The 55,846-nt window shown below is 66.8% G+C and carries 57 protein-coding genes and 2 pseudogenes (2 of these 59 only partly in view); 26 read left to right on the plus strand and 33 right to left on the minus strand.

Annotation, left to right across the window (positions count from 1 at the left end):
* From paaE to ACFVJ3_RS20645, 4 genes are all read left to right on the plus strand, one after another.
* Positions 1-4: the 3' end of a 1,2-phenylacetyl-CoA epoxidase subunit PaaE gene (gene paaE / locus ACFVJ3_RS20630; RefSeq protein ID WP_378453787.1), read on the plus strand. The gene continues 1,094 nt to the left of window position 1, outside the view; the window shows 4 of its 1,098 coding nt (coding positions 1,095-1,098); the start codon falls outside the window, past its left edge; its stop codon occupies positions 2-4.
* Between the two features lie 32 nt (positions 5-36).
* Positions 37-1,335 (plus strand): phenylacetate--CoA ligase PaaK, encoded by a 1,299-nt coding sequence (gene paaK / locus ACFVJ3_RS20635; protein ID WP_378453788.1) that lies wholly within the window; start codon positions 37-39, stop codon positions 1,333-1,335.
* A gap of 11 nt (positions 1,336-1,346) precedes the next feature.
* Complete coding sequence (locus ACFVJ3_RS20640) at positions 1,347-2,306, plus strand: helix-turn-helix domain-containing protein (protein WP_378453789.1); 960 nt, start codon at positions 1,347-1,349, stop codon at positions 2,304-2,306.
* A 70-nt stretch (positions 2,307-2,376) separates the two neighbouring features.
* Complete coding sequence (locus ACFVJ3_RS20645; RefSeq protein ID WP_378453790.1) at positions 2,377-3,798, plus strand: amidase; 1,422 nt, start codon at positions 2,377-2,379, stop codon at positions 3,796-3,798.
* A gap of 16 nt (positions 3,799-3,814) precedes the next feature.
* Here the strand turns inward: ACFVJ3_RS20645 and ACFVJ3_RS20650 are convergent, their stop codons facing one another.
* Genes ACFVJ3_RS20650 through hpaC form a run of 4 tightly spaced genes read right to left on the minus strand, consistent with a single transcriptional unit; the run spans position 3,815 to position 7,535 of the window.
* Positions 3,815-5,092, minus strand: coding sequence for an amidase (locus ACFVJ3_RS20650; RefSeq protein ID WP_378453791.1), 1,278 nt, complete (start codon positions 5,090-5,092; stop codon positions 3,815-3,817).
* On the minus strand, positions 5,089-6,639 hold the full coding sequence (locus ACFVJ3_RS20655) for a cation acetate symporter (protein WP_378453792.1): 1,551 nt from the start codon (positions 6,637-6,639) through the stop codon (positions 5,089-5,091). The genes ACFVJ3_RS20650 and ACFVJ3_RS20655 overlap by 4 nt, the downstream gene beginning before the upstream one ends.
* A 6-nt stretch (positions 6,640-6,645) precedes the next feature.
* Positions 6,646-6,939 carry a DUF485 domain-containing protein gene (locus ACFVJ3_RS20660; RefSeq protein WP_378453793.1) on the minus strand — a complete coding sequence of 98 codons (294 nt, stop codon included), beginning with the start codon at positions 6,937-6,939 and terminating at the stop codon, positions 6,646-6,648.
* A gap of 2 nt (positions 6,940-6,941) precedes the next feature.
* Positions 6,942-7,535 (minus strand): 4-hydroxyphenylacetate 3-monooxygenase, reductase component, encoded by a 594-nt coding sequence (hpaC, locus tag ACFVJ3_RS20665; protein ID WP_378453794.1) that lies wholly within the window; start codon positions 7,533-7,535, stop codon positions 6,942-6,944.
* A gap of 224 nt (positions 7,536-7,759) precedes the next feature.
* Here hpaC and ACFVJ3_RS20670 point away from each other — a divergent pair, with 224 nt between their 5' ends.
* Positions 7,760-8,380, plus strand: a complete 621-nt coding sequence (locus ACFVJ3_RS20670; protein ID WP_378453795.1) for a response regulator transcription factor — start codon at positions 7,760-7,762, stop codon at positions 8,378-8,380.
* A 16-nt stretch (positions 8,381-8,396) separates the two neighbouring features.
* Here the strand turns inward: ACFVJ3_RS20670 and ACFVJ3_RS20675 are convergent, their stop codons facing one another.
* From ACFVJ3_RS20675 to ACFVJ3_RS20705, 7 genes are read right to left on the minus strand one after another with little or no spacing between them, the layout of a single operon-like run.
* Positions 8,397-9,356 (minus strand): PDR/VanB family oxidoreductase, encoded by a 960-nt coding sequence (locus ACFVJ3_RS20675; protein WP_378453796.1) that lies wholly within the window; start codon positions 9,354-9,356, stop codon positions 8,397-8,399.
* A 47-nt stretch (positions 9,357-9,403) separates the two neighbouring features.
* Positions 9,404-10,144 (minus strand): SDR family NAD(P)-dependent oxidoreductase, encoded by a 741-nt coding sequence (locus tag ACFVJ3_RS20680; protein ID WP_378453797.1) that lies wholly within the window; start codon positions 10,142-10,144, stop codon positions 9,404-9,406.
* 41 nt (positions 10,145-10,185) lie between these two features.
* Complete coding sequence (locus tag ACFVJ3_RS20685) at positions 10,186-10,689, minus strand: aromatic-ring-hydroxylating dioxygenase subunit beta (RefSeq protein ID WP_378453798.1); 504 nt, start codon at positions 10,687-10,689, stop codon at positions 10,186-10,188.
* Positions 10,679-11,965: a Rieske 2Fe-2S domain-containing protein gene (locus ACFVJ3_RS20690; protein ID WP_378453799.1), complete on the minus strand. Its 1,287-nt coding sequence runs from the start codon at positions 11,963-11,965 to the stop codon at positions 10,679-10,681. The genes ACFVJ3_RS20685 and ACFVJ3_RS20690 overlap by 11 nt, the downstream gene beginning before the upstream one ends.
* A complete protein-coding gene (locus ACFVJ3_RS20695) occupies positions 11,965-12,465 on the minus strand; it encodes a nuclear transport factor 2 family protein (protein WP_378453800.1) in 501 nt (166 codons plus the stop codon). Before ACFVJ3_RS20695 ends, ACFVJ3_RS20690 begins: the two co-directional genes overlap by 1 nt.
* Before the next feature lie 5 nt (positions 12,466-12,470).
* Complete coding sequence (locus ACFVJ3_RS20700; protein WP_378453801.1) at positions 12,471-12,848, minus strand: hypothetical protein; 378 nt, start codon at positions 12,846-12,848, stop codon at positions 12,471-12,473.
* Positions 12,849-12,875: 27 nt separating this feature from the next.
* Positions 12,876-14,036: an acyl-CoA dehydrogenase family protein gene (locus tag ACFVJ3_RS20705; protein ID WP_378453802.1), complete on the minus strand. Its 1,161-nt coding sequence runs from the start codon at positions 14,034-14,036 to the stop codon at positions 12,876-12,878.
* A gap of 197 nt (positions 14,037-14,233) precedes the next feature.
* Here ACFVJ3_RS20705 and ACFVJ3_RS20710 point away from each other — a divergent pair, with 197 nt between their 5' ends.
* The gene (locus ACFVJ3_RS20710; protein ID WP_378453803.1) at positions 14,234-15,739 is read left to right on the plus strand and encodes an ATP-binding protein; all 1,506 of its coding nucleotides are present in this window, start codon (positions 14,234-14,236) and stop codon (positions 15,737-15,739) included.
* Positions 15,740-15,837: 98 nt separating this feature from the next.
* Complete coding sequence (locus ACFVJ3_RS20715) at positions 15,838-16,107, plus strand: hypothetical protein (protein WP_378453804.1); 270 nt, start codon at positions 15,838-15,840, stop codon at positions 16,105-16,107.
* An 83-nt stretch (positions 16,108-16,190) separates the two neighbouring features.
* Here the strand turns inward: ACFVJ3_RS20715 and ACFVJ3_RS20720 are convergent, their stop codons facing one another.
* From ACFVJ3_RS20720 to styD, 8 genes and pseudogenes are all read right to left on the minus strand, one after another.
* Complete coding sequence (locus ACFVJ3_RS20720) at positions 16,191-17,900, minus strand: amidohydrolase (RefSeq protein ID WP_378453805.1); 1,710 nt, start codon at positions 17,898-17,900, stop codon at positions 16,191-16,193.
* A gap of 34 nt (positions 17,901-17,934) precedes the next feature.
* Positions 17,935-18,462 carry a DUF5134 domain-containing protein gene (locus ACFVJ3_RS20725; RefSeq protein ID WP_378453806.1) on the minus strand — a complete coding sequence of 176 codons (528 nt, stop codon included), beginning with the start codon at positions 18,460-18,462 and terminating at the stop codon, positions 17,935-17,937.
* Positions 18,463-18,470: 8 nt separating this feature from the next.
* On the minus strand, positions 18,471-19,910 hold the full coding sequence (locus tag ACFVJ3_RS20730) for an APC family permease (RefSeq protein ID WP_378453807.1): 1,440 nt from the start codon (positions 19,908-19,910) through the stop codon (positions 18,471-18,473).
* Positions 19,903-21,861 carry a primary-amine oxidase gene (locus tag ACFVJ3_RS20735; protein WP_378453808.1) on the minus strand — a complete coding sequence of 653 codons (1,959 nt, stop codon included), beginning with the start codon at positions 21,859-21,861 and terminating at the stop codon, positions 19,903-19,905. Before ACFVJ3_RS20735 ends, ACFVJ3_RS20730 begins: the two co-directional genes overlap by 8 nt.
* Positions 21,862-22,033: 172 nt before the next feature.
* Positions 22,034-22,603 (minus strand): TetR/AcrR family transcriptional regulator, encoded by a 570-nt coding sequence (locus tag ACFVJ3_RS20740; RefSeq protein ID WP_378453871.1) that lies wholly within the window; start codon positions 22,601-22,603, stop codon positions 22,034-22,036.
* Between the two features lie 52 nt (positions 22,604-22,655).
* Positions 22,656-22,975 (minus strand): annotated as a pseudogene (locus ACFVJ3_RS20745) (DMT family transporter).
* 66 nt (positions 22,976-23,041) lie between these two features.
* Positions 23,042-24,157 carry an NDMA-dependent alcohol dehydrogenase gene (locus tag ACFVJ3_RS20750; RefSeq protein ID WP_009475608.1) on the minus strand — a complete coding sequence of 372 codons (1,116 nt, stop codon included), beginning with the start codon at positions 24,155-24,157 and terminating at the stop codon, positions 23,042-23,044.
* 39 nt (positions 24,158-24,196) lie between these two features.
* On the minus strand, positions 24,197-25,684 hold the full coding sequence (styD, locus tag ACFVJ3_RS20755; protein ID WP_378453809.1) for a phenylacetaldehyde dehydrogenase StyD: 1,488 nt from the start codon (positions 25,682-25,684) through the stop codon (positions 24,197-24,199).
* 170 nt (positions 25,685-25,854) lie between these two features.
* On the opposite strand from styD, the gene ACFVJ3_RS20760 reads away from it, so the two are divergent.
* Entirely contained in the window at positions 25,855-26,520 is a 666-nt protein-coding gene (locus tag ACFVJ3_RS20760) for an XRE family transcriptional regulator (protein ID WP_005255983.1), read from the plus strand.
* A gap of 73 nt (positions 26,521-26,593) precedes the next feature.
* Entirely contained in the window at positions 26,594-27,190 is a 597-nt protein-coding gene (locus ACFVJ3_RS20765; RefSeq protein WP_378453810.1) for a transcriptional regulator, read from the plus strand.
* A 70-nt stretch (positions 27,191-27,260) separates the two neighbouring features.
* Here ACFVJ3_RS20765 and ACFVJ3_RS20770 read toward each other — a convergent pair whose 3' ends face one another.
* On the minus strand, positions 27,261-28,613 hold the full coding sequence (locus tag ACFVJ3_RS20770) for an ammonium transporter (protein ID WP_378453811.1): 1,353 nt from the start codon (positions 28,611-28,613) through the stop codon (positions 27,261-27,263).
* 201 nt (positions 28,614-28,814) lie between these two features.
* On the opposite strand from ACFVJ3_RS20770, the gene ACFVJ3_RS20775 reads away from it, so the two are divergent.
* Positions 28,815-29,360, plus strand: coding sequence for a HutD family protein (locus tag ACFVJ3_RS20775; protein ID WP_378453812.1), 546 nt, complete (start codon positions 28,815-28,817; stop codon positions 29,358-29,360).
* A 45-nt stretch (positions 29,361-29,405) separates the two neighbouring features.
* Here ACFVJ3_RS20775 and ACFVJ3_RS20780 read toward each other — a convergent pair whose 3' ends face one another.
* The 5 genes from ACFVJ3_RS20780 to ACFVJ3_RS20800 are packed head-to-tail and all read right to left on the minus strand — an operon-like array spanning position 29,406 to position 32,873.
* Positions 29,406-29,978: a TetR/AcrR family transcriptional regulator gene (locus ACFVJ3_RS20780; RefSeq protein ID WP_378453813.1), complete on the minus strand. Its 573-nt coding sequence runs from the start codon at positions 29,976-29,978 to the stop codon at positions 29,406-29,408.
* Positions 29,975-30,973, minus strand: a complete 999-nt coding sequence (locus tag ACFVJ3_RS20785; RefSeq protein WP_378453814.1) for a DUF3445 domain-containing protein — start codon at positions 30,971-30,973, stop codon at positions 29,975-29,977. The genes ACFVJ3_RS20780 and ACFVJ3_RS20785 overlap by 4 nt, the downstream gene beginning before the upstream one ends.
* Positions 30,970-31,947, minus strand: a complete 978-nt coding sequence (locus ACFVJ3_RS20790; RefSeq protein WP_378453815.1) for a PDR/VanB family oxidoreductase — start codon at positions 31,945-31,947, stop codon at positions 30,970-30,972. Before ACFVJ3_RS20790 ends, ACFVJ3_RS20785 begins: the two co-directional genes overlap by 4 nt.
* Positions 31,944-32,471, minus strand: a complete 528-nt coding sequence (locus ACFVJ3_RS20795) for a dimethylamine monooxygenase subunit DmmA family protein (protein WP_378453816.1) — start codon at positions 32,469-32,471, stop codon at positions 31,944-31,946. The genes ACFVJ3_RS20790 and ACFVJ3_RS20795 overlap by 4 nt, the downstream gene beginning before the upstream one ends.
* A gap of 18 nt (positions 32,472-32,489) precedes the next feature.
* Entirely contained in the window at positions 32,490-32,873 is a 384-nt protein-coding gene (locus tag ACFVJ3_RS20800) for an ethanolamine utilization protein (protein ID WP_378453817.1), read from the minus strand.
* 312 nt (positions 32,874-33,185) lie between these two features.
* On the opposite strand from ACFVJ3_RS20800, the gene ACFVJ3_RS20805 reads away from it, so the two are divergent.
* From ACFVJ3_RS20805 to ACFVJ3_RS20830, 6 genes are all read left to right on the plus strand, one after another.
* The gene (locus ACFVJ3_RS20805) at positions 33,186-34,379 is read left to right on the plus strand and encodes an NAD(P)/FAD-dependent oxidoreductase (protein WP_378453818.1); all 1,194 of its coding nucleotides are present in this window, start codon (positions 33,186-33,188) and stop codon (positions 34,377-34,379) included.
* Positions 34,380-34,424: 45 nt separating this feature from the next.
* Entirely contained in the window at positions 34,425-35,786 is a 1,362-nt protein-coding gene (glnT, locus tag ACFVJ3_RS20810) for a type III glutamate--ammonia ligase (protein WP_378453819.1), read from the plus strand.
* A 24-nt stretch (positions 35,787-35,810) separates the two neighbouring features.
* Complete coding sequence (locus tag ACFVJ3_RS20815; protein WP_378453820.1) at positions 35,811-36,707, plus strand: glutamine amidotransferase family protein; 897 nt, start codon at positions 35,811-35,813, stop codon at positions 36,705-36,707.
* Entirely contained in the window at positions 36,695-37,393 is a 699-nt protein-coding gene (locus tag ACFVJ3_RS20820) for a protein glxC (protein ID WP_378453821.1), read from the plus strand. Before ACFVJ3_RS20815 ends, ACFVJ3_RS20820 begins: the two co-directional genes overlap by 13 nt.
* Before the next feature lie 10 nt (positions 37,394-37,403).
* Positions 37,404-38,720: an FMN-binding glutamate synthase family protein gene (locus ACFVJ3_RS20825; protein ID WP_378453822.1), complete on the plus strand. Its 1,317-nt coding sequence runs from the start codon at positions 37,404-37,406 to the stop codon at positions 38,718-38,720.
* 104 nt (positions 38,721-38,824) lie between these two features.
* A complete protein-coding gene (locus ACFVJ3_RS20830) occupies positions 38,825-40,057 on the plus strand; it encodes an allantoate amidohydrolase (protein ID WP_378453823.1) in 1,233 nt (410 codons plus the stop codon).
* 41 nt (positions 40,058-40,098) lie between these two features.
* On the opposite strand, the gene ACFVJ3_RS20835 is transcribed toward ACFVJ3_RS20830, so the two are convergent.
* Positions 40,099-40,689, minus strand: a complete 591-nt coding sequence (locus ACFVJ3_RS20835; RefSeq protein ID WP_037231167.1) for a TetR/AcrR family transcriptional regulator — start codon at positions 40,687-40,689, stop codon at positions 40,099-40,101.
* A gap of 80 nt (positions 40,690-40,769) precedes the next feature.
* On the opposite strand from ACFVJ3_RS20835, the gene ACFVJ3_RS20840 reads away from it, so the two are divergent.
* Positions 40,770-41,156, plus strand: a complete 387-nt coding sequence (locus ACFVJ3_RS20840; protein WP_378453824.1) for a DUF1304 domain-containing protein — start codon at positions 40,770-40,772, stop codon at positions 41,154-41,156.
* Positions 41,157-41,182: 26 nt separating this feature from the next.
* The gene (locus ACFVJ3_RS20845; RefSeq protein ID WP_378453825.1) at positions 41,183-42,190 is read left to right on the plus strand and encodes an NADP-dependent oxidoreductase; all 1,008 of its coding nucleotides are present in this window, start codon (positions 41,183-41,185) and stop codon (positions 42,188-42,190) included.
* Between the two features lie 59 nt (positions 42,191-42,249).
* On the opposite strand, the gene xylB is transcribed toward ACFVJ3_RS20845, so the two are convergent.
* The 4 genes from xylB to ACFVJ3_RS20865 are packed head-to-tail and all read right to left on the minus strand — an operon-like array spanning position 42,250 to position 47,045.
* The gene (gene xylB, locus ACFVJ3_RS20850) at positions 42,250-43,632 is read right to left on the minus strand and encodes a xylulokinase (RefSeq protein WP_378453826.1); all 1,383 of its coding nucleotides are present in this window, start codon (positions 43,630-43,632) and stop codon (positions 42,250-42,252) included.
* Entirely contained in the window at positions 43,629-44,552 is a 924-nt protein-coding gene (locus tag ACFVJ3_RS20855; protein WP_378453827.1) for a carbohydrate kinase, read from the minus strand. Before ACFVJ3_RS20855 ends, xylB begins: the two co-directional genes overlap by 4 nt.
* A complete protein-coding gene (locus ACFVJ3_RS20860; protein ID WP_378453828.1) occupies positions 44,549-46,030 on the minus strand; it encodes a mannitol dehydrogenase family protein in 1,482 nt (493 codons plus the stop codon). Before ACFVJ3_RS20860 ends, ACFVJ3_RS20855 begins: the two co-directional genes overlap by 4 nt.
* Positions 46,031-46,040: 10 nt before the next feature.
* The gene (locus ACFVJ3_RS20865) at positions 46,041-47,045 is read right to left on the minus strand and encodes an NAD(P)-dependent alcohol dehydrogenase (protein ID WP_378453872.1); all 1,005 of its coding nucleotides are present in this window, start codon (positions 47,043-47,045) and stop codon (positions 46,041-46,043) included.
* 150 nt (positions 47,046-47,195) lie between these two features.
* On the opposite strand from ACFVJ3_RS20865, the gene ACFVJ3_RS20870 reads away from it, so the two are divergent.
* The 5 genes from ACFVJ3_RS20870 to ACFVJ3_RS20890 are packed head-to-tail and all read left to right on the plus strand — an operon-like array spanning position 47,196 to position 52,573.
* Positions 47,196-48,218 (plus strand): sugar-binding transcriptional regulator, encoded by a 1,023-nt coding sequence (locus ACFVJ3_RS20870; protein WP_378453829.1) that lies wholly within the window; start codon positions 47,196-47,198, stop codon positions 48,216-48,218.
* A 52-nt stretch (positions 48,219-48,270) separates the two neighbouring features.
* Positions 48,271-49,596, plus strand: coding sequence for an ABC transporter substrate-binding protein (locus ACFVJ3_RS20875; protein ID WP_378453873.1), 1,326 nt, complete (start codon positions 48,271-48,273; stop codon positions 49,594-49,596).
* On the plus strand, positions 49,593-50,558 hold the full coding sequence (locus ACFVJ3_RS20880; RefSeq protein WP_378453830.1) for a carbohydrate ABC transporter permease: 966 nt from the start codon (positions 49,593-49,595) through the stop codon (positions 50,556-50,558). Before ACFVJ3_RS20875 ends, ACFVJ3_RS20880 begins: the two co-directional genes overlap by 4 nt.
* Entirely contained in the window at positions 50,558-51,436 is an 879-nt protein-coding gene (locus ACFVJ3_RS20885; RefSeq protein WP_378453831.1) for a carbohydrate ABC transporter permease, read from the plus strand. Before ACFVJ3_RS20880 ends, ACFVJ3_RS20885 begins: the two co-directional genes overlap by 1 nt.
* A 51-nt stretch (positions 51,437-51,487) precedes the next feature.
* Positions 51,488-52,573: an ABC transporter ATP-binding protein gene (locus ACFVJ3_RS20890; protein ID WP_378453832.1), complete on the plus strand. Its 1,086-nt coding sequence runs from the start codon at positions 51,488-51,490 to the stop codon at positions 52,571-52,573.
* Between the two features lie 110 nt (positions 52,574-52,683).
* Here ACFVJ3_RS20890 and ACFVJ3_RS20895 read toward each other — a convergent pair whose 3' ends face one another.
* Positions 52,684-53,076 (minus strand): IclR family transcriptional regulator C-terminal domain-containing protein, encoded by a 393-nt coding sequence (locus ACFVJ3_RS20895; protein ID WP_378453874.1) that lies wholly within the window; start codon positions 53,074-53,076, stop codon positions 52,684-52,686.
* Here ACFVJ3_RS20895 and ACFVJ3_RS20900 point away from each other — a divergent pair.
* From ACFVJ3_RS20900 to ACFVJ3_RS20910, 3 genes and pseudogenes are all read left to right on the plus strand, one after another.
* On the plus strand, positions 53,026-53,157 hold the full coding sequence (locus tag ACFVJ3_RS20900) for a hypothetical protein (protein ID WP_378453877.1): 132 nt from the start codon (positions 53,026-53,028) through the stop codon (positions 53,155-53,157). The genes ACFVJ3_RS20895 and ACFVJ3_RS20900 overlap by 51 nt on opposite strands.
* A 98-nt stretch (positions 53,158-53,255) precedes the next feature.
* Positions 53,256-53,759, plus strand: a pseudogene (locus ACFVJ3_RS20905) (SDR family NAD(P)-dependent oxidoreductase); the annotation flags it as partial.
* Positions 53,732-54,352: an enoyl-CoA hydratase-related protein gene (locus ACFVJ3_RS20910; protein WP_378453833.1), complete on the plus strand. Its 621-nt coding sequence runs from the start codon at positions 53,732-53,734 to the stop codon at positions 54,350-54,352. The pseudogene ACFVJ3_RS20905 and the gene ACFVJ3_RS20910, both read left to right, overlap by 28 nt.
* Here the strand turns inward: ACFVJ3_RS20910 and ACFVJ3_RS20915 are convergent.
* Together ACFVJ3_RS20915 and ACFVJ3_RS20920 are read right to left on the minus strand one after the other, a co-directional pair.
* Positions 54,338-54,649, minus strand: a complete 312-nt coding sequence (locus ACFVJ3_RS20915) for a putative quinol monooxygenase (RefSeq protein ID WP_378453834.1) — start codon at positions 54,647-54,649, stop codon at positions 54,338-54,340. The two genes, ACFVJ3_RS20910 and ACFVJ3_RS20915, sit on opposite strands and share 15 nt — an antisense overlap.
* Positions 54,650-54,685: 36 nt before the next feature.
* Positions 54,686-55,846, minus strand: the 3' portion of a protein-coding gene (locus ACFVJ3_RS20920; RefSeq protein WP_378453835.1) for a nitrate/nitrite transporter. The gene runs 111 nt beyond the window's last position; only the last 1,161 of its 1,272 coding nucleotides appear in the window; its start codon lies off the right edge, out of view — the gene reads right to left on this strand; its stop codon occupies positions 54,686-54,688.

A 55,846-nucleotide genomic window follows, 5' to 3' on the forward strand; every position in this document is an offset into this window, starting at 1 on the left:
CTGACCATACCCAGCCCGCATACCCCGGAGACTAGAATGACCAGTATCGCCACCCCCTCGCAGGACATCGAGTTCGCCACGCGCGACCGGATCTCATCGCTGCAACTCGAACGCCTGCAGTGGTCACTTCTCCACGCGTACAACAACGTTCCGCATTACCGGAAGGCGTTCGATGACGCCGGTGTGCACCCGAGTGACCTGAAGGACCTGTCCGATCTGGCGAAGTTCCCGTTCACGGCGAAGGTGGACCTGCGGGCGAACTACCCGTTCAAAATGTTCGCGGTGCCGCAGGAGAAGGTCTCGCGCATCCACGCGTCGTCCGGGACCACCGGGCGCCCGACGGTTGTCGGGTACACCACGGGCGACCTGAACAACTGGGCCGACCTGGTCGCCCGGAGCCTGCGGGCGGGCGGGGTGAAACCGACGGACAAGGTGCACGTCGCGTACGGGTACGGCCTGTTCACCGGCGGGCTCGGCGCGCACTACGGTGCGGAACGGCTGGGCTGCACGGTGATCCCGATGTCCGGTGGCATGACGGACCGCCAGATCCAGCTGATCGAGGACTTCGAACCGGACGCGATCATGGTGACGCCGTCGTACATGCTCACGATCGTCGACGCGATGATCAAGAAGGGCATCGATCCGTCGAAGACGTCGCTGCGGACCGGTGTGTTCGGGGCGGAGCCGTGGACCGAGGAGATGCGCACCGAACTCGAGAAGCAGCTGAACATGGACGCCGTCGACATCTACGGACTGTCCGAGGTGATGGGCCCGGGTGTCGCGATGGAATGCGTCGAGACCAAGGACGGCCTGCACATCTGGGAAGACCACTTCTACCCGGAAATCATCGACCCGGTCACCGGGGAGGTGCTGCCCGACGGTGAGGAGGGCGAACTCGTCTTCACGTCGCTGACCAAGGAAGCGATGCCGATCATCCGGTACCGCACCCGCGACCTCACGCGGCTGCTGCCGGGGACGGCGCGGTCGGTGCGGCGGATGCAGAAGGTCACCGGGCGCACCGACGACATGATCATCCTGCGCGGGGTGAATCTGTTCCCCACTCAGATCGAGGAACTGATCCTCGCGGTGCCGGCGCTGGCCCCGCAGTTCCAGTGTGTCCTGGACCGCCCGGGCCGGATGGACGAGCTGACCGTGCGGGTGGAATCGCGTCCTGATGCCGTGATCGCGGATCACGCGAGGGCCGCGGGTGAACTGCAGAAGCTGGTGAAGAATAGGATCGGCGTGAGCGTGAAGGTCGACGTCGTCGCTCCCGGCGACCTCGAACGCTCACTCGGTAAGGCACGTCGACTGATCGACAACCGCTCCGCTCTGTGAGGTGATCGAAGGTGCGTCTCGGTGGTGCGCCCGCGCGTGACGACGGGCAGTTCGAGCACTGGCGTCAGGCCGTCTCCACGGCCTTCGTCCCGCTCGCCGTGGTGTCCACGGCGGAGGACGGACCGGGGCGTTTCACCGGTACCCTGCGCTCCACTGCGCTCGGCGGGTTGCAGCTCAGCGAGGTCGGGGGACACGCGGTCGACGTCCGCCGGACCCGCACGTCGATCAAGCGGTCCGACCCCGGCCTGGTGAAGGTGGGCCTGCAACTATCGGGCAGCGGCGTCATCGTCCAGGACGATCGAGAGGCCGTACTCGGGCCCGGCGACTTCGCCGTCTACGACACCAGCAAGCCGTACGACCTGCACTTCGCGGGTGAGTTCAGCATGTTCGTGCTGATGTTTCCCCGCGAACTGCTTCGCATCGCCTCGCGGGAACTGGGCACCGTGTCGGCGCGCCGCATCCACGGCAGCACAGGCATGGGCGCGCTCGTCTCGCCCTTCCTGACGAACCTCCACCACTCCGTCGTCACCGGCACCATGCCGACGACCCCGCTCGTCGAGGACGCGGTGCTCGACCTGCTCAGTGCCGCGGTGCAATCGGAGGCACCCGCCGACGCCACCGCTCCCGGCGCGTCTCTGCTGCTACGTGTGAGGTCGTTCATCGACGCGCATCTGCACGACCCCACGCTCGACACGGTCACGGTGGCGTCCCACCACCACGTGTCGACGCGGCACCTGCAGAAGATGTTCGAGGCGGACGGACACACGGTGGCCGGGTGGATCCGCCACCGCAGGCTCGAGAAGTGCCGCCGCGATCTCAAGGACGTTCGATTCCGCGGCGACAGCATCGGAACCATCTGTGCCCGGTACGGTCTCGTCAACTCGTCGCACTTCTCGCGGCTGTTCAAGGAGACGTACGGGGTCTCACCGCGAGCCTTCCGCGAACAGGAACTGCTGCCGATCACCGCGTGACGGCGGCAGAAATTCGGTCGCGTCGCACTGCCCTTCAGGTCAGACTGAACAGGTCGTCGCGACCTGAGGAGTGGGACCGCTGGAACTGCACGAGTACACCAGGCTCGACGCTGTCGGTCTGAGTGAGCTGATCCGAGCCGGTGAGGTGACGGCGACGGAGGTCGAAGCCATTGCCCACAAGGCGATCACGCAGGCCGATGCCGACCTCGGCGCGCTGACCCTGCCGATGTTCGATCCGGCCCTCGAGCACCGGTCCGACGGTCCACTGGCGGGGGTGCCGTTCGTCATCAAGGACAGCGGGCCGTTCGCGAAGGGTGTGCCGTTCACACTCGGCAGCCGCAGCATCCGCGGCGCCGTCGCCGGTGTGGATCACGAACTGATGTCGCGGTTCCGGTCTGCCGGGCTGGTGGCCCTGGGGCAGACCACCGCGCCGGAATTCGGGCTGAACTTCGCGACGGAACCGGTGCGGTACGGGCCGACGCGCAATCCGTGGGCGCGGGGTCGCGGCACCGGCGGGTCGAGCGGTGGATCAGCCGCGCTCGTCGCCGCGGGGGCGGTTCCACTGGCGCACGGCAACGACGGCGCCGGTTCGCTACGGGTGCCGGCTTCGTGCTGCGGGCTCGTCGGCCTGAAGCCGAGCCGCGGCCGAATCCCCTGCGGCCCACTGGTCGGCGAGGCCGGGTTCGGGCACATCTACGAGTTCGCCCTCACCCGAACGGTCCGCGACACGGCCCATCTGCTGGACGCCGTCGCCGCCCCGCCGGTCGGTGAAAAATACACCGCCCCGGCGCAGTCCGGTCGCTACGCCGACGCGGTGCGCGCCGACCCGGGCCGTTTGCGGGTGGCCCTGACGACCGAACCGTGGGGTGGCAGTTCGGTCGAGACGCAGGTATCGGCGGCCACGGTCGCCGCCGGCACGATCCTCGAATGGATCGGCCACACCGTGACCGAGACGCGCCCGCACTTCGACGCGGAGGACGTCGTCGAGGCATCGACGCTCACTGCGATCGCCACCGGTGCGGCGATCCTCCGCGCTCCACGCAGGCCCGATCCCGCTCTGCTCGAGGCGGTCTCGCGGACGGTGCTGCAGGAAACCCAGGCGTTCACCGCGCTCGACGTCGCGGCAGCACTCGACGCGCAGCACCGGGTGACCCGGTCCATCGGACAGTTCTTCACCCGATTCGATCTGCTGGTGACCCCGACCGTCGCCTGGCTGCCGGTGCCGCACGGCACCCTCGACTACGACGACCCCGGGCACAGCGTGCGCTCGTGGCTACGCCGCATCTTCGAGTTCGGGCCGTTCACCGCACCGTTCAACGTGTCCGGGAATCCCGCGATCAGCCTGCCACTCGCGTTGAGCCGGGAGGGCCTCCCCATAGGGATCCAACTGGTCGCGGCCACCGGCAGAGAAGATCTGCTACTGCAGGTGGCCGCGCAGTTGGAGCAGGCGGCGCCGTGGAAGGATCGCCAGCCGTCGATCTTCGTCGACTGACGCCCTCCTGTCGTTGTCAGAGCACGGATTCCAGCCACGCGGCCGTCTCGAACAGGCGTTGCTCCGCGCCGGGGCGTCCGATCAGCTGCAGTCCGAGGGGCAGGCCCGCGCTATCACGTTTCCCGGGGATCGTGACCACCGGCAGACCCATCGCCTGCCACGGTCGGCTGAGCACGGGCGTGCCCGTCGCGTCGTGCCCGGGTGGAGCGGCGCCGAGCGCCGCGGGCCCGAGGATGGCCTCGTCCTCGTCCAACGCCGCGAGCAGCAGTTCCCGGGTCTCGCGGATTCCGGCGAGGGCGGCACGATAGTCCGCCTCCGTGGTCGCTGCCCCCGCGGCGAACAATTCGGCGAGAGGGGTGCTGATCTTGTCGGTCTGCGCGGCCTCTGCGGCGCGTTCCCTGGCCGCCTCGTACGCCATCACCGTGTGGTGGTGTTCGGTCAGCGCCACGACTTTCGTGGCGGCATCGACCTCGCGGCACCGAATCCCCGCCGACTCCGCGGAATCAGCGGCCGCCCTGAGCGCCGCCGTCATCTCCGAGGACACGTCGCCGAGCTCGAACCCACTCCACAGTCGAAGCCGTCCCGGAGGGGAAGGCGCGAGAGCGGGCGCCCGCATGCCGTCGCGCAGTGCGGTCCATGCGAAGTGGAGATCGGGCACGGTGCGTGCGAGCAGCCCCAACGCGTCGAGACTGGGACTCAATCCGGTGATGCCCGCGGTGGGGAGTTCGCCGTGGGCGGTGACGAAACCTGCGACTCCGCAGAACGACGCCGGCCTCGTCAGCGACCCCGCGGTCTGCGTGCCGAACGCCAGCGGCACCATGCCGGCGGCCACCGCTGCCGCCGACCCGCTCGACGACCCGCCGGGCGTGTGGTCCAGGGCGCGGGGATTACGGGTCGAGCCGGGCTTGAAGTACCCGAACTCGGTGGTCACGGTCTTACCGAACGGGAGCGCGCCGAGTGCGCGCGACCGCGCCACACAATCGGCGTCCGTCGTCGCCGGTTCCGTACTCCGCAGCTCACTGCCGCAGCGTGTCGGCATACCGGCGACGTCGATGAGATCCTTGACGCCGACGGGAACGCCCCAGAGCGCGCCGCCCGGGCCGCCGTCCTGGATCCGGGCGGCGGCGGACCGCACCGCGTCTGAATCGAGGTGAGCCCAGGCGTGGATATCCGGATCGAGGTCCGCGATCCGTGCGAGTGCCTCCTCCGCGACGTCGATCGGCGTTGTCGCGCCCGTCGCCAGCTGCTCGACGAGGTCCCGGAGTGGGCTCGGTGAACGTAGTTCCGTCTTCATTGCATCGCCACCATAGTGTCGTCGTTCGTCGTCTCGGTCTGTCCGGTGAGCGCCCGGGTGCGCATCACCGAGAAGAGGCGATCTGCTCGTGCCTTGCTCTCCCCGGACGGCGCCGACAACAGCGCGACGATGACGGAAACCGCCAGCGAGAGGGGTGCCACGGCGAGTGCCGGGTTCGAGAATCCGAGGATGGAGTCCGGTCCCTGCACGACCGGGCTGAGCAGGATGACGGTGATCGACAGGACGAGCCCGACCACGATGCCGGAGATGACGGCACGCGCCGTCATCCGCTTCCAATACATGGTCAGCAGCAGTGCAGGCAGGTTCGCGCACGCCGCGATGGACATCCCCAGTGACGCGAGGAACGCGACGTTCTGCTTCTGCGCCGCGAAGGCGATGGCGACACCGATGACGCAGGTCACCACCGTCGCGACCCGGGCCGCGCGGTGCTGAGCCTTTGCCGACACCGATCCGTTCCTGATCACCTGCCCGTACAGGTCGTGCGCGATCGCACCGGAGGTGGCGATCACCAGGCCGGACAGTGCGGCCAGAATGGTCACGAACGCCACGGCCGCGACGAACGCCAGTAGGACCCCGCCGCCGACCGTCTCGGCGAGCTGCGCGACCGCGAGGTTGCCGCCCCGATTCTCGGACTTGATCACCTCGACACCGACCAGCTTGGCGGCGCCGTAGCCGAGCACGGGAACCAGAAGGTAGAAGGCGAAGAAGATCCAAATCGCGGTGTAGGCGGACGTTCTCGCCTGCTTCGCGTCCGGAACGGTGAGGAATCGGATCATGACGTGCGGCAGGCCGAGCACGCCGAGGACGAGCCCGACGGTCTGCGACAACTGATCGAACGACGCTGCACCGGACGTGCGCTGCGGCGCGACGAACGATTGCCCGAACTCGGCGAGCGCCGTGCTGAACGGGCCGAAGGGGTTGAAATCGAACCGCACCAGCACGAGAACGAACAGCACCACGGCGCAGACCATGAGGAGCCCGGTCTTGATGATCTGGATCCAGCTGGTGGCGAGCATTCCACCGACCAGTGTGTACGCGGTGGTGAGTGTTCCGATGATCAACACGGCCACGGCGTAGTCGAGGTCGAACAGCAACGACACCAGAAGCGCGGCACCGACCAGCTGCGACACGAGATAGACCACGCTGATCACCACCGTGCTGATCGCCATCATCGACCGCACGTCCTTGCCGGGGAACCGGGTGGCGAGGACATCCGCCAGCGTGAAGCGGCCGAGGTTGCGCAGGGGCTCCGCGATCAGCAGCATCGCGAGGACGAACGCGACGGGCACGAAGACCGCGAGGTAGAACCCGTTGAAACCGGTCAGGGCGATCGCACCGGTGACGCCGAGAAACGAGGCGGCAGAGATGAAGTCGCCGGCGATCGCGACGCCGTTCTGCCTGCCGGTGAGGCTGCCGCCCGCGACGTAGTGATCGGCGGCGGACTTGTTCCTCTTCGATGCCCACGCGGTGATCATCAGGGTGACGGCGACGAGGGCAGCGAAAAGCGATGCGGAGACGAGGTTCATGGCGCGTTATCCTTTCGACCGGGAGGCGGTCCGGGAGTCGAGTTCAGCTGCCCGCGCCATGTAGTACCTGGCCACGACGATGGCGACGACGAATTGCGCGACGGCGTAGAGCCACGCCACGGTGACACCGCTGAAGACGACGCCGTCCAGCAGCGAGGTGAACCCACCGAGGATCGGCAGGGGCAGGAACAGTGCGAGGACCAGGGCGCTGAGGCGAAACGTCAAGGCGGCGCGCGTGTCTGCGAGCACCTGCAGGTCGGAATTCTGTGGGACTTGTTCGGGCGGTGACGAGGTGACCATGGCTATTTACCTCCGGCTGCGGCGGGAACGAGGGCGGGCGTCACGGTGATCGGATCGGACCATTCGTCGTAGAACAGCCAGTCGGGCGACTCGACCGGAACCGACAAACGATGGAACTTGCGTTGGAAGTAGACGAGGCTGTCGCCCTGTTCGCGCGTCTGGACGCGGTCCAGTTCGATGAACATCACCGAATGCGACCCCACGGTCTTGCTGTCGGCGATCCGGCCGGCGAGCACCACGTGGGCGGCACGCAGGATCGGCACACCGTCGACGGTGTCTTCTTCCCAGATGTCCCACTGGAACCGGTCCGCCATCGCGACTTTCGTCGCGCCCGCGAAGTGCATGGCCAGCTCTTCGTCGTCGCCGGAGAGCACGTTGATACCGATTCGGCCGTTCTTCCGGAATACGTTGTGCATGGCGCTGTTCTGATTCACGCACACCAGGGCGGTGGGCGGGGAGTCGGTGACCGAGCAGACGGCGGTGACCGTCATTCCGCAGCGGCCCGCAGGGCCGTCGGTCGTCACGATGTTGACCGCGGCGGGCAGGTTCGCCATGGCAGTGCGAAAGCTCAATTGCATGGTAGTGAGTTCGGGCATCTCAGCCTCCGTGAGTTGGAACAGGAAGTCGTGTCTTCGCGTTACGCCCGCGTTCCCCCGAGAAGAATAGGACGAATTGCCCGCGTGGGAACATTGGCGGCGACGCTACTTTCTCGCAGTAAGTCGCGTACCCGGGTAGGGGATTCCTTCAGTTGCCTATCGCTTCCGATACGGTCGGTGTTCACTGGACGAAAAGGCAAGCCATCTGGGCGAGGCAGGATTCGATGGAGCAGCAGGAAACACGGGTTTACATCGTCGACGACGATGAGGAGTTGTGCGCATCGCTTGCGTGGCTACTCGATTCGGTCAACATCACGTCGGAGTACTACTTTTCGGTGCAGTCGTTCCTGGACGAGTACCGCCGCGACATCCCGGCCTGCCTCGTTCTGGATGTCCGGATGCCGGAAGTCGGGGGATTCCAGCTCCAGGAGGCACTCGTCGCCGACGAATCCCCGATCCCGATCATCTTCGTGTCGGCGCACGGTGACATCAAGATGTCGGTGCGGGCACTGCAGCGGGGTGCGCTGACGTTCATCGAGAAGCCCTACGATCCGCAGCACATGCTCGACGTGATCCAGGATGCGCTCCGGGTCGCGCGTCAACGATTCGGTGAGCGCCGAACGAGAACAGAATTGCAGGGACGAATAGACGCGCTGACGGTGCGAGAAAAAGAAATTCTCGCACTCGTCCTCGACGGATTGCAAAGCAAGAACATCGCGAAGGAGCTGGGAATCAGCGTGAAGACGGTCGACGTGCATCGCACACGGATCAAGGAAAAGACCGGAGCAGAAAGCATCGCCGTTCTCGTACGGGATATTCTGCAGGCCGGAATCGCCGTGACCTGAAATAGTTCAGCACTTTTCAGGGAAGTTCGACGACGAGCCGCCCGGATTTCGCGCGCGACACACACGCGGCAATTCTGTCTCCCGCCTTTCTCTCACTCTTGGTGAGGCAATTGTCCCGGTGGTCGGGCTCGCCCGCCAGCACGTCCATGACGCACGTGCCGCAGATACCTTCCCGGCAGGACGTGTCGATCTCGATGTCGTTCTCTTCGAGTACGTCGGCGATGGATTTTCCGGCGGGCACTTCGAACACCTCGCCCGTGTCGAGTTCCAGCTCGAACGCCGTGTCCGACCCGGGTGCGACGGGCGTCGCCGCCTCGAAGTGTTCGAAGTGGACCGCGTCCTCACCGACCGCGGGTTCCGCCAACCCGCGCACCCGATCCATGAAACCTTCCGGGCCGCAGCTGTAGACGTGGGTTGCGGCCGACGCGTCCGCCAGGATCTTCTCGAGGGCCGAGAGCTGGTCGGCCCTCGTCAGGCCGAAGTGCAGGTGCACGTCACGGCGGAAATCCGCACTCTCCAGCAGGTCGACGAACGCGGCCTGCGCCCTCGTCCGCGCGAAGTAGTGCAGGTCGAACTGCTGTCCCCGCCGATGCAACGCGAATGCCAGACTCAGCATCGGGGTCAGCCCGATGCCCGCCGCGACGAGGATGTGCCGATCGGCGCCCTCGGCGAGCGTGAGCAGTGTGCGCGGCCGGCTGATCTGCAACTCGCTGCCGATCGTCACACGATCGTGCAGCGCGGCTGAGCCACCGCGCGGGCCGGTCTCGCGTTTGACGGCGACCACGTACGATTCGGATTCGTGCGGCGGGCTGCACAGTGAGTACTGGGTGAGGACCTCGGTGGGACCGACGATGTCGATGTGGGCGCCGGCCGGGTACGGGTCGAACGGTGACCCATCGGTCCGAACCAGCCGGAACGACTTGATGTCCGGCGTTTCCTCGACTATCTCCGCGACAGTGACAGTGAACATGCTCATGGTGATTCTTCCTCCGGTGCTGCGACCCGTCGCCCTCGGGCGGGGGGTCAGCGCATGTACAGGCCGCCGTTGACGTCCCAGCAGGCTCCCGTGACCGACGCGGCCGTCGGCGATGCGAGCAGGGCAACGGTCTCGGCAATGAAGTCGGGCGAGCCCAGGGTGCCCACCGGAATCGTGGTGAGGATGGCGGCCAGCTTGTCCGCGGGCACCGTCTCGCGCACGACCGGCAGGTCCAGCGGCCCGGGGGAGACCGCATTGACCGTGACACCCGACGGGGCGAGTTCGCGTGCAAAGACCTTGGTCAGTGTGCCGACGCCGCCCTTGGCCGCGGCGTAGTGCGCGCCGGTCGCCGTGCCACCGTTCTGTCCCGCCAGCGACGCGATGTTGACGATTCTGCCGTACCGCCGTTCGGCGAAGTAGCTTCCGAACACCTGGCAGCCGAGAAAGGACCCGTTGAGATTGATCTCGACGATGTCGGAGAACTCCTGCGGCGCGATGTCCATCAGCGAACCCGTCTGCGACCGGCCGGCGTTGTTGACGAGGACGTCGATCCCTCCCCACTCCTCGATCACCCGGTCACGTACGGCCTCGAAACTCTTCCTTCTCCGAACGTCCAACTCCACGCCGATTGCCGTGTTGCCGTCCGGATCCAGCTCCGCCGCCGTCTCTTTCGCGGTACCGCTGTCGATGTCCGCGACCGCGACGCGGTATCCGCGGTCGTGCAATTGGCGTGCGATCGCGGCACCGAGGCCGCGTCCGCCGCCGGTGACTACTGCGACAGAATCCACGTCGAGCTCCTGTTCGGTCGATATCGTACGGAAAATGCTGGTCAGAGAAGGTAGCCGGAGGCGTTGACCGCTGCCTGCGAGTTGATCAGCCGGATGACCTTGAGGTCCAACCGCGGCCCGCTCTCGGTGTAGCGGATACGGTGCGTGACGTCGGCGGCGAGGGTCTGCTGGTCGTCGCGCTTGAAGCCCACGAGGATCTGCGCGGACCTCACCGTGATCGAGTCCTCGGTCCGTTCCTCGACCGTGAAGCGCGAGACGGTGCGGACCGTCCGGGCTGCGGCGAGCGCGGACATCGAGTAGCCGGAGGTCAGGCGTTCGATACGCATGCGCCGCATGCGAGTGCCGTCGTTGACCATGTTCAGCGATCCGTCGAAGTCGTCGGTGTCCGGGTCGATGGGAATGACATACCGGCCGTCGTCGGTCCAGAGGGCGTCCCAGCTCTGGTAGTCCTTGGCGTCGAGGAGAGCCGCTTCGTGCCAGATGAGTTCGATCGCCTGCAACGCTTGGGTGTCGAACAACTCGAGGACCTTCAGTTCAGCAATCATCGTTCATCATCTTCTTCCACATTGCGTAGGCCTCGCGCATTCCGGTCTCGTCGGTGACGTGCGAGGTGCGGTGTCCGTCGCTGTCGAGCGCTTCACGATTGAGACCGCGGTTCACCATGATCGGCATTCCGGGTGCCCCGCGGGACCCGCGTTGAACCCGGTCCCAGGCCTCGGAATCGTCGGGGCTCCCGAACCCGAACGGGCCCTGGAAATGTTCGTGAATGCGGAGGCGTTCACGGTTGACGATCTCCGGTCCGCCGTCCATGCCGAGGGCGATGTGCCGGATCTCGGTCTCGTCGACGGAGATCGGGCGCAGCACCCGGAAGAACGACATCGACATCGCGACGTTGGGGAAGATGTTGAGGTTGAACCCGGCACCGTGCATGGAGCGGACGATGCGGCGGACCTGGTCGGCGGGCATCGTCTTCGACAGTTCTTCGACGATATGGTCGAAACGGGCCTGAATCTTCTCGGTGCCGTCGTCGTGGTCCAGGTCGACGTGCTCCGGGACCATGATCGCGACGCTGTGGCCGTTTCCGAGAGCGTGGGTCACGGCGTTGTCGTCGGTCATGAAGGAGAGCATGTCGGCGGTCTCGGCGTCGACGGAGGACATCCAGGACCGGTGCACGATCGGGAAATGGTATCCGTCGGTGGTGTTCTCCAGCTGGATCTTCCAGTTACCGCGGAAGCGGAAGCAATGTTCGCCCTGCGTCTTGATGGGGTATCCGGCGCCCTGCTTCATGAACAGGTCCATCCATACCTTCGCGTCGCCGAGGAAGTCGTCGAGGGGTTCGACATCGGGATTGAAGCTGGCGAAGATCATCCCGGCGTACGACTCCACCCGCAGGCTCTGGAGGGGGAGGTCCTTCTTGTCGAGGTTCTCGTCGTAACCGTCGGGGTACGGGATTCCGCGCAGACGACCGTCGAGGGCATAGGACCAGCTGTGATACGGGCAGGTGAACCCGTTCGACTTGCCCTTGGGGACCTCGCAGACGCTGGCTCCGCGGTGGCGGCACCGATTCAGCAGGACGTTGAAGTTTCCCTTGCGGTCGCGGTTGACGATCACCGGTTGACGGCCGATGGTCGCCATCTTGAAGCTTCCGGCCTCGGGGATCTCGCTCTCGTGGGCAACCCATACCCACGTGCGGTAGAAGATCCTCTCGAGCTCCGCCTCGAACATGTCGGGGTCGGTGTACAGCGATCCGTCCACGCGGTCGTCGGTGGCGAGGTCCGCGAAGTTGGTGTCCGTGGTGGTGGGATCCAGCGAAGTGGTCATCACGTTCTCTTTCCATTCGATTCGAGCAGTCGTGTCGCCTCGTCGAGGCGAGTGACGAACAGCTTCTCGGTCGTGAAGTGCTTGATTCGGGCGATACCGCCCCGGACCTCACACTCGGCGGTGATGCGGGCGACGAGCAGTTCGGCCGATCCGTCCTCGTATCGCGACAGCTGCTGCATGATCCACCGCCCCCGCGCCGCGGGGCCGTCCACCTCGATCTGCTCATTGCCGAGCAGGTGCACATTTCCCCGGAAATGGGAGTTCGGTGGAAGATACGCGGTGAGCATTCCGACGATCTCCCGCCGGCCCCGCCGCCTCCCGAACTTGTGCGCGTACTCGGCGCCGATGCCTTCCCACACCGCGTCGGCCGTGAACAGCGAGGCGAGTTCCTCGACCGAAAACGCCGCGGAGGGAACGTCGCACAGTTCCAGGTAGCTGCACATCACGCGGTGAACGGCTTCGCGGCTCTCGATGCGCTCGACCGCGGTCGCAGAGTGCATACCGCTCACACGCCGAGGTCGACGTCGTCTCGGACGGTGAGCGCACGGCCGATGCGGGCCTCGATCTTCGCGTATCGCCACAACGTGTACTCGCCGACCGAGGTGGTGCGGAAGAGGTTGCAGACGGCCCTGACGGTCTCCTGGGTATCGACGTCGGCGAGGATGTAGCAGGTCCACGGCCAGCCGTCCGACGGTCCGACCATGTGGCTGTCGTCGTCGATGTCCCCGATCACCCGGACGCCGGGTGTCTCTGCCACCGCGTCCATCATCCCGGAGAACGCCTTCCACACCAGCCCGCCTTGGCCGGTCGGGAGGTCGAAAAAGTTCTGATTGATGCCGATGCAGAACAGGACTCGCAGTGGTGCGGTCTTGGTGTGACTCACGATGGTCTCCTCGACTCGAAAGGGCGGTCAGATGAATCCGGGGAACGGCGGGATGTCCATGAGCACCGCACCGGCGCTGTCGTAGATGCCGTCTCCGAGGAAGGCGTGCTGCGGCGGAACCAGGGCCTCGCGCATGTACCGCTGCATCGCGTTGCCGTCGTAGATCGCGCCGGTGCCCGACAACTGGAATGCGGTGTGCACGGCGGAGGCGCCCGCCTTTGCCACGTGCGTCGAGGACAGGCGAAGAAGTGCCGCAAGCTTGTCCGGGACGGGGTCGCCGGCGACCACTGTGGCGTAGGCCTCGTCGGTGACCTCGTAGAAGAAGGCGCGGGCGGACCTCAGCGTCGCCTCCGCCTTGGCCAGGTCGATGCGATAGTAGGCGCGATCGGCGAGCTTGGGAGCTCCGGTGATCCCTGTGCGTCCCGCACCGACCTTGATCGCGTAGTCGAGCGCGGCGCGCCCCACTCCGAGATTGACGACGGCCAGGACCTGGGCGGCATAGGCGATGGAGGGATAGCGGTAGAGGGGTTCGTCGACGGTGGGGGTTCCGCCCCGGATGAACGTCCAATCCTCGGGTACGACGACGCCGTCGACCTTCAGTTCGTGGCTTCCGGTACCCGACAGACCGACCACGTCCCAGTTCTCGACGATCTCGACGTCCTTCGGCCACAGCAGGGCGGTGCGAGGCTTCCCCGCTGTGGAGTCGCCGCCGCGAATCCCGACGCCGAGAATGTCGGCGCCCTTGCATCCGCTCGCGAATTTCCACTGCCCGTGGATCTTCAGACCTCCGGGCACCTGTTCGACGGGTTGGACCGGGAACAGCCCACCGGCGAAGACGAGGTCGGGGCTGTCCTTGTACAACTCCGCCTGCGTCGCGAGTGGCAGAGCCGCCAGGTAGACGAGGGCGGAGCCGAAGCTGGCAACCCAGCCCGCCGACGCATCCACCGCAGAGATTCGTTCGATCATCCGCAGAAACTCGCTCGGCGGCAGCGCGTCGCCGCCGAACCGGCGGGGTGTCGCCGCGCGGTAGATGCCGATCTGCTTGAACTCGTCGATCATGTCGCGAGGCACGAACTTCTGGCGTGCGAACTCTTCCCGCCGCAATGCGACGTGCTCGAGGACGTCCTCGAACGACAGCGTCCCGTTCGCGGCGGCATCCGTCGTTTCGAGGGTCGGTGCGTTGGTCATCAAGTACTCCGATCGACGCGAAGTAGAAGGGGTGTGGCGTGTTTCGTGTCGAATTCACGCTATTGCGGTGGTGGGCATCACTCAATCGGTGCTTCCTCCCGCGGACGTGCAGAGATGTCGCCCCGGAGTAAAGGATTTCCCTATCGAGTCCCCGGTCCGTCCGCTCAGTAGACTCGAGGTGACCGAAGGAGGCCGCATTGTCCGAACTCGCGCCGTCCGACTACGAACGACTCGTCGAGTCCCTTCGCTACTGCGTCCTGGTCCACGATGCGGCCACCAAGGACATCCTGTGGGCGAACAGGGCTGCGTCCGAACTCCTCGAGTTCACGGTAGAAGAACTCAAACCGCTCAAAGCACCCGACATGAGTTCCCCGGCCAAGCGGTACCGCCGTTCGGTGGGACGGCGGTGGCTGCAGGAGGCCGTCGACAACGGGGCGGCGGTCATCGAATGGACGTATCGCGCGAAGAGCGGGAGAGAAGTCCTGACGGAGGCGATCGCGATCCGGGTCGAGCTGAGCGCCCGGACCGTGGTGATGGTGCAGTTCCGCGACATCGAGCAGGAAACGTCGATGCGTCGCGACCTCACCCGCACCGAGGCCGATCTCACCCGCACCGAGGCCCGCCTGGCCGCCTTCCTGCGGAACATGGCCGAAGGAATCCTCGTCCTGGACGACGACAGCCGTATCACGTATGCGAGCGAGGCGGCGTCGCAGCTCCTGAAAGTTCCAGTGACATCGCTTGTCGGCGAGCGCTTCACGGAATTCTGCCGGGCGGGGCAGTCGCGGGAGAGCGTGCGCCGCGCCCTGGAACTGACGACCGCCGGCGGTGGTTCCCAGAGCCTGCGCTACGAGGTGGAACTGACCCCCGAGGAGCGCCGGTGGCATGCGGGGAGCTGCCAGCACATCGGTATCGAGAACGATCTGAGTGGCCACCTGCTGCTCTTCCACGACGTCACCGAACATGTCCGCACCGAGCAGGAGCACGAACGAGACTCGCAGTATCTCAACTACCTGGCCCGCTACAACGCGATGGGCGACATGGCCATGGCCATCGCTCACGAGCTTGCCCAGCCGCTCGCGGCCGCCACCAATTTCATCGCCGGAACGCAGAGCCGCCTCGACGACGGCCGGAGCGGTCACGACGAGGTGAGCTGGGGACTGGGGGAGGCGCGCAAGCAGATCGACCGGGCCAATCAGATCGTCCGGAGTCTGCGTGAATACGTGACGCAACTCGAGGAGTCCCAGCAGATCGTCGATCTCAACGACATCGTGGACGAATGCGCGTACTTCATCGACATCCGGGCGCGGCAGAGAGGAGTTCACGTCGAATACCACCGTGCGCACGACACGGTTGCCGTCGTGTGCGAACGCGTGCTCACCGGGCAGGTCATCCTGAACCTGTGTTTCAACGCCATCGACGAGATGGCGGAATGGCCGGCAGCCGACCGCATCGTGACGGTACGCACCGACGTCACCGAGACGGAGGGCGTCGTGAGCGTCGAGGACCACGGCAAGGGTCTCTCGCACATCCCGGACGGCCGAATCTTCGACGGCGCGTTCACCTCGAAGTCCACGGGCCACGGAATCGGGCTCGCCCTGAGCCACCGCATCATCACCCGTCAGGGCGGGACACTCACCGCGCGCGAGAACGATCCGCACGGGGCCGTCTTCACGTTCACTTTGCCCGCCGATCCGAACCACTGAGCGACCGACCCCCACTCAGGTAAAGGTTTCTTGGATTCCGTTGGGCGCGATCCGGTTCTAGCGTGGTGGGAAACACCACCGCGCCCCGGAGGGACCTCGTGGACTATTCGCATCATCACCGGACATTCCTGACCTGTTATGCCGACACCCACCGCTACGGCTGGCATCACGTCGATCTCTTCGTGCACGACGAGGACGGCAACGAAGTGAACTGGGTCCACTGGCACGTGCGGGAGGACGGACCGGACGGCGCCGACGCGGCCACCGCGCGGGTGGAGCCGAACCTGAGACGGACCACCGAATGGCAACGCGGAATCAGCGCCGACGGAAGCGAGTACTGGATCGCGGAGGCGGCATGGGCTCAGTGAACCGGCAGATCGGGTGAGACGCAGAAACTGCCGGTTCGCCGACCGAGCGGCGAACCGGCAGTTCTGACGTATCGGAACCGGGGTTACGCGACGCTTTCGGCGACGCGCTGGAACACGACCTTCCCACCCAGCACTGTGGAGACGACCTGCATTCCCGGAATGTCGTGCGGGTCGGCGGTCTCGAGGTCGCCGTCGAGGATGCACAGGTCGGCCACCTTGCCGACCTCGAGTGACCCCTTCCAGCCCTCGGCGAAGTCCTGCCAGGCCGCGTTGATCGTGTACGTGCGGACCGCGTCGGCGAGCCCTATGCACTGGTCGGGCCCACTCACCGCGCCGCTGGCCTTGCTCTCGCGCAGGATCATCGTCGAGATGCCCTGGCGCCAATCGGGCGGTGTGACCGGTGCATCGGAACTGCTCATCAGGTGCACCCCGGATTCGACGGCGCTGCGATACGGCCATTCGTAGGCGGCTCGTTCGGTCCCGACCACCCCGACCTCCAGGTCGGCGATCGTCCACTTGATCGTCGGGTTCATGTTGACGCCGATTCCGTTCTCGGCCAGGCGCTTCAGGGTGGCTTCGCCGATGAAGTCGCCGTGGATCAGGTAGTGCCGGGTACCCTCGCGGGGGTGCGCATTCTGCGCGGCGATGATCGCGTCGGCGACGGTGTCGATGGCGCGGTCACCGGTGACGTGCACACCGATCTGGTAGCCGGCCTCGTGGCCGATGCGGACCATCTCGGTCACCTCGTACACCTGTCGTTCGTCGGTGTCGCCGCCGACGCAGAGGGAACCGCAGCCGCCGCCGACGTACTCCTCGTGCATCCACGCGGTCTTGCTCGGTGGGATGCCGTCGGCGAACACCTTCACCCCGAGGACCCGGAACATTCTCGGGTCCACCGTTTCCGGAACCTCGATTTCGGCGAGGTTCTGTCCGAAGTCCTCGGCCGATCCGGACATTCCGGTGGGCAGGAGGAGAAGGTTGACGCGGGCGCCCAGTTCTCCGCGGCGGGCGAGGTCGGCATACACCGCGAGACCCTCGGCGCCCATCGCGCCACCGGCGAGAGCCTCGCCGCCGGGTCCGATCGCGGGGTCGGTGAAGCTGGTGATCCCCTCGCTCTGCAGGATCGAGATCGCCGAGCGGAGCGCCTCCTCGCGCCGCTCGCGGGTGAGGGCGGGAAGAACTTTCTGCACGAGGGCCTGCGCCCCCTCCATGACGATGCCGGTCAGCAGGCCGTCCTCGCCGACCGGCATGAGACTGCCCGGTGGCAACGGGGTGGTCTCATCCACCCCGGCGAGCGCGAGCGCCGCGCTGTTCACCCAGGAGGTGTGCCGCGAGAAGTCCTGCAGGAAAACGGGATTGTTCGGGGACACCTCGTCGAGGTCCCAGCGGGTCGGCGTCCGTCCGGTCTCGGCGAGACACTCGTCGAGATAGCCGTCGTCCCAGCCGGTTCCGATGATCCACTCGCCGTCCTCGGCGGCTGCGGCGGCCTCACGCACGAGTTCACGGACGTCCGCGATCGACCGGACGGCAGGAAACGACACGTCCAGCGACAGCGGCGGCGTGTCGAGACCGTAGGCGATGGCGTGCAGATGCGAATCGTTGATTCCCGGGAGGACCGTCTTCCCGCCGAGGTCCGTGACGACGGTGTCCGGTCCGATCAGGGTTTCGATCTCCGCAGCGCTGCCCACCGCGTGGACGAGTCCGTCGCGCACGGCGAGGGCGGTGGTGATCGTGAAGTTGTCGTCGACGGTGAAGACCTTGCCGTGGATGTAGACGGCATCGGCGTAACTCATCGGTTCCTCCAGGTTGCTGTCGGTGGGAAGGCTCTCAGACGGCCATGGGGGCCATGCCGAGGATCATCAGTGCGGATCCCGCCGCCGCGGTCTTGACGCCGGATCGGCGTTCGCGGCGCGGGGTGGAGCGAAAGAGGTGCAGTGTCAACAGTGCCCAGCACACGAGCACGAGGAGTGGAAGCCAGCCTGTGGAGATTCCTGCGCCACCGTGGTGGTGGCCGGAGGGTGCCGGCCCCGACGCCGACGCCACCGGGGCGGGAGCGGACGTCGGGGCCAGGAGTAACAGCACCCCCATGGCGGTGAGGTCCACCGCGCAGGGAACGGCGGTCCGGCGGTGCATGGTCTCACCGGTGACGAACACGGCGAGGGCGATGAGGACGGCACCCGCCAGCAGGTGAATCCCCGCCGGCGCCCCGGGAATCATCATCGCGACCATGGACACCGCCATCGCACCGTGCGCGATCCGCACCCTGCAGTCCGTTCCGTGTGCCCGCCACATCGGTACGACGGCCCCGACCGCCCCGACGAGCATCGCCGCGTGCACGGCAGGGATCTCGAACATCGTCGGACTCAGATCGTGGGGGTGAGTTCGCGACGCTGCCCGACGTCCGCCCGGCTCTGCCGGGTGACCCGGGCGACGACCAGTCCGGCGACGAAGAACAGGGTGATCACGGCCAGCAGGATGTCCGCGAGCAGTTCCGACCCGCCGATCAGCGTGGTGAAGTTGTCGAGCACCAACCCGGTGACGGCCACCAGACCCACGCATCCGAGCACCGGAGCGATGCGGGTGTGCCAGAGCCGCGTATCCAGCCGGGTGCGGGCGAAGAACGCGATGATCGCGACGCTGGTGAGCACCATCAGCACCAGGATGCTCACGGTGGCCAGACCCGCCATCCAGGTGAACAGTTCCAGCACCGGGTCCGCGCCGACGAGGGCGAACACCCCTACGACCACCGTCGCGGAGATCGTCTGGGCGACCGAGCCGATATGCGGGGAACCGTGCTTGGCGTGGGTGCGGGACAGTGCGCGCGGAGCCGCGCCTTTGCGGGCCAGGGCGAACACGTACCGGGAGATGGCGTTGTGGAAGGCCAGCAGCGCGGCGAACAGGCTCGTGACGAGCATGATCGCCATGACGTCGGCCGCGGGGCCACCCAGGAAGTGCGCGGCGGCGGCGAACGTCAGCCCGGCCGGGTCGGCGGCGGCCGCCGCGGAGACGTTGTCGCTGCCGAACGCGAGAACCACGGCCCAGCTCGCCAGCGCATACACCAGGCCGATGACGATCACGGCGGCGTACGTCGCAATCGGAATCGTGCGACGAGGGTTGCGGGCCTCCTCGCCGTAGATCGCGGTCGCCTCGAAGCCGATGAACGATGCGATCGCGAACATCAGTGCGACACCGGGGGATCCGCTGAAGAACGACGTCGGGGTGAACGACGCGAAGTCGATACCCGCGTCCCCGCCCCGCACCAGCACGCCGAACGACAGCGCCAGGACGATGCCGATCTCGAGCACGAGGAGAACCCCGAGGACCTTGGCGCCGAGGTCGATGCTGCGATATCCGAGCACGGCCACGAGAGCGATGAGCACCAGCGCCCACATCCACCACGGCAGGTCGGGTCCGCCGTACTGGACCACGAGTCCCTGAATCGTCGCGGCGGCCAGGCCGTACACGGCGGCCTGGATGGCGGTGTAGGTCAGCAACGCGAGTCCGGCCGCCCCGAGCCCGCAGGATTCGCCCAACCCCTTGGCGACGTAGGCGTAGAAGGCGCCGGTGTCGACCATGTGGCTGCTCATGGCCGCGTATCCGACGCTGAAGACGAGCAGGACCAGCGCGGCAATGAGATAGGCGCTCGGGGCGCCGGCGCCGTTGCCGATCGCGATCATGACGGGCAGAGCGCCACCGATCGCAGTGAGGGGCGCCGCCGCGGCGATGACGAGGAAGACGATCCCGACGACGCCGATGGATCCGCGTAGCTTGCCGGCTCCCGAACCCGTGGTGGTGTCAGACATCTGATCCCCCGTCCGAGTGGCAGTTGCCGCCTCCGGTCGCGCAGTGCTTCGACGCTGTGCGGGGAACGTCGAGAGCGGGGTTGCGGTCGAAGAAGCCGTTGGGCTTCAACGTGAATCCGGTGTAGTCGACGGGCATGATCGGCCAGTCCTCCGGTCGCGGGAAGTGGGTGAGGCCGAACGTGTGCCAGACGACGACGTCCTCGTTCTCCAGATCACGGTCGCCGGCCACGAAACTGGGCAGTCCGGCGCCACCCGCGTGCTGGTTCACGAAATCCCCTGCCGCGTACCGTTCCTTCTCGTCGAATCGGGTGACCCACAGGTGCTTGGTGGCGAACGTCGCCCGCGCCGCGATCGAGGAGTCGTCGTCGGCGAGCAGGATCGGCTGGCCTTCCGGGTGGAGTGCGTACGCCACCGGCTTGCCCAGACGGTTCAGCTTGTTCGGGTTGCTGATGTGCCATACGCGTCCGACGCTGTTGTCCGCGAGGCGCTGCGCCTCGGATTCCTTCGTCAGCGGCGTGCGCTCGAGGGTGAACGCGTTCCCGTGCAGGTTCCCGGGGCCCATCTTCACCCGCTTGGTCTGTACCTCCTCGACGGAGTTGCGGTCGCCGTCGATCATCATGTCGAGGCGGGCGCTGAACAGGTGCTGGTGGTAGGGGGCGCCGAGGCCGGGGGCGATCTCCGAGGCGTACGGGTAGTCGCCGCCCGGGTGACCCGACGTGAAGACGATGCCGGTGGCCTTGACCTCGAATTCGATGGTGCCGTCGAGGTAGAGGTACCAGAAGAATCCGTAGTCGTAGTTGCCGATCGTGGTGAAGAAGGAGATGACGAGACGGCGCTGGCGGCGGGTCTCGGCGGAGCCGGCCCACAGGTCGGTGTGCTTCCACAGCACGCCGAAGTCCTCCTCGTGCATGCACACGGCGTTCTTCAGCGTCTTGGGGGTGCCGAACTCGTCGGCGATGACGGCGTCGAAGTAGGTGATGTCGCCGACGCAGTCGCAGCCGAGTTCGAGGGCGTTCGCGTAGCGGCCGACCATGTACTCGCCGGTGTCGAAGTAGTTCTGCCACGACCGGACCGGCGAGGGGTCGCCGTAGGGCACCACCATCTCGGCGATGGACGCGCGGTGGATGATCGGGCGGACCCGGTCGCCGTCGGCGAATCCTAGCTGGTGGAGGACGAGACCCTCGCGGGCGTCGAAGCCGACGCGGAACGACCACTTCTCCCAGTCGACGCGGTTGCCGTCGACGACGAAGCTGGGTCCCTCGGGCTGGGTGATCTCGATGGGCTTCTGGGTGGTGCGCAGCGGGCCGGTGACGGCGAGGTCGTCGAAGTTGCCCGACTCCTCGGGGATCGGGACGGCGCCGAGGTCGAGAACGTCGGTGACGGTCCGGTTCATCACGTCGACGAATCCGACGAGCCCGTCGATCGGGTGGGCCCAGGCATGGTCCGTCGGGTGGTCCTGGCGGAATGCGAGCCCCCGGAGGATCCGCTTGCCGGTCTCGCCGGGGTAGTCGAAGACGCCGGCCGAGAGGGGAGCGACCCGGACGTCGGCGACGTCGAGTCCGCGGGCGGCGAGCGCGGCGAGCCAGCGTTCGTCAGCGGCCAGCACCTCCTCGACGAGTTCGAACTCCTCGTCGAGGACGGGCATCTGACCGTCACGGGCGGCGTCGAGGGTCACCGAGCTGATCACCGACCGCTGGGTCACGGACACCACGACATCCACCGCGTTCGGCGACGAGATGTCGTGCAGCAGAACGCGGAATCGGCGATCGGTCTCGGGGGCCTCCGCCGTGTACAGCGTCGACTTGTCCGGTTCCTCGAGGCCGACGTAGACGAATCTCGTCTGCTCGGTCAGCGCGTCGGCGACCTCGAGGATTTCGCGGAGGGAGGCGATTTCTTCGACGGTCGGCAGCGACAGCGGGTGGTCGATACGCGCAGGGGAAAGGGTGGGCATGTCGCGATCCTTTGGTTCTACGGGTGTTGAATAAAAAGCTTAGTGACGTACGTTACAGCCGAGGTGCCCTCGTGTAAACAGTGAGTTTCGCGCCCGAACATACTGACCATTCGGTCAAAAACGGTGCTCTATCGGATTCCGGGACAACGATTTTGGTGGAGCGGCCGACGGCTCAGAGTGCGGCGACGAACTGCTCGAGCATCTCCAGCTGACGCTCCGACGACGTTTCGCCCGGCGTGAGGACACCCAGAATCTGCATGCCCATCATCATGTTGAGAAGCTGCTCGACCACGATGCTGACGTCGATGTCGCCGACGGTGCCCTCCTCGCGGGCCTGCTCGAGGAAGATCGCCATCTGCTCACGCCAGTGGTCCATGGTCCGCCGGTTGGTCGCGGCCATCTGCTCGTCGTACATGGCCCGCGGCCACAGCGAGGCGGCGATCCGGGCCTCGAGGAGTTGCTCCTCGTTGATCGGCATCACTTCGCGGCAGAGGATCCGCAGTGCGTCGAGACCGGTCGCGTCGCCGAGCGCCTCCGCGATCCGGCGGTCGGTGGCCTCGGAGATGTGCTCGTACGAGGTACGGAGGATCTCGTCCTTGCCGGCGAAGTAGTGGCTCAGGGCGCCGTTGGTGTACCCGGCCTCGGTGGCGATGTCGCGCATGTTGGCAGCGTCGATACCGCGGGCAGCGATCAACCGCCAGGCGGCGGCGGTGATGCTGCGCCGACGCTCGTCGTGATCCACGAGCTTAGGCACGACGCGTACCTGCCCCACCAGCGATCATGCGACCACGGTATCAATGAGCTCCGCCGAGATTGAGAACGACCACTCCCGAGACGACGAGACCCAGGCCGAATACCTTGGTCGCGGTCAAAGGCTCGCCGAGGAACGCGGCACCGATCGCGACGATCGCCGCGGTCCCGAGCCCCGACCACATGGCGTAGGCGATGCCGACCGGCACCGTCTTGACCGCCTGCGACAGGAACACGAACGCGAGAATGTAGCCGGTGAGGCACCCGACGGTCGGCCAGAGCTTGGTAAAGCCCTCGGTGGACTTCAGCAGGCTGTTCCGAAGACCTCGGCGGCGATCGCGGCAATCAGGAACACGTACGGCATGGGGACAGGGAACCATGTCGGGAGCGGAGAGACGTGCAGCGCCCCACCGCTCCCGACAGTGCCGATCTACGAGTACATGATGACGCCGCGGACGTTCTCGGCCTTCCGCATCGCCTCGTAGCCGTCGTTTATCTGATCGAGTGTGTATGTCCTCGTGATCATCTCGTCGAGCTTCAGCTGACCCTCCATGTACAGGCGCAGCAGATGAGGGATGTCGAACCGAATGTTCGCGTTGCCGAACCACGCCCCCTTGAGGGTCTTGCGCATCGCCGTCAGATCGAACAGGTTCAGATCGACGTCGTTCTGCGTGACGTCGCCGACCGACACGTGGACGCAGGTGCCGCCCTTGGCCACCAGGCTCATCGCCGGGGCGATGATGCGGCCACTCGCATTCGCGACGGTGATGAGAACCTTGTCGGCGAGCTGGCCCCACGTCAGATCCTGGAGGAGGGGGAGCGCCTCGTCGATGCTCGCCGCGGTGTGGGTCGCGCCGAAGATCTTGGCCTGCTCCCGTTTGAATTCCGACGGGTCGACGACCACGACGTGCCGGGCCCCGGCGAGCGCTGCGCCCTGGACCGCCCCGCACCCGACGCCGCCCATGCCGATCACGACGACGGTCTCACCGGCCTGGACGCCGGCCGCGTACACCGACGACCCCCAGCCGGTGGTGACGCCGCAGCCGACCAGCGCCGCCTTGTCGAGGGGGATGTCCTTCGTGATCTTGACACACGACGCCTCGTTGACCACCGTGTACGGCGAGAACGTCCCGATCAGGCACTGGATGGCGGCGTCCTTGCCGCGAACGTGATGCCGCGCCGTGCCGTCCGAGATCTGCCAGCCCTCGAGCAGGTGGGCTCCCAGGTCGCAGATGCTGGACTGGCCGGTCGCGCACTGCCGGCACCGGCCGCACGCGGGGATGAATCCGAGAGCGACGTGATCGCCCTTCTCGACGCTGGTGACACCGGGCCCGACCTCGAGCACGACTCCGGCGCCCTCGTGGCCACCGATGAACGGGTAGTACTCGAGCGGCAGGCTGCCGTCCCGGACATGCTCGTCCGAGTGGCACATCCCCGACGCCGCCAACTGCAGAAGCACTTCACCGTGCTTCGGCGGGTCGAGTTCCAGTTCTTCGATCTGCCACGGCTGACCGGGCTCCCACAGCACTGCTGCCTGGGTCTTCATAAGTCCTGCTCCTGTCCGACGACGTCGATGCGGTGGGGGTCAGAGGATGATCGTGACGACCTTCTCCTCGGTGTTGGCTTCGATTCCGGCCCAGCCGAGTTCGCGGCCGGTGCCGCTGGTCTTCATGCCGCCCCAGGGCAGGGCGGGGTCGATCGGTGCCCAGCCGTTGACCGCGACCGCTCCGGCGCGGACCTTGCCTGCGAGGGTGTGGGCGTGGGACACGTCGCGCGTCCAGATGGTGGCGGCCAGGCCGTAGTCGGTGGCGTTGGCGATCGCGATCGCCTCGTCGGTGGTGTCGAACGCGATGACGGTGCCGACGGGTCCGAAGATTTCTTCTCGCGCGATCTTCATGTCGTTGTTCGCGTCGGCGAAGATGGTCGGCTGGACGAAGAACCCGTCCCCGTCCGGGCGGCCACCGCCGGCGGCGACCCGCGCGCCCTCGCTGCGTCCGGCCTCGATGTAGCCGAGGACGGTGTCGCGCTGCTTCGCGTTGACCAGGGCGCCCATCGTGGTGGCCGGATCGAACGGGTCGCCGAGGACCTGCGCGGCGGCGGCGGCGGCGAGGCCGTCGACGACCTGCGAGTACAGCGACCGGTGCACGAGGATGCGGGTGCCCGCGGCGCAGACCTCGCCCTGGTTGAAGAACAGTCCCATTGCCGTGCCGTTGATGGCGGCCTCGAGGTCGGCGTCGGGGAGGATGATCTGCGGGGACTTGCCGCCGAGTTCGAGGGTGGTGCGCTTGAACGTGTCGGCGGCGCGCTTGGCGATGATCCGGCCGACGCGGGGGCTGCCGGTGAAGCTGATCTTGTCGACGCCGGGGTGGCCGGCGAGTGCGTCGCCGGCGACCTCGCCGAGTCCGGGCACGATGTTGACGGTGCCTGCGGGCAGTCCGGCCTCCTCCAGCAGCGTCGCGAGGTGCAGGATCGACAGCGGTGCGTCCTCCGGCGGCTTGACCACCAGGGTGTTCCCGGCGGCGAGCGCGGGGGCGATCTTCCACGCCGAGATCATCAGCGGGGTGTTCCACGGGACGATCGCGCCGATCACGCCGACCGGTTCGCGGACCGTGTACGAGTGGGTGGGCTGCCCGAAGTAGCCGGCGGTCGGGATGGACTGGCCGGTGATCTTGTCGGCCCAGCCGGCGAAGTGCCGGAACGTGCCCGCGGCCATCGGGATGTCGAGCATGGTGGGCTGGCCGACGGGTTTGCCGACGTCGAGGGCCTCGAGCCGGGCCAGGATCTCACTGTCGCGTTCGATGAGATCGGCGACCTTGTTCAGGATCCGTCCGCGGGCGGCGCCGGGCAGCGACCCCCATTCACCGTTCAGCTGGGTGCAGGCGGCGCGGACCGCGTCGTCGATGTCCTGGCCGGTTCCGGCGGACACGTCGACGAGCGGCTTTCCGGTGGCCGGGTTCAGATCCGTGAACGTCCCGCCGTCCGACGCCGGGCGCCACTGTCCGCCGATGAACAGCTGCGTTGCGGTTCCATCAGGAAGCCCTGTGGCACTGACGTTCTCGTGTACTGCGGTCATAGCGTCAACTCTCCCGGTGGTGTTGTGATGGCTGTCACAAGCATGCGGGCGCGGGCGCGGCGTCGTCTTGCACGCATGCGCATGGTTGTTGCTCGTATGCGCACCGATTCGCCGTCCGACGTAGTGAGTCGCGGTTTCCTGACAGTAAACGGCGCTGCTACGATGCGGACGTGACCACTCGACCCGAGACCGAGGTCCACCGCGACACGGGAGACCCCGCGCCCGTCGAGCGTGAGGTGCCGTCCGATACGCCGACCGGGCCCGATCTCGAGAAGGTGATCGCCAGACAGGTCCGGTCGCTCCGCAAAGCCAGTGGACTCTCCGTCGGAGACATGGCGGCCAAGGTCGGGATCTCGAAGGCCATGCTGTCCAAGATCGAGAACTCGCAGACCTCCTGCAGCCTGTCGACGCTGGCGCGTCTGGCGGCCGGACTCGACGTGCCCGTGACATCTCTGTTCCGGGGCGCCGACACCGCCCGTGACGCCGTGTACGTCGAGGCGGGCCACGGTGCCGTCATCGTCGGGCGAGGCACCCGGGTGGGGCACCACTACGAACTTCTCGGCGCACTGCGCGGGCAGCACAAGCGACTCGAACCGGTGCTGGTCACGCTCACCGACTCCAGCGAGACGTTTCCGCTGTTCCAGCATGCCGGCACCGAACTGCTCTACATGCTCGAGGGCGTCATGGTCTACGGGCACGGCGAGGCCGAGTACACGCTGCGGCCAGGGGATTCGCTGCTTCTCGACGGTGAAGGTCTGCACGGTCCCAACGATCTCGTGCGGTTGCCCATCCGATTCCTCGCCGTCACGGCGTACCCCGACCACCACGAGGACTGACGACAGGAACCGCGATTTCGGCCTTCCTCCGCACCCTGCGCCGGGCGTAGAGTGGCGGGTGGTTCGAAAGGTCGTGGTTACGGTGATAGCGACAGTTCAGATAGCGTCCGACGGCAAGTCCGCGCTGCCCTTCGACCGCCTCGAGCCGGTTCACCTGGCCACCGCGGGCACGATCGGTCTCTACTATTTCGACTACGGCACCGATGCGCGGAGGAACCCGGACGATCTCGGCGACTTCTACGTCGTTCAGGTTCCGCTGTCGGGTACGGCCCGAATTACCTCTGGCGCAGAAGAGTTCGATTCGACCATGTCGGTCGCGTCCATTCTGCAGCCGGGACGCCCCGCAACCATGCAGTGGCACGAAGGGCAATCTCAGCTGATCATCCGACTGGCGCGCCGGAGTCTCGAGGACCACTTGCAGGAAATTCTCGGGAGCCCGCTCGGTGAACCGCTGAGATTCGAGCCGCAGATGGAACTCGGACGCCCCGCGATCCGCGGGTGGCGGGAGGCGGTCGAACTTCTGGAGCACGAAGTCGCGAATCATGCCGCGATTACTGCAGATTCGGCGGCAATGGAGGAATCCGAACTGATCGTGCTGAGTCAGTTCCTGTCCGCTCAGCCGAACAACTACAGCGAGAGGCTTCGGAGTCTGGCCCAGAGCTTGACCTAGCTGGGCACACCAGTGGCCCTGCCCCGCGGAGTGCTGCGGGGCAGGGCCACTGTCTGTGCCGGGACCGGGATCAGGCCTTGGCGGGGTCCGCCGCCCTGGTCGTGATTGCTTCTGCGCCGAGCACCGCGTCGGTGCCGTGCTTGGAGGCGCCGGTGAGGCCGACGGCATCGAGTACGTAGGCCGTCTCGCCGTGGACGGACACGTCGAGACCGTCGTATTCGCTTTCCTGGTCGGCGCGGATGCCCATGAACTTCTTCAGTGCCGCGGCGATCACCAGCGTGACGACGAAGCAGTAGGCGAGAACGGTTGCCACGGCAACACATTGGCGCCACAGCACGTCGACGCCGCCGCCGTAGAAGAGTCCCGCGGCGCCGTTGGGAGCGGCCGGATCCGCGAGGAAACCGATCAGAACGGTGCCGAGGACGCCGCCGACCAGGTGCACGCCGACGACGTCGAGCGCGTCGTCGTAGCCGAGCCGGTACTTCCAGGACACCGCGAAGCAGCAGACCGCGCCGGCGGCGCCTCCGACGACGAGTGCGCCGAGAGGTGAGACGGCGCCGCAGGCCGGCGTGATGGCGACCAGTGCCGCGATCAGACCCGACGCGGCGCCCAGCGACGTCGCGTGGCCTTCACGCAGTTTCTCGACTGCCAGCCATGCGCAGATGCCGGCGCACGCCGCGGCGACGGTGTTGAGGATGACGACGGATGCGCTGTTACCGGCGGACAGCGCCGAGCCGCCGTTGAATCCGAACCAACCGAAGAGCAGGATGCCGGCGCCGAGCATGGTCAGGGGAAGGCTGTGCGGGCGGGGCGAGACGGGGAACGTCTTGCGGGCCCCGAGAACCAGGACGACGGCGAGAGCGGCGACGCCGGCGTTGATGTGCACAGCCGTTCCACCGGCGAAGTCGATGGCGCCGAGGGTGTTGGCGATCCACCCGCCGATCACCGATCCGTCCGCGGAGTCGAACGCGAACACCCAGTGGGCGACGGGAAAGTAGACGAACGTGGCCCACAGTCCGGCGAACAGCATCCAGGCGCCGAACTTCATCCGGTCGGCCAGCGCACCCGAGATGAGTGCCACGGTGATGCCGGCGAACAGCAGCTGGAATCCGGAGACCAGCGCTGGCGGCAGTCCGGGTTCGGCCGGCGCCTCCAGCAGCGCGCTGGAGCCGAAGAACTCGAGGGGGTCGCCCAGGATGCCGAGACCGCCGAGGGAGTTACCCAGCACGGCGGAGTAGCCGAACACGATCCACAGCACGCCGACGACGGCGAACGCGCCGAACGTCATCATGGCCATGTTGAGCGTGTTGCGCACGCTGACCATTCCGCCGTAGAACATGGCCAGGCCCGGCACCATGAGGCTCACTGCCGTGAAGGCCGCCAAAATCCAGGCGGTGTCGGCCGCAGCGACTGCTTCGTTCATAGTCGTCCACCTTGATCGAGGATGACGTGACACTCGTGGTGTCCGCCGTTGGGAATCAATGTCTAGCGTCAGTGAACCAAATTGCAGATTGCGGCAATGGTTCGCCACGTGACAACTGCGTAACGGATCTCGGCGTGCGCCTGAGTCGTATCGTGGTGGACGGAGTATCGTCACAGTGAACCTGCTAGGTGAGGAGAATCAGTGACCGCAGAGGCCCGCATCATTCGGCGCGCGGAGCGCCGGACCGTCCCGTGGGCCAACGGCGCGGGCACCACTGCCGAGATCGCTGCCGATGCCGCGTCCCGTTGGCGCTTCAGCGTCGCGACGCTCAAGGCGGGTTCGACGTTCTCGCCGTTTCCCGGCGTGGATCGGATATTCACGGTGATCGGCGAGAATCCCGTGTCACTCGACTTCGGTGGCGCTCCCACCGAAATTCCGCGCCTGAGTCCGACGGCCTTCGCCGGTGAGCGCGGCCCCGACTGTGTGGCGGAAGGTCCGACCGAGGCGTTCAACGTCATGGTGCACAGGTCCACCACCGCGGCCTCCGTGGACATCTTTGACATCGGAGAGGCGCACGACGCGGACGCCGGCGGCCGGCTGGCCGTCCTCGTCCTGATCCTCGGCGGGCGGCTGGCGACGGACCTCGGGCCCGCCGGCCCGGGCGACTGCCTCCTCGTCGAGCGGGGCTCGGTGTGCCTGTACGGACCGGCGTCGGTCGTGGTGGCGGAGATCCTCGACCGCACGTGAGTGGCAAAGCGTGCCGGGGCACACTTTGCCACTCACATGCCGGGGCTACCTCGCGGTCGAGAGGATTCGGCGCAGGCGCTCGATCGCGCGCTCCGTCGCGGGGCGATCCTTCGCGACGAGCTGGTGCATGATGAATCCCTCGATCGCCGAGTACACCAGCAGGGTCAGGTCTTCGTCGGCGGTGATGCCCAGCCGGGTCAGTGCCTGGGAGGTGGCCTCGATGTACGTGGCGTACAGCAGTTTCACGTGCGGGTCGAGGCGCGGGGTCCGCCGGGACTCGAGCATCAGCTCGTACTGGAAGACCTGGAGGTCGGGGTCGCGGGCGACGAGGTCGGTGAGGTGCTCGACGAAGTGGTCGAGCGACGATCCGGCGGCGATGTCGGCGAAGACGCTCGCGCTCTTGTCCAGCGCGTAGCGGAGCGCGGCGTCGAGGAGGGCGTCCGTCGACCCGACGCTGCGCAGGACGGCCTCGTCCGAGACGCCGGCCTCCCGGGCGACGGCCTGCGTCGTGAGCCCGCGCAGGCCGTCGCGGGCGATCACGGAGACCGTCGCGAGAACGAGGTCGAGAAGCTGATCGCTCTGGGGCACTGCCCGCCGCCGCCCGTCAGCCAGCGTCACAGTTCCACATTCCCATGGGTCAGCAGCCATCTCATGCCGGGTTCCCGGGTGCGATTGATGCCCTTGTATTCGGCCATGTCCACCGGAAGGTCCTCGAGCACCCGGTACAGCCGTTCGCCCCATTCCGGAACGGACGCGACGTCGCGGAACGGAAGTAGATACGACCGGATCAGGAACATGACGGCGCCGGAGTGGGCGAGCCGGATCAGATGCTGCACTTCGGTTCTCAGGAACAGGCGGTCCCCGACCTCGTCGAGTGGACCGTCGGCGAGGGTGCGCCGGTCCTTCCCCCACTCGGGGTAGGTCTCGGTCGACGTGTCGAGTTTGCCGTCGACGGTCAGCGTCCAGTTGGTACGCCGGTAACTCTGGCCGGGCTCGAGCCGCATCAGAAAGTTGTGTGCGCGGGTGATGATCTTCTCGCTGTGGACGCGCGGGACGGGGCCGTGGATTTCGAGGAAGCTCATGCCCACGTCGAATCCGAAGGACCAGTCCGCCGCGAACGTCACCAGTCCGGCGTCGCCCCACAGTGCGCCCTCGCGCTGATCGAGGAGCACGACGTCCTCCTGGATCTGGTCGCAGATGTACACCAGTGGTGGCGTCGGCAACGTGTCGAGGTCGCCGAACACGAAGGTGTGCTCGATGCCGAGGAGGTCGTTCTTCCAGAACCACCGGTCCTCGCGTCGTGCGAGGGTCATGGTGTCGGGGTATTCGTCGGCGAGGGTGCGCATCAGCGTGAGCATCGCGTCCCAGGCAGCGGGGACCATGTGGGGCAGGCACTGGTGCCGCGACGGATCCTGGGACAGGATTCGCTCGCGTTCGGCGAGTTCCCGGTGGTAGTGGGCGTCGATGGCGATGCGGGTGTCACCCCAGCTGCCGGCCACGGTGCCGGTGGGGTTTGCGGCCGGCTCGACGTTGGTGCTGTAGCGGTACTGGTCGCGGGGAAAGGGGAAGGGGAAGCGCGCGATGTGGTCGGCACGCGATTCGGTGGTTGTCACAGATCGAGCTCCAATCGGTCTCCTGCGGAACGTGATACGCACGGCATGATCGAATCTCCGGAGGCCTTCTCCTCGTCGGTGAGGAACAGGTCGCGGTGTTCGATCTCGCCGCCGCGCACCGACAGCCGGCATTCGCCGCACACACCCTGCCGGCAGAGGTTCGGGACGTTGATTCCCTTGTCCATCAACGCCTCGAGGAGGCTGGTTCCCGAGGGCACGGGCACGATCATTCCGGTGCGCCCGAGCGTGGCGGCGAAGGGCGCCCCGTCGGGCAGCGGGCCCGCCCCGAACGCCTCCGAGTGGACGCGCCCCGGCGGCCAGCCGCAGTCGCGGGCCCAGTCGGCCACCGCCGCGATCATCGGCGCAGGGCCGCACGTGTAGACATGTGTCCCGAGTGGCTGGTCCGCCAGTGTGGGGATGAGGCGGTCCGCGAGTTCTCCGGGCGTGGAGACCGTGATCATCCGGTCGCCGCACAGCGCTGCCAGCTCGTCGGCGTGCGCTCCCAGCTGGTCGCGGTAGGAATAGATCACTTCGAACGAACGACCCCACTCGAGGGCGGCCCGGACGTGCGACAGGATCGGCGTGACGCCGATTCCGCCCGCGATCAGCAGGTGGTGCCGAGCAGTGAGCACGGGCGCGAATGCGCTCCGGGGAAGGCTCACCCGAATCCGCTGATCCGGCTGGAGGTCGTGGACCCAGCGCGAACCGCCGTGGCCGTTCTCGTCGAGCCGGACCGAGATCGCGTAGTGGTCCGGCTCGATCGAGGGGCCGGTGAGCGAGTAAGAATTGTGCCGACCCTCGGCCCAGTTGACGGCGATGTGGCTGCCCGGGGTGAACGACGGCAGGGTGCGGCCCGCCGGGTCCGCGAGGACGACGTGCCGGATGCCCGGGCGCAGCAACCGTGCCTCGCGCACCGTCAGCGTGAGCCCTCCGGTAATACGCTCGCCCGCAACTGTTTCGAGGGCCGTGGTCATGGCAGTTCCTCCGAGTCGGCTCGATATCCCAGGTATGCGCTGTGGCGCCGGGAGTAGTGGTAGTAGACGGTGAGTTCGGCGGAACAACCCGCGCACGGTGTCCGGCCGCCGACGGCTACCGGCACGGAGGGCGACGTGGTGTGGCAATGCGCGCAGAACACGTCGTGGACCTGGGTGTCCGGGGAGGTGATCACCGCGGCGATCTCGGCGGGCAACGCGCCCGCGGAGATGAGCCGAGCGCGCACTGCTCCCGTCGTGCGCTCCCGGCCGGCGACGACGAACCGCCATCCGATGCGCGCCTCGGACAGCAGTTCGTCGAGCGTCCCGCGCCCGGATCCGCCCACGTCGTCGACGACCACCGTGCGTGTGGGAACGGGCGCCACGCGCTCGGACAGTTCGCGGACGACCCGCGCGCTGACCGAGCGGTCCGCGACGAGGGCGTAGCGGGTGACGAGAGCGCTCGCTGCCAGGTCGTCGACGGCCGAGTAGTCGGATCGCCACCGCGGAACGCTGGTCGATCTCATCGATACCGCCATCGCGGATCAGGGAGCGAAGGAACGGTGGCCGACGAAGTAGGCCAGTGCGCGGTCGGGGGTGGTGAAGCGGATGCGCGAGCCCTTGGGGAAGAAGATCGCGTCCTTCGCCTTCGCCACCTCGACCTGGCCGGTGTCGAGGTTCTCGAGGGTGAACTCTCCTTCGAGGACGACCTTCATCTCGTCGTAGGCGTAGTAGTAGTCGAGCGGGGTGTCGGTGCGCTGGAGTTCGAAGTAGCCGGCCGACATCTCCGAGCCGTCCGGGTTGGCGAAGACGTCGTCGATGTATCCCTTGGTGCCCGGGTACTCCGAGGCCGGCATCTGCGGCAGGTTCTCGTGGAATCCGGCGGTGACGCGGAACGGAACGGCGGTGGGCTTGTCGGTCGTGGTCATGGGTTCTCCCTGAATGGGTGGTGAGTGAGTCTGCGACTCCTCTGCATGAAACGAGGAGTAGCAACAGGAAACCACAAGATGTATTTCGATGACGTAAAGCAATTCGACGGTGCCGGAAACCTGCAGATCAGAACTGAAATTGTCATCGAAAGAGTGTATGAGCGACGGAATTTGGTGATGCATCGACAACGTTGCCGTAACACGGTCGACATAGTAGAACGGTTTCATAGTGAACAACAGCGATTCATGAGGTGAAACGAACCGTTACCCAAGCCGCAGCGCCCGACCATCCGGCCGAATGAAGGAAGCAACGTGACACAGACAGCAAAGTTCGTGATCGTCGGTGGGGGACTCGAAGGTCTCGCCATCGCCTGGTCGCTCGCGGACCGCGGAGAGACCGACGTCCTGGTCCTCGAGCGTGACACCTTGTGCTCGGGCATGACCGGCAAGTCCAGTGGCGTGGTCCGGTGCCACTACGGGACGCCGTCGCTGGCAGCGATGTCGTGGTACGGCGTCGACATCTTCACCAGGGCCACCGAGACCTTCGGCGACGACATGGCGTTCCGTCAGTGCGGATACGTCGTCGGTGTCGCCGAGAACAACATCGACCCGCTGAAGGCGAACGTCGCGATGATGCAGGGCCTCGGTATCGACGTCGACTACATCGGCCACGACAAGATGGCCGAACTGTGGCCGGGACTGCACCTCGACGACTTCGCCGCCTTCGCCTACGAGCCCCTCGGTGGCCGCGGTGAGGCGTACATGGCAGGAATGGCGTTCGGTGCGTCGGCCCGCAAGCTGGGCGTCACGATCCGCCAGAGCACTCCGGTGGCGTCGCTGCTGCAGAACGCGGACGGCCGCGTCTACGGGGTGTCGCTCGCGAACGGCGACGAAGTGCATGCCGAGCAGGTGATCCTCGCGACCGGCCCGTGGGCCCCCGAACTCGGCGCCGGTGTCGGCGTCGACATCCCGGTGAAAGCCCAACGGGCGCAGCTCGTCCTGATCGATCAGGGTGTTCCGACTCCGGAGGTGCCGGTGCTGTCGGACCTCGCGGGTCTGCAGTACATCTGCCGCGAGCCGAACGGCGAACTGCTCGTCGGCAACAGCGACCATGCCGCGCCCGAGTACATCGACCCCGACAAGTACAGCAACCGCGCAGACGACAGCACCATCGAAAAGAACATCGGCAAGCTCGGGAACCGTCTGCCCGACATGCCCGACCCGCGGATCACCTCGAGCTACGTCGGCGCGTACGACGTGACACCCGACTACAACCCCATCATCGGACCCGCACCCGTCGACGGACTGTTCCTGGCCACCGGGTTCTCCGGTCACGGTTTCAAGATCTCGCCCGCGGTCGGCCGCCTGGTCGCCGACATGCTCCTCGACGACGGCAAGACCACGCTCCCGAACGTCGAGCCGTCCGACTTCCGCTACTCGCGCTTCGAGGAGGGCGACCTCCTCTTCAGCCTGCACCCCTACGAGGGCGCCGGCGAGATGCGCTGACCCACAGACCCCCTCACCCGTAGACCACCAGTTCAGGAGCTACCCATGGCTGTCGACACTGCTGACGCGTTCACCGCGCAGAACATCGTGACAACCCCACCGCAGACCTTGTCCGAGGTGGCCCGGGCCACCGGAACCACCTTCATCCTCGCCCTGTTCGTGACGCTGTCCGGCAAGCCGTGCGCCAAACTGGTCCCGATCGAGGCCGTCGAGCAGCTTCAGGACGACGGCGTGGGTTTCGCCGGGTACGCGGCGGGGCACATGGGGCAGGAGCCCAAGGACTCCGATCTTGTTGCCGTACCGGATGTCTCGTCGTTCACGCCGATCCCGTTCGTGAAGCCCGGACTGGCGATCGTGCACTGCGACCCGCACGTGGAGGGAAAGCCCTGGCCGTATGCGCCGCGGGTGATCCTGAAGGAGACGCTGAAGAAGGCGTCCGACCTCGGCCTGTCCGTCAACGTCGGCGCGGAGATCGAGTACTTCCTCGTCCACCGCGTCGGAGACGGCGCCCTCACCACCGCGGACACCGCCGACGTCAGTCGTCAGCCGTGTTACGACGCCCGCGACGTCACCCGGATGTACGACCATCTGACCGAGGTGTCCGCGGCCATGAACACGCTCGGGTGGGGCAACTACGCCAACGACCACGAGGACGGCAACGGGCAGTTCGAGCAGAACTTCGACTACGCCGACGCCATGACCACCGCCGACCGGGTGATCACCGCCCGGTACCTGCTGTCGGTGATCGCCGAGAAGCGTGGCATGAAGGCGACGTTCATGCCCAAGCCGTTCTCCGACCGCACCGGTTCCGGCATGCACCTGCACCTGTCGCTGTGGAACGACGCCGGTTCGGTGTTCCCGGACGGCGACGACCCCAAGGGGCTGGGACTGTCGAGGACGGCGTACGCGTTCATCGCGGGAATCCTCGAGCACGCGTGCGCGCTGCAGGGTGTGATCGCCCCGACCGTCAACTCGTACAAGCGCACCGGTGCCACGTCGACGAGCAGCGGCGCCACCTGGTCGCCGCGGTACGCCACCTACGGCGGCAACGACCGCACCCACTACCTCCGGGTGCCGGACAAGAACCGGGTGGAACTGCGCGGCGGCGACGGCTCGGCCAACCCGTATCTCGCCGCGGCCACCGCTATCGCCGCAGGCCTGGACGGCATCGAACGGGACCTCGACCCCGGCGCACCCGGCTCCGGCGACAGCCCCAGCGACATGCTGCCGATGACGCTGCTGCACGCGATGGACGCCCTGGAATCGGATCCGGTGGTGACGGGCGCCCTCGACGTCGTGGGCCCCGGGGTCGCCGAGTATTTCGCGAAACTCAAGCGCGAGGAGTTCTTCGCCTGGCACAACACCGTCTCCCCCTGGGAGCTCGACCACTACCTGACAGCGTTCTGAACGACCTCCCGAAAGGAGACATCCATGTGTGGAATCGTCGGACTTCACCTGCGTGAGCCGTCCCTCTACCCACAACTCGGCGCCCTGCTCACCGACATGCTCGGTCAGATGTGCGACCGCGGCCCCGATTCCGCCGGCATGGCAATTTACGGCGACCGGACCTGGTCCCCGGTCGGTGAGTCCACGGTCTCGCTGCTCGACTGCCCCATCCCCGCAGCGGACCTCGCCGCAACGCTGTCGGCGTCACTCGATACCACCGTCACCGGAATCGACCTGGACCCGACGACGATCCTGCACGGCGTCGTCGGCGCGGCAGATCTCGCAGCGGCCGTGCGCAGCGTGGTGCCGTCGGCGCGGGTCATCGGCTTCGGCGACGACCTGACCGTCCTCAAGGGCGTCGGAAACCCCATCGATCTGGCGAACCGGTTCGGGCTGCCGTCCGCGAGCGGATGGCAGGGTGTCGCCCACACCCGCATGGCCACCGAGTCCGCGGTGACCGCCGAGGGATCGCACCCGTTCTCCGTCGGCCCCGACCAGTGCCTCGTGCACAACGGCTCGTTCTCGAACCACATGAGCATCAAGCATCAGCTCGAACGTGACGGCGTCGTGTTCGACAGCGCCAACGACACCGAGGTCGGTGCGCGATTCGTCGCCAAGCAGCTCGCCGAGGGCGTCGATCTGGAGAAGGCGCTGCTGATGCTGAACGAGACATTCGACGGCTTCTACACCCTGCTCGTCTCGACGGCCGACTCGTTCGCCGTGGTCCGGGACGCCATCTCCTGCAAGCCCGCCGTCATCGCCGAGACCGACCAGTGGGTCGCGATGGCCTCCGAATACCGCGCCCTGGCGAACCTGCCCGGCGTCGACAACGCCCGAATCTTCGAGCCCGAACCGGAAGAGGTGTACGTATGGCACCGGTAGCCACCACCGAAGCGACTGTCCTGAACCTCGAGACGTCGAGTACGCGTGCCGTCAACGAGCGGCTCACCTCGCCCGAAGCCCCGAGGAACGTCACCGTCACCGGCCCGCAGGGCGCGCACGCACTGGCCTGCGGCCTCGACTCCGGCATCGACGTCACCATCGACGGCCACGTCGGCTACTACTGCGCGGGCATGAACCAGCACGCGACGGTGACCGTCACCGGCAACGCCGGAGTCGGGGTCGCCGAGAACATGATGTCGGGGACGGTGCACGTCAAGGGTGATGCGTCGCAGTCCGCGGGCGCCACCGCCCACGGCGGCCTCCTCGTGATCGACGGCAATGCCGCTGCCCGTTGCGGCATCTCGATGAAGGGCGTCGACATCGTCGTCGGCGGCAACATCGGCCACATGTCCGCGTTCATGGGTCAGGCCGGACGTCTCGTCGTCCTCGGCGACGCCGGCGAGGCCCTCGGCGACTCGCTGTACGAGGCCCGCATCTACGTGCGCGGCACCGTCGCCTCCCTCGGCGCCGACTGCATCAAGAAGGAGATGCGCGAGGAGCACCTGACGGAACTGCGGGAGCTGCTGGATCGGGCAGGCTTCGACGCCGACCCGTCCGAGTTCACCCGCTACGGCTCCGCCCGCAAGCTCTACAACTTCCACGTCGACAACGCCAGCGCGTACTAGGAGAACCGTCATGAACACCCCGAACCCGGCCCTGCGCGAATCGGCGACGTTCGACCGCGGCGTCATCTCCGAGATCCAGCGGGCCGCCGAGACCGGCATCTACGACATCCGCGGTTGGGGTGCCAAACGCAAGCTGCCCCACTTCGACGACCTGCTGTTCCTCGGTGCCTCGATGTCGCGGTACCCGCTCGAGGGCTACCGCGAGAAGTGCGACACCGACGTCGTGCTCGGCGACCGCAACGCCAAGTTCCCGCTGCACCTGGACATCCCGATCACCATCGCCGGCATGAGCTTCGGCGCACTGTCCGGCCAGGCGAAGGAAGCGCTGGGCCGGGGCGCCAGCGAGGTCGGCACGTCCACCACCACCGGTGACGGCGGCATGACCCCCGAGGAACGCGGGCAGTCGAAGAACCTCGTCTACCAGTACCTGCCGTCGCGGTACGGCATGAACCCCGACGACCTGCGCAAGGCCGACGCCATCGAGATCGTCCTCGGCCAGGGCGCCAAGCCGGGTGGTGGCGGAATGCTGCTGGGACAGAAGATCACCGAGCGCGTCGCCGGGATGCGCACCCTACCGATGGGTGTCGATCAGCGGTCGGCATGCAGGCACCCCGACTGGACCGGCCCCGACGACCTCGCCATCAAGATCATCGAACTGCGCGAGATCACCAACTGGGAGAAGCCGATCTACATCAAGGTCGGTGCCACCCGCACCTACTACGACGTGAAGCTCGCCGTGAAGGCCGGTGCCGACGTCGTCGTGGTCGACGGCATGCAGGGTGGCACCGCCGCCACCCAGGACGTGTTCATCGAGCACGTCGGCATCCCCACCCTGGCCGCGATCCCGCAGGCGGTCCAGGCGCTGCAGGAACTGGGGGTGCACCGGAAGGTGCAGCTCATCGTGTCCGGTGGCATCCGCAGCGGCGCCGACGTCGCGAAGGCGATGGCCCTCGGGGCGGACGCCGTCGCCATCGGCACCGCAGCCCTGATCGCGCTGGGCGACAACAGCCCCCGCTACGCCAAGCAGTACGAGGAGCTCGGCTCCGCGGCCGGGTTCTACGACGACTTCCAGGCCGGCAAGGACCCCGCAGGCATCACCACGCAGGACCCGGAGCTGTCGAAGACTCTCGACCCCGTCGAGGGCGGACGGCGGCTCGCGAACTACCTGCGGGTGCTCACCATGGAGGCGCAGACCCTCGCCCGCGCCTGCGGCAAGTCGCACCTGCGCAACCTCGAACCCGAGGACCTCGTCGCCCTCACCGTCGAGGCGTCGGCCATGGCCCGCGTGCCCCTCGCCGGAACCACCTGGATTCCCGGCGCCCTGTAGGCGGCTCCGCCGCCCGTGCGCCTTTTTGGTAGCTGGGACAGCCAGAAAGGCGCACGGGTGCGAAGCGCCTGCCGGCTTGAAACTATGAGTAGAGGACCGAGAACATGACTTCCTTCGATTCGCTGTGGGCGACCATTCTCGATGTCGGACAGCACAAGTCGACCCGGGGATACCGAAGATTCGCGTGGAACGACGCCGACATGACGCTGCGCGAATGGTTCTCGGACTGCGCGCAGGCACGCGGCATGAGCGTCGAGGAGGACCGCAACGGCAACCTCTGGGCGTGGTGGATGCCCGACGGCTGGGTCGGCGACCCCCACGACGCGTTCGTCACCGGATCGCACCTCGACTCGGTACCCGACGGCGGCGCCTACGACGGACCGCTGGGGGTGGTGTCCGCGTTCGCCGCGATCGACCTCGTCCGGGAGCGGGGGATCGCGCCGACGCGTCCGGTGGCGGTCACCGCGTTCTCCGACGAAGAGGGCGCACGGTTCGGTGTCGCCTGCGTCGGCTCGCAACTGTCCACCGGGGCACTGGCACCGGGGCGCGCCCTGGCGCTTCGGGACAACGACGGCATCAGCCTCGGTGAGGCCCTCGTCGGCGCGGGCCGTGACCCGCACCATCTCGGCGAGGACCCCGACCTCGTCGACCGCGTCGGCGTGTACGTCGAGTTGCACGTCGAGCAGGGACGCGCCCTCGACCTGATCGACAGCCCTATCGCCGTGGCCTCGTCGATCTGGCCGCACGGCCGCTGGCAGTTCGTGTTCTCCGGGGAGGCCAACCACGCCGGCGCCACCCGACTCGTCGACCGACGCGACCCGATGCTCGCGTTCGCGTCCTCGGTCCACACCGCCCGCACCGCCGCGGCGCTGCACGAGGCGGCCGCGACGTTCGGCAAGGTGCGCGTACTTCCCAATGGTGCCAACGCCATTCCGTCGGAGGTGCGGGCGTGGCTCGACGCGCGGGCCGCCGACGAGGAAACGTTGGTCAAGCTGGTGCAGCAGATCACTGCCGAGGCGCAGGCCTACGCGGCAGCCGACGGGATCGGGCTCGAGGTCGACGCCGAATCGGTCACGCCGATCGTCGAGTTCCCGCACTCCACCAGGGAACGACTGCGCCGCTCACTCTCCCACCTCGGTGACATTCCCGTCCTCCCGACCGCTGCCGGGCACGACGCCGGAATCCTCTCGGCGCAGGTGCCCACCGCGATGATGTTCGTCCGCAACCCCACCGGCGTGTCCCACTCGCCCGACGAGTTCGCCGAGGCGGACGACTGCAACCGCGGCGCCGAGGCACTGGCGGACGTGATGGCGGACTGGGTCAGCGGGCAGCGGTAGCGCAGGTGAGTGGCAAAGCGTGTCGGGGCACACTTTGCCGCTCACGTGCGGCGCCATTCCTCCAGTTGCTCGACGGCGGTGTTCGCGACCGCCACGGCCTCGTCCCGGTTGACCCGCGACAGCAGGAGCGCGCTGACGGACAGTGATGTCAGGAGCCGGGTCCGGTGTGCCAGGGTGGCGGTCGACGCGTCCGGGTCGTGGGCCCGGAGTGCGTGGGTGAGCGCCCCGGACAGTTCGCGCTGGTATGCGTCGACGACGGACCGTTGTGTGTCGTCGTGCGCGGCGAAACCGGCGGCACTGTTGAGCAGCAGGCAGCCGCGTCCAGGGGTCTCGTCGGGGAGGGACGCGAGGGCGCCGGCGAGGCTGCGGTAGTAGCGCACCGCTGCGTCGGGACGGGTCGGCTCGTCGGTCAGGATGCGCAGCCGGGGGCGAACCACCCGGTCCAGGTAGTCGTGCACGGCGGCGTCGAAGAGCCCGCGTTTGCTGGTGAACGCGTTGTACAGGCTCGACCGATTCAATCCGGTGACGCGCTCGAGGTCGGGTATCGATGTGGCTTCGAAGCCCTTGTCCCAGAACAGGTCGCGGGCGCGGCCGACCACTTCGGCCGTGTCGAAATCCTGCGTGCGCGGCATGGCGATCCTCACTCCTGGTTGTGAAACGACCATTTCAGTATATATTGAAATGGTCAGTTCAGAACGAGGAGGAGTTTCGTATGGTCGCCGCGGGTCTTGTTCTTGCCGCACTCGCCAGTGCGCTGCACGTGTACATCTTCGTGCTCGAGTCCGTCATCTGGACCGCGCCGCGCACCCGCGCGACGTTCGGGACCAGTGCCGAAGAAGCAGGCGCCACCAAGGAGCTCGCCTTCAACCAGGGCTTCTACAACCTCTTCCTGGCGATCGTGACGGCAGTCGGCATCGTCGCCGTGATCATCGGCGCGACCGCCGTCGGTTCGGCCCTGATCTTCGCCGGCGCGGGATCCATGCTGCTCGCAGCGCTCGTGCTCCTGCTGTCGTCGCCCGACAAGGCTCGCGCGGCGATCACTCAGGGAACACTTCCGATGCTCGCCGTACTCCTCCTCGCGCTCGGACTGGCGCTGTGACCGCAGAAGTATCGAAAGGAACGCCCATGACGTCGAGCACCCAGATTCAGCTGATCAACCGGCCGGTGGGCTGGCCCACCCAGGACGACTTCCGCACCGCCACTGTGGAGCTGCCCGACCTCGGGCCCGACCAGGTGCGCGTGGCCAACGAGTTCGTGTCGGTGGACCCCTACATGCGCGGCCGGATGAACGACGTGAAGTCGTACATCCCACCGTTCGCACTCGGCGAGACGATGACCGGCGGAGCCGTCGGTCGGGTCGTCGAATCCACCGCCGCCACGCATCCGGTCGGCTCGGTGGTGGTCCACGACCTCGGGTGGCGCGACGTCGCGCAGGGGGACGCCTCGGCGTTCCGCGTCGTCGAAGAGATTCCGGGAGTATCGATCTCGGCCTATCTGGGGATTCTCGGACTGACCGGGCTCACGGCCTACGTCGGACTCGTCCACATCGCCCACCTGAAGCCCGGCGACGCCGTGTTCGTCTCCGGCGCCGCCGGTGCGGTGGGGACCGCCGCCGGACAGATCGCACGACTCGAAGGCGCGTCCCGGGTCATCGGATCCGCCGGATCCGTGGAGAAGGTAGCGCTGCTCACCGACCGCTACGGATACGACGCCGCCTTCGACTACAAGCAGGCGCCCGTGCGCGAGCAACTTCGCGGACTCGCCGGTGACGGCATCGACGTCTACTTCGACAACGTCGGCGGCGACCACCTCGAGGCCGCACTCGACGTCATGCGGAACGGCGGCCGGGCCGCCCTCTGCGGGGCCATCTCCGCATACAACGCCACCGAGCGCACGCCGGGCCCTGACAACATGGTGAACATCATCAGCCGCGGGCTCACCCTCGAGGGCTTTACCCTCGGCAACTACACGCACGTATTCCCCGAGTTCGCTGCCAAGATGGGACCGTGGCTCGCGTCCGGCGACGTGGTCCACGACGAGACCGTCGTCGACGGCATCGAGAACTCGGTCGACGCGTTCCTGCAGCTCATGCGCGGCGGAAATGTCGGGAAGATGCTGGTGAAGGTGGCGTAGCCACCCGTGCGCCCTTTTGGTAGCTGGAGCAACCGAAAAGGCGCACGGGCGCGAAGCGCCTATCCTCTGGCCTCGGAATACCGTTCGCGCACTTCGGGTGCCGGGTCGGCCTCGTAACGCTGGGTGGACGTCTGATCCCACTTGGGTGGTTCGGGGGTCCCGGCCAGCGTCCAGGCCGCCTGCCTGCAGGCGCCGATCGCGACGTACTCCGCCGACTGCGGAACCAGGACCGGCGACCCGAAGATCGCGGGCGCGAGTTCGCACAGTGCCTGGGAGCGGGCGCCGCCCCCGACGAGGAGGATGCGACGCACGGTGACGCCCTGGGCGATCAGGTGGTCGATGCCTTCCGCCAGGCCGCACAGCAGCCCCTCGACCGCCGCGCGGGCGAGGTGGGCGGGGGTCGAATTGCCGAGCCGGAGTCCGTGAACGGAGCCGGTGGCATTCGGGCGGTTGGGGGTGCGTTCACCCTCGAAATACGGCACCATCACCAGGCCGCCGCTGCCGGACGGCGCCGACAGCGCCAGCCGCGACAGTTCGTCGTGATCGACGCCCAGCAGCGAGGCGGTCGCGTCGAGTACCCGGGCAGCGTTCAGCGTGCACACGAGGGGCAGCTGACGTCCGGTGGCGTCGGCGAAGCCGGCGACGAAACCGCCCGGATCGTTCGCCGGTGTCACCGATACCGCGGACACGACGCCCGACGTTCCCACGGAGACGACGACGTCGCCTTCCTGGGCGTCGAGGGCGAGTGCGGCGGCGGCGTTGTCCCCGGTGCCGGGACCGACGGCGGCGCCCCATCCGGTTTCCCCGATCTTCTCGGCCGGGCGGGCCACGCGCGGCACGGCGGCCGTGCGTCCGCGCAGTGCCAGCGACAGCAGGTCGGTGCGGTAGGAATCCGTTGCCGCGGAGAAGTATCCGGTGCCGCTGGCGTCGCCGCGGTCGGTGGCCAGGGCGCCGAGATCGGACCTGCCGGTGAGCTGCCAGCCGAGCCAGTCGTGGGGCAGGCACACCGCGGACGTCCGGTCGGCGTTGGCCGGTTCCGAGTCGGCGAGCCAGCGCAGCTTGCTGACCGTGATCGCGGCGAGGGGCACCACACCCACGGCGTCCGCCCAGGCGTCCGGACCACCGAGGTCGTCCACCAGCTGGGCGGCGGCGTCGGCGGAGCGAGTGTCGTTCCACAGCAACGCCGGTCGCACGACCGTTCCGGTGTCGTCGAGGCAGACCATGCCGTGCTGTTGCGCACCGATCGACACCGCGGCGACGTCGTCGAGTCCGCCGGCGGCGGCGATGGCGCTGTCGAGGGCCGCAGCCCACGCCTGCGGGTCGACCTCGGTGCCGTCCGGATGCGACGCCCTGCCCTCGCGGACGAACTCACCGGTGTCGGCGTCGCAGACGATCACCTTGCACGACTGGGTGGACGAATCGATACCCGCGACGAGGGTCATTGCCGGACACCTGCCGCGCGATCCAGTGTCTCCCGGGTGGGGAGGTCCGCGCCGGCGCGCGCGACCGTGAGTCCCGACATCAGAACGGCGTTGTCCAGCACGTTCCGCACCTCTTCCGGGTCGATCGCGTGGAGGGCCGCGCGGCTCTCCGCGCCGAGGAAGCCGTGCGACCAGAATCCGTCGAGGAGCCCGGCCATGAACGCGTCGCCCGCTCCGACCGTGTCGACCACCTCGACGTGCCGGGCCGCGACCTCGACGAGTCCGGCCGCGCAGACCGCGAATGCGCCCTCGGCGCCCTTCGTCACCGCGACCATCGCCGGACCGCGGGACAGCCACGCGCGGGCGATGTCGACGGGATCCCGTTCGGGGTCGTACCAGCGGAGGTCCTCGTCGCTGACCTTGACGACGTCCGAGATCGACACGAGGTGCTCGATCCGCTGCCGGGCGCGTGCCTTGTCGGTGATCAACACCGGTCGCACGTTGGGGTCGTAGCTGATGGTCGCCGAGGAGCGGCGGCGCTCGAGCATGTTTGCCACCACATCGGATCCGGGTTCCATCACGGCGGCAATGGAACCGGTGTGGACGAGCGACGGGGCGCACGCACCGCTCGGGGAGGGAAGATCCCACTCGATGTCGAACTCGTAGGTGGCGGATCCGGCGGAATCGAGGGTGGCGTGGGCCGTCGCCGTTCGCTGCGGGGTGATGCTGCCGGGCGCGAGGCTCACCCCCGACTGCTCGAGGTGCCGGAAAATCGACCGGCCCCTCGTATCGTCACCGATCCGGGTGACGAATTCGACCGGACGACCGAGCCGGCCGAGACCGACCGCGACGTTGAGCGGGCTGCCGCCGACGTATTCGGTGGTGGCGCCGTCGCTCGCCGTGACGATGTCGATGAGGGCTTCACCGATGACCAGACTCATGACTGCACCTTCTCACGCAGAGCCTCGAGCGTCTTCCGTGCACCGACGCCGTGCAATGAGTCCAGCGCCCAGAGATACGCGGTGACGAAGCGCGGGTTGTCGGCCAGGTCGCCGAAGACCGACTGGTTCTCGATGAAGGCCGTGTGGTTCTCGTGCTGGCTGCGCGCGATCGGCACGAGGGAGTCCTTCAACTGGTCGACGACGTCGATGGGTTCGCCGTCCTCGTCGATTCCCTCGGCATACCGGGCCCAGCTCGCCACGATCGCGGCCGACAGTCGAATGTGCCGGTCGGCCAGCAGATTCTCGCGGATCACCGGCAGCAGCCACTTCGGGATGCGATCGGACGATTCGGCGCACAGGCGCGCGACGGTGTCGCGGATCTCGGGATTGGAGAAGCGTTCGATGAGCGTGCGCTTGTACTCGTCGAGGTCGACCCCGGGCACCGGCGCCAGGGTGGGCGTGGCCTCCTCGTCCATGTACGCGAGCAGGAAGTCGGCGAAGAGTGAATCCTGCGCGACGTCGTGCACGAGCCGGTATCCCGACAGGTACCCGAAGTAACAGAGACCCTGGTGGCTCGCGTTGAGCAGACGCAGCTTCATCAGTTCGTAGGGTTCGACGTCGTCGACCACCTGGACGCCGACGTCCTCGAATGCGGGACGGCCGAGCGGGAAGGCGTCCTCGAGCACCCACGACGTGAACGGTTCGGCGGCGACGGGCCACTGGTCGTCGATGCCGAACCGCGACGACAGCGCCTCCGTCACCTCGGGGGTGGTGACGGGCGTGATGCGGTCGACCATCGAGTTGGGGAACGACGTCTCCGCGCGCATCCACGCCGCCAGTTCGGGATCCTTCAACTCGGCGTACGCCAGGAACATCTTGCGTGCCACGTCGCCGTTGCCCTGAATGTTGTCGCAGGACATGATGGTCGGCGACGGCAACCCACGCGTGCGGCGCCGGGTCAGGGCCTCGATGACGAGTCCGAACGTGGTCCGCGGTGCGGCGCCGTCGGTGAGATCGTGCACGACATCCGGGTTCTCGACATCGAATTCGCCCGTGTCGTGGGTGAAGTTGTAACCGCCCTCCGTGATCGTCAGAGAGACGATCTTCGTGGACTCCGCGGCGATCTTCTCGATCACGGCCTCGGGATCGTCCGGAGCGAAGAGGTAGTCGACGATGGACCCGATGACGCTCACGTCCCAGGTGCCGTCCGGGTGCCGCAGCGCCAGCGTGTACAGGCCGTCCTGCGCGTCGAGGACGTCTTTCATGCGCCGGTCACCGGGCAGGACCCCGACCCCGCAGATGCCCCACTCGCGGGCCTCCCCGCGCCGCAGCAACCGGTCGACGTACATCGCCTGGTGCGCGCGGTGGAATCCGCCGACACCGAAATGCACTATCCCCACGGTGATGTCGCGTCGATCGTAATTCGGCACCTGCACGGTGTCGTCGAACTGCTGCAGTGCCTGCGCGCTCAGTTGCATCGGTCTCTCCTCATTCCTGGACGCGTACGACGGCCTTGAGGCTGCCCGGCGTCCGGTCTGCGTTCAGTGCTTGCTCCGCTTCGGCGAGCGGAAATCTTCCGGTGACCATCGAATCGAGGTCGACCCGCCCCGACCGCGCGAGGGCGATCGCCGTCGGCCAGGTGTTGGCGTAGCGGAATACCCCGGTGAGCACCAACTCTCGGTTCTGGATGGTCTGGACGGGCAGTGTCATCTCGGGGGCGCCCATGCCCACCAGAACCACGGATCCCGCCGGCCGGACGGCCTGGATCCCCGCCAGTACCGCACTCGGGGCGCCGGACGCGTCGACGAACGCGTCCACATGCAGTCCCGCGACGTCCTGCTCGCGCGGGTCGAGCACCGCGGTGGCGCCGAATTTTGTTGCGACGTCGCGTCGCCGGGGATCGAGGTCCGAGACGACCACTTCGGTGGCGCCGAACGCGAGGGTGGTCTGCACCAGTGCGATTCCGATCGGTCCCGCGCCCGCGATCAGAACGCGGGATCCGGCGGTCACTCCGGCTTTGCGGGTGGTGGCGATGGCCACGGACAGCGGCTCGCACAACGCGGCCGCGTCCTCGGACATCTCGTCCGGAATTTCGTGGGCGAACGCCGAGCCAATGGTCACGTATTCGGCCAGCGCCCCGTCGATCGGCGGGGTGGCATAGAACTGCATGTGCGGGCACAGGTTGTAGAGACCGCGCCGGGATTCGTCGGTGTCCGGGTCGGGGCGCTGCGGTTCGATGGAGACTCGCTGCCCGATACGGGCTGCCGGGATCCCGGCTCCGACACCCACGACGGTGCCCGACGCTTCGTGGCCCAGCACGATCGGCTGGTCGACCACGAACTCGCCGATGCGGCCCTCGCGGTAGTAGTGGGCGTCGGATCCGCAGACGCCTACCGAGGCGATTCGGACCAGGACGTCGCCTGGGCCGGGAGTGGGCACTTGGCGTTCCCGGATCTCGATCACGCCCGGCTCGACGAGCACGCTGGCACGCATCGTCCTGGGGATATCCGAAGGGAGTGTTGTGTGGGTCACACTTCGATGCTAGCGTATTGAGCAGATGAACGCATAGTGATCATTTGCTCACGGTTTCTCGAGGCTCCGAAGACACACTCGACGGGCTCGGGATCATGGCGAGGAGAACCAGTGACGTCCCCCAACTCGACGGCCCCGACGCCGTCTCTCATCGCGGCACCACCGCAGTCCACGACGGAGGATCTGCGCCTCGCGTTGCGCGCTGCAACTTTGTACTACCTCGACGGAATGACCCAGGCCGAGGTCGCCACGCGACTCGGTGTCTCCCGCCCGACCGCGGGCCGGCTGGTGGCGCGAGCCCGCGCCCAGGGCCTGGTGCGCATCGAGGTGCAGGCACCCGCGCATCTGCGGGATGCACTGCGCTCGGACGAGGAGCGCGCGCTCGAGGAGAAGTACGGACTCGTCGAGGCGGTGGTAGTCGCCGATTCCGTCGACGCCGCCGGTGCGATCGACGACCACAACAGCTTCGCCGGTGTCGGGCGGGCCGCCGCGTCGCTGCTGGTTCGCCGGATACGGGGAAGCGACACCCTCGGATTCACGTGGGGGCCGGAGACGGTCGCCGTCGCGCAGGGCCTGCCGTCCGGGGCGGCCACGTGCGCGTCCGTCGTCCAGCTCGACGGCTCGGTGAGTGCGATCAACTATCAGACCGGAACGGAGTACGTCCTGGGTAGATGCGCGGAGCAGCTGCAGGCCAATACAGTTCGGCTTCCCGTTCCCCTGTACGCGGACGCGTCGACCGTGGTATCCATGCGGGGCGACTCCGTCATCTCCAAGGCGCTCGAGGCGGGCCGGGCTGCGGAGATGATGATGTTCGGTACGGGCGCCGTCTCCACGTCGACCACGTTGTTCGAGGGCAGCTTCATCGACACGGACATGTTGTCCGTGCTCACCGGCCTCGGTGCGGTCGGCGAAGTCGGTGGACGCTTCTACCGGCTCGACGGAACCGAGGTCGCCGGACCACTGGACGAACGGGCCATGTCCGTTCCTCTCGACGACATCCGCGCGTGCGAGGGATCGATCCTCGTCACCGGTGGCGTCGCCAAACACCAAGCGGCACTGGGTGCCCTCCACGGCGGACTGGCCAAGATGCTGGTCTGCGACATCGAATGCGCGCGTTGGCTGCTCGATCAGTAGCACCACGCAAGAGAGGTGAAGATCGGTGAAGAATCACAGGAAACCGGCGACGATGCTGGTAGCGGGGGCAGGAGCACTCTGCCTCACGCTCAGCGGATGCGCAGGCGCCGGATCGCTGGGCGCGTCAGACCAGACCATCACCATCGCGATGGTCTCCAACTCACAGATGCAAGATGCCCAGAAGCTCGCCTCGCAGTTCGAGGAAGAGAATCCCGACATCGACCTGAAGTTCGTCACGCTGTCGGAGAACCAGGCGCGCGCGAAGATCACGGCGTCCACCGCAACCGGTGGCGGCGAGTTCGACGTCGTGATGATCAGTAACTACGAGACTCCGCAATGGGCCAAGTACGGCTGGCTGAAGAATCTGTCGGAGTACGCCGAGGCCACGGAGGGCTACGACGAGGCCGACTTCATCCCCACCCTGCGCGAGTCGCTGTCCTACGAGGGGAACATGTACTCGGTGCCGTTCTACGGCGAGTCCTCGTTCCTGATGTACCGCAAGGACCTGTTCGAGCAGGCCGGAATCACCCTGCCGGAGAAGCCGACCTGGACCGAGGTCGCCGCAGCGGCAAAGCAACTCGACTCCGAGGACATGGCCGGCATCTGCCTGCGTGGCAAGCCGGGCTGGGGTGAATTGCTCGCACCCCTCGACACGGTCATCAACACGTTCGGTGGCCGCTGGTTCGACGAGGACTGGAACGCTCAGCTGACCAGCCCGGAGGTGGAACGCGCGGTGCAGTTCTACGTCGACCTGGTGCGCGAGTACGGCGAGCCGGGCGCCGCGACGAGCGGTTTCGGTGAGTGCGCCACGCAGCTGGCTCAGGGGCAGGTGGCGATGTGGTACGACTCGACGTCCGCTGTCTCCACGCTCGAGGATCCGGCGTCGAGCGCCGTCGTCGGAAAGATCGGCTACGCCCCCGCGCCGATCGAGGTGAAGGACAACTCCGGCTGGCTGTACAGCTGGTCGCTCGGAATTCCCGAGAGCAGCGAGAACCCCGATGCGGCATGGAAGTTCATTTCGTGGATGACCGACAAGCAATACATACGCACGGTCGGTGAGGATCTGGGCTGGGAGCGGGTGCCTCCGGGCAGCCGGCTGTCGACCTACGAGATTCCCGAGTACAAGGAGGCCTCGGCGGCCTACGGTCCGCTGACGCTCGAGGCGATCGAGAACGCGACACCGGAGGCGCCCACCGTGCAACCGGTTCCGTACACCGGCGTGCAATTCCTGGCGATCCCGGAATTCCAGGATCTCGGAACCCGCGTCAGCCAGCAGATCAGCGCGGCGATCGCAGGCCAGCAGACCGTGCCCGAGGCGCTCGCCCAGGCACAGCAGTACGCCGAGGTGGTCGGCGCGACCTATCGGGAGGAACGATGACAACCATCGCCGAGAAGCCCACCGCGGACGGCACCGCCGACCGGGTGCGGGAACTGCGGGAGGCCAAGGACGACAGCGTCTCCCGCGCCGAGGGATGGCGTCGCCGGGGGCCGTTGCTGCCCGCTCTGATCTTCATGATCGTGGTGACCCAGATCCCGTTCCTGTTCACGCTGTACTACTCGACGCAGTCCTGGAACCTGGTGCGCCCGGGCTCCCAGGCGTTCGTCGGACTGCAGAACTACGTGGACGTGTTCCAGGACAGCCAGTTCCGTGAGGTCGCGGTCAACACCGTGATCCTGATCGTCGGCACCGTGCTGATCTCGGTGGTGCTCGGGTTGTTGCTCGCACTGCTGCTCGACCGCGCCTTCCTGGGCCGTGGCATCGTACGAACCCTCCTCATCACGCCGTTCCTGGTGACACCCGTCGCCGGTGCACTGCTGTGGAAGACCACGATGTTCGACCCGGTGTTCGGCATCGTCAACTTCGTCCTCTCCCCGTTCGGGGTGGGACAGGTCGACTGGGTCAGTAAGTTCCCGCTCGCCGCGGTCATGGTGAACCTGATCTGGCAGTGGACCCCGTTCATGATGCTGCTGATCCTGGCCGGTCTGCAGTCGATGCCGCGCGACATCCTCGAGGCGGCACGGGTGGACGGCGCCAGGCCGTTCGCGATGTTCCGCGAACTGACCCTCCCGCATCTGCGCCGGTTCATCGAACTCGGCGCGGTGCTGGGCGCGATCTACCTGATCAACACGTTCGACGCCATCTACATGATGACCCAGGGCGGACCGGGCACCGCCAGTGCCAACCTCCCCTTCTACATCTATCAGCGCGCATTCCTCGGTTTCGACATCGGGCAGGCTGCCGCGATGGGCGTCATCGTCGTGATCGCGACCATCGTCGTCGCGACCCTGGCGCTGCGCCTGATCTTCAAGAGCTTTACCGGTAACGAGGAGGCAGCGTAATGAGTACCGACACTGCGGCGGCGCCGGTGGAGTCCACCCCCACCGCGCCGGAGACGAAACGGGCGCGCAAGCACCGCAAGTTCAGCCCGTGGAGTGTGGTGGCGTGGATCGTGGCGCTCGGCTTCTTCTTCCCCGTGGCCTGGATGGTGCTGACCGCGTTCAAGCAGGAGGGCGACGCGTACACGACCCCGCCGAAGCTGTTCTTCACGCCCACGCTGGACCAGTTCAAGGCAGTCCTCGACAGCGGAATCGGCACGGCACTGCTGAATTCGGCGTTCGCGACCGCCATGTCGACGATCCTGGTGCTGGTGCTCGGTGTGCCGGCGGCGTTCGCGCTGTCGCTGCGGCCGGTCCGCAAGACGAAGGACGCCCTGTTCTTCTTCATCAGCACGAAGATGCTCCCGATCGTCGCCGCGATCATCCCGCTGTACGTGATCGTCAACGACATCGGCCTGCTCGACAACATCTGGGCGCTGATCATCCTGTACACGGCGATGAACCTCCCCATCGCGGTGTGGATGATGCGCTCGTTCTTCCTCGAGGTCCCCGGTGAACTGCTCGAGGCCGCGAGCATGGACGGCGCGAGCATCTGGACGTCGGTGCGCGAGGTGATCCTTCCGCTCGTGTCACCCGGCATCGCGGCCACCGCGCTGATCTGCGTGATCTTCTCGTGGAACGAATTCTTCTTCGCGGTCAACCTCACCGCTGTTCAGGCGCAGACCATTCCGGTGTTCCTCGTCGGATTCATCACCGGTGAGGGCCTGTACTGGGCCCGGCTGTCGGCAGCGGCGACGCTGGCGGCGCTCCCGGTCATCCTGGCCGGCTGGGTCGCACAGAACAAGCTGGTCCGCGGCCTTTCCTTCGGCGCGATCAAATGATCACCCCGGCAACCACTTCCCCCGACTTCGGTACCCACAAGAGGAGCAATCATGGCTGACATCGCGTACAAGGGCGCATCCTGCATCTACGAGAACGCCGACACGCTGGCGGTCGATTCGCTCGACCTCGACATCGAAGACGGCGAGTTCATCGTCCTCGTGGGTCCGTCCGGTTCCGGTAAGAGCACGGCCCTGCGGATGCTCGCCGGCCTCGAGGACATCGACGAGGGCACCATCGAGATCGGCGGCAAGGACATGGTGGGTGTGCCGTCGAAGGACCGCGACATCGCTATGGTGTTCCAGAACTACGCCCTCTACCCCAACAAGACGGTGGGCGAGAACATGGGCTTCGCGCTGAAGATGCGCGGGGTCGGTGTGGAGGAACGCAAGAAGAAGGTGGCCGACGCGGCCAAACTCCTCGACCTCACCGACTACCTCGACCGCAAGCCGGGCAAGCTGTCCGGCGGTCAGCGCCAGCGCGTCGCGATGGGTCGAGCGATCGTGCGTGAGCCGCAGGTGTTCTGCATGGACGAGCCGCTGTCGAACCTCGACGCCAAGCTTCGCGTCCAGACCCGCACGCAGATCGCCGCGTTGCAGCGCCGGCTCGGCACCACCACCGTGTACGTCACCCACGACCAGGTCGAGGCGATGACCATGGGTGACCGGGTAGCCGTCCTCAAGAACGGTAAGCTGCAGCAGTTCTCGGCGCCGACAGAGCTGTACGACCGGCCCACCAACGCCTTCGTCGCCGGCTTCATCGGTTCGCCCGCGATGAACCTGATGACCATGCCCATCGTCAGCGACGGTGTGCGCCTCGGGAACTCGACGCTGGCGCTCGAGCGCGACCAGCTGTCGGCGCTGCACGCCGCCGGACTGGAGACCGTCACGGTCGGTGTGCGTCCCGAGCAGCTGGAGTTGTCGACCGGGGAGGGCGGCATCGAGGTGATCGTGGACCTGGTCGAGGAACTCGGGAGTGAATCCTACGTCCACACCCACATCGCCGGTGACGGTACGCAACTGACCGCCCGCTCACTGACCCGCACCCCCGCGCGGCTGGCCGACACGGTTTCCCTGCGCAAGCGGGACGGAGCGGTGCACCTGTTCCACCCGGAGACGGGGGAGCGGATCGGGGACTGACTCCGAGTTTCGGATTCGCCGTGCGGGCGGGGAAGCAGGGCTTCCGCGCCCGCACGGCGGTGTCGCGCCTCGACGAGAACCTCCGGTCGGTTCGAAAATCCCCCCGCGGGTCAGTAGGGGCCGGCCAGGGTTCGGCTGATTCCAGCGGCGGCGGTGCGCATTGCCGCCAACTGGGACTGGGGGCTTTCGTCACGACTGCGATACACGATGCTGAGGGAAGCGACAACCTCGTGCTTTCGGCCGAAGACGGGGACGGCAACTCCCGTCCACCCCGGCCTGCCGTATCCGTCCGCGTAGACGAAATGTCGTTGCCGGACGTCGGCAAGGAGTCGGCGAAGCTGGTCCGGGTTGGTCACGGTCTTGTCTGTGAGCCGCTCGAGGGGCCGGGACAACACTTCGTTTTGGCACTCCTGTGATGCGAAGGCGAGGAGGACCAGTCCGGACGATGACTCGTGCAGAAGGTGGCGTTCAGCGATGCGTCCGGCTTCCAGCGTCGTCTCGATCTGTTCCTCGCCGGCGACGGATCCCGCTTCATGACCGGCCAGACGATCTGTGTGAACGGGGGAGTCAGCATGGCGAGATAACACATCCCACAAGGACAAAGCATTGCTGATTTCGCACGACACAGGACAAGAAGAAATGGGCATTCTCGATGGGAAGGTAGCCCTGTTTAACGGGCGCCAGCCGAGGTATCGGAGCCACCATCGCCGAGGAGTTCGCGCGGGAAGGCGCCTCGGTGATCGTGACCGCGCGTTCGAGTTCCGCGCAACCGGGCAAGCTCCCTGGAACACTGGAGGAGACCGCCGAGACCATCCACGCGGCGGGTGGTGACTCGCTGTCGATCGTCGCAGACTTGACGAATCCGGAAGACCGGGAGCGCATCATGCGCGACAGCGTGCGCCGTTTCGGCAAGGTGGACATCCTGGTCAACAACGCCGCTGTCACGTTCTTCCAGCCCGGCGCCGACCTCGCGCTGCGCCGACTCCAGTTGATGTTCGACATCCAGGTTCAGGCCCCCATGCACCTGAGCCAACTCGCACTCCCCGGGATGCGCGAGAGAGGTGAGGGCTGGATGCTCAACATCACCTCGAGCGAGTACGCCATCCCGAGATTCCCCCGTCGCGATTCAACGCCAAGGGAACAACTACCGGCTACGGGATGGTCAAGGCCGCCCTCGAGAGGATGACGACGGGCTTTGCCGCCGAGAATCTCCGGCACGGCATCACGGTCAACGCCCTGCGGCCGTCCAGGTTGGTGGCGACGCCCGGGCCGGTGTTCCATGGCGTCCTCCAGGCGGACGACCCCGCAGCCGACCTCAGGTTCGCCGCCGAAGGAATCAAATTCACGACGTCGACGCCTCGTCTCGGACTGCCCGCGGAGTACGGCCTGTCCTGGATCCTCCCCCGCATCGTCGGCCTGACACACGCCGCCGACATTCTGTACACCGGACGAATCGTCTACTCGGAAGAACTCGGGAAGATGGGCTTCCTCAACGGGTTGTTCCCGCGTGAATACTTCATGGACGAGGTCTACAAGGTGGCCCGAATGGTTGCGACCCAGGTTTCTCCCGCCTCGGTCACCTCTGCGAAGCGGCAGATGTACGCGGACCTTTTGCACCTCGCACCCCGTCGATCGATCGACGGCTCGAAGGACCTCATCGGCCACTTCATGCGTCAGGGCGATTTCAAAGAGGGTATCGCCGCCTACAACGAGGGGCGATCGCCGCGGTTCGGTGACCCCGCAATCGGCGAAAAAGTCGCTGCCTCAGGTGTTTCGTGACTGAACGTCTTCCCACGTCTGGTAGGTCGTGAATTCGCGTTCCGCCAACCGAGGCAGGGCGTCGTTCGCGCCGAAGGTCTTCGCGTGAGCGGACTCGACGTGGCGGCGGAACGCGTCCTCGTTGACGTACTGCTCGTAGAAAAAGAACTTGTGGTCGTCGTGGGGGTCGCGGTGGGCTTGATACAGGATGACCCCCTCCTCGGCGCGAGTCGGCGGAATCAGCTTGTCGATCGCAGCGGCGACAGCAGAGGCCTCACCAGGCTTGGCAGTCCACTTCACGGTGACGACGTAGGGCATTTTGGTCTGTTCCCTTCTTGCTGCACGGGTGCTCGGTCAACTCTTGGCGTCGATGACGACGGACACCGAGCTCGGTCGTTCGTCGACGAAGTACAACGCGACCATTGCCACGATAGGCCCGGCTGCGAGTGTCGCGAACGCCGCGAGAAACGACTTGCCGGATGCTGCGAACACGGCGCCGACCGTGATGGGGACGAGCACGCTGCCGATGTTCCAGAATGCGTTGGTGACGCCCGCTGACGAGCCGACGACGTGGCTGGAGACGAGTCGCGGGATCAGTGCCACGAGCAGGGGCAGGTAGCAGTACGCGGACAGCCCGAGGAAGGGTGCGGCGAGCAAGAATCCGATTGGTGTACTGAGCATTCCGAAGGCGAGCAGTGTGATGGCGAAGCATCCGAGGACGATCATGGCGGGAACCCGCCGGGCACCATTGAAACGGTCGGAGATGATGCCGATGAGGGGTTTGCCGAACACACCGAGCGCGGCGAAGAGTGCCACGATGAACCCCGCGGTCGAGGGAGTCACGGAGTGGCCCTTGATCATCAGGGTGTTCGACCAGGTGATGAATCCGTAGGTTCCCCAGCATCCGCCGAAGCCTGCGACTGCGACGAGCATGAGATTGCGGTTGCGCAGGATCGTCATAATCACCGCGCCGGTGGACCCAGAATCGGTTGCTGCGGCCCGCACATCCACGGGGCCGGATCGGAGCAGGAACCAGCACACCACGCCGGCAACGACCGAAAGGGCACCGAAGAGGTGGTAGGAGGTTGTCCAGGCGAAGTGTTCGATCAGCATGGGAACGGTGGAATTCGCTACTACGACGCCGATCGACGTCGCGGACAGGAATATGCCCATGGCCTTACCGAGCTCGTCGGGACGAAACCAGCTGGTGATGAGTTTGACGCCGGCCGCGTAATCGGCGCCGGCGAAGAGTCCGACCACCGCCTGTACCGCGATGCCGACGGTTGCCGAGGATGTCGACCCGAAGATCATCATGAAGATTCCGGCGCCGACCAGGGACGTGGTGACGATCGTGCGCCCACCAAGCCGGTCACTCAGAAAGCCGTTGCCGGCATTCGACAGGACATACCCGACGTAGTACGCAGTTGCGAAAGATCCGAGGCTCGCCAACGGCACTCCGAGGTCCTCGCCGACGAACACCGAGGCGGGCCCCCACGTCGAGCGGTCGACCGACGT

It is taken from the genome of Rhodococcus sp. NPDC127593 (assembly GCF_042671975.1).
In the GTDB taxonomy this organism is placed as follows: Bacteria; Actinomycetota; Actinomycetes; order Mycobacteriales; family Mycobacteriaceae; genus Rhodococcus_F.

Bases quoted from the DNA above. Each gene is read 5' to 3' on its own strand.
- paaK (WP_378453788.1), top strand. From the start codon at position 37: ATGACCAGTATCGCCACCCCCTCGCAGGACATCGAGTTCGCCACGCGC.
- ACFVJ3_RS20650 (WP_378453791.1), bottom strand. From the start codon at position 5,092: ATGAAGACGGAACTACGTTCACCGAGCCCACTCCGGGACCTCGTCGAG.
- ACFVJ3_RS20655 (WP_378453792.1), bottom strand. From the start codon at position 6,639: ATGAACCTCGTCTCCGCATCGCTTTTCGCTGCCCTCGTCGCCGTCACC.
- ACFVJ3_RS20660 (WP_378453793.1), bottom strand. From the start codon at position 6,939: ATGGTCACCTCGTCACCGCCCGAACAAGTCCCACAGAATTCCGACCTG.
- hpaC (WP_378453794.1), bottom strand. From the start codon at position 7,535: ATGCCCGAACTCACTACCATGCAATTGAGCTTTCGCACTGCCATGGCG.
- ACFVJ3_RS20670 (WP_378453795.1), top strand. From the start codon at position 7,760: ATGGAGCAGCAGGAAACACGGGTTTACATCGTCGACGACGATGAGGAG.
- ACFVJ3_RS20675 (WP_378453796.1), bottom strand. From the start codon at position 9,356: ATGAGCATGTTCACTGTCACTGTCGCGGAGATAGTCGAGGAAACGCCG.
- ACFVJ3_RS20685 (WP_378453798.1), bottom strand. From the start codon at position 10,689: ATGATTGCTGAACTGAAGGTCCTCGAGTTGTTCGACACCCAAGCGTTG.
- ACFVJ3_RS20690 (WP_378453799.1), bottom strand. From the start codon at position 11,965: ATGACCACTTCGCTGGATCCCACCACCACGGACACCAACTTCGCGGAC.
- ACFVJ3_RS20695 (WP_378453800.1), bottom strand. From the start codon at position 12,465: ATGCACTCTGCGACCGCGGTCGAGCGCATCGAGAGCCGCGAAGCCGTT.
- ACFVJ3_RS20705 (WP_378453802.1), bottom strand. From the start codon at position 14,036: ATGACCAACGCACCGACCCTCGAAACGACGGATGCCGCCGCGAACGGG.
- ACFVJ3_RS20720 (WP_378453805.1), bottom strand. From the start codon at position 17,900: ATGAGTTACGCCGATGCCGTCTACATCCACGGCAAGGTCTTCACCGTC.
- ACFVJ3_RS20725 (WP_378453806.1), bottom strand. From the start codon at position 18,462: ATGTTCGAGATCCCTGCCGTGCACGCGGCGATGCTCGTCGGGGCGGTC.
- ACFVJ3_RS20730 (WP_378453807.1), bottom strand. From the start codon at position 19,910: ATGTCTGACACCACCACGGGTTCGGGAGCCGGCAAGCTACGCGGATCC.
- ACFVJ3_RS20735 (WP_378453808.1), bottom strand. From the start codon at position 21,861: ATGCCCACCCTTTCCCCTGCGCGTATCGACCACCCGCTGTCGCTGCCG.
- ACFVJ3_RS20750 (WP_009475608.1), bottom strand. From the start codon at position 24,157: ATGAAGACCCAGGCAGCAGTGCTGTGGGAGCCCGGTCAGCCGTGGCAG.
- styD (WP_378453809.1), bottom strand. From the start codon at position 25,684: ATGACCGCAGTACACGAGAACGTCAGTGCCACAGGGCTTCCTGATGGA.
- ACFVJ3_RS20770 (WP_378453811.1), bottom strand. From the start codon at position 28,613: ATGAACGAAGCAGTCGCTGCGGCCGACACCGCCTGGATTTTGGCGGCC.
- ACFVJ3_RS20790 (WP_378453815.1), bottom strand. From the start codon at position 31,947: ATGACCACGGCCCTCGAAACAGTTGCGGGCGAGCGTATTACCGGAGGG.
- ACFVJ3_RS20795 (WP_378453816.1), bottom strand. From the start codon at position 32,471: ATGAGATCGACCAGCGTTCCGCGGTGGCGATCCGACTACTCGGCCGTC.
- ACFVJ3_RS20800 (WP_378453817.1), bottom strand. From the start codon at position 32,873: ATGACCACGACCGACAAGCCCACCGCCGTTCCGTTCCGCGTCACCGCC.
- glnT (WP_378453819.1), top strand. From the start codon at position 34,425: ATGGCTGTCGACACTGCTGACGCGTTCACCGCGCAGAACATCGTGACA.
- ACFVJ3_RS20815 (WP_378453820.1), top strand. From the start codon at position 35,811: ATGTGTGGAATCGTCGGACTTCACCTGCGTGAGCCGTCCCTCTACCCA.
- ACFVJ3_RS20820 (WP_378453821.1), top strand. From the start codon at position 36,695: ATGGCACCGGTAGCCACCACCGAAGCGACTGTCCTGAACCTCGAGACG.
- ACFVJ3_RS20825 (WP_378453822.1), top strand. From the start codon at position 37,404: ATGAACACCCCGAACCCGGCCCTGCGCGAATCGGCGACGTTCGACCGC.
- ACFVJ3_RS20830 (WP_378453823.1), top strand. From the start codon at position 38,825: ATGACTTCCTTCGATTCGCTGTGGGCGACCATTCTCGATGTCGGACAG.
- ACFVJ3_RS20835 (WP_037231167.1), bottom strand. From the start codon at position 40,689: ATGCCGCGCACGCAGGATTTCGACACGGCCGAAGTGGTCGGCCGCGCC.
- ACFVJ3_RS20840 (WP_378453824.1), top strand. From the start codon at position 40,770: ATGGTCGCCGCGGGTCTTGTTCTTGCCGCACTCGCCAGTGCGCTGCAC.
- ACFVJ3_RS20845 (WP_378453825.1), top strand. From the start codon at position 41,183: ATGACGTCGAGCACCCAGATTCAGCTGATCAACCGGCCGGTGGGCTGG.
- xylB (WP_378453826.1), bottom strand. From the start codon at position 43,632: ATGACCCTCGTCGCGGGTATCGATTCGTCCACCCAGTCGTGCAAGGTG.
- ACFVJ3_RS20855 (WP_378453827.1), bottom strand. From the start codon at position 44,552: ATGAGTCTGGTCATCGGTGAAGCCCTCATCGACATCGTCACGGCGAGC.
- ACFVJ3_RS20860 (WP_378453828.1), bottom strand. From the start codon at position 46,030: ATGCAACTGAGCGCGCAGGCACTGCAGCAGTTCGACGACACCGTGCAG.
- ACFVJ3_RS20865 (WP_378453872.1), bottom strand. From the start codon at position 47,045: ATGCGTGCCAGCGTGCTCGTCGAGCCGGGCGTGATCGAGATCCGGGAA.
- ACFVJ3_RS20875 (WP_378453873.1), top strand. From the start codon at position 48,271: ATGCTGGTAGCGGGGGCAGGAGCACTCTGCCTCACGCTCAGCGGATGC.
- ACFVJ3_RS20880 (WP_378453830.1), top strand. From the start codon at position 49,593: ATGACAACCATCGCCGAGAAGCCCACCGCGGACGGCACCGCCGACCGG.
- ACFVJ3_RS20885 (WP_378453831.1), top strand. From the start codon at position 50,558: ATGAGTACCGACACTGCGGCGGCGCCGGTGGAGTCCACCCCCACCGCG.
- ACFVJ3_RS20890 (WP_378453832.1), top strand. From the start codon at position 51,488: ATGGCTGACATCGCGTACAAGGGCGCATCCTGCATCTACGAGAACGCC.
- ACFVJ3_RS20910 (WP_378453833.1), top strand. From the start codon at position 53,732: ATGGTCAAGGCCGCCCTCGAGAGGATGACGACGGGCTTTGCCGCCGAG.
- ACFVJ3_RS20915 (WP_378453834.1), bottom strand. From the start codon at position 54,649: ATGCCCTACGTCGTCACCGTGAAGTGGACTGCCAAGCCTGGTGAGGCC.